We start from the raw sequence: 56,313 nt of genomic DNA, 5'->3' as shown, positions 1-56,313 counted from the left end.
CGCCACTTGGGCCTCGGCGTCGTCCTACACGCTGGTTTTGGCAGGGGCAAGCGGCGCGCGCCCCTTCCGGTCCAGATTTTTCACGCGCCGCGCGTCCGGCTCTGGCACAGTGCACCGCGATTTGATACGCGGATCCGGCAGCTCAAGGCCAACAGCACAAGGGATATATGCGACATGGCCGATCCGGCACAGGATATCGCGATATCAGATCGGCTGGCCCAGCTTGCTTCGGATGCCGGTGATACAACCGTCACCCTCGACTGGATCCTCGCCCAATTGCACGAACGCGCCTTTGGCCTGTTCCTGCTGATCCTCGCCCTGCCCTGCTGCATCCCGCTGCTCTATGGCATCCCGCAGGTGGTGGCGCTGCCGCTGTCTTTCGTCTCCGCCCAGATCCTCTTTGGCCGTCGCGTGCCGTGGCTGCCGGGCAAGCTGGGCGCGCGGACGATCTCCGCCCAAGCGCTGACCAACCTGTCGCGCCGGGCGGGCCCGTGGCTCAAACGGATCGAGGCCTTCAGCCGCCCGCGCCTGGCCCGCCTCACTTACGCACCCGCCGACCGCATCGTCGGCCTTGCCCTCGTTCTGTTCAGCGCGTCAATCCTCGTGCCCCTGCCCGGCACCAACACCGTGCCCGGCCTTGCGGTCGTCATCGTGGCCATGGGCCTCTTGCAACGCGACGGCGTGCTGGTACTCATCGGCAGCGCCCTGGGCACCACCTGGATCGCGACACTCCTCATCGCAGGCGCAACATTGGCAAGCCTGATCAAAACATGGATGGGCCTATGATGTTCACACGTCGCAACCTTGTCGTCATGGCCGCCGCCGGGTCGGCCGCCCTGCTGGCCGGAGCCTTCGCATTTCAGGCACTGGGATATGCCCCCTGCAAGATGTGCATCTGGCAACGCTACCCCCATGCCATCGCCATCGCCCTCGGCGCGCTCGCGTTCTTCGTACCGCTGCCCGCCCTCATTGCCCTCGGTGCGCTCGCCGCCCTCGCGACGGCGGCTGTTGGCGGCTACCATGTAGGGGTCGAGCAAGGATGGTGGGAAGGCCCCAGCTCCTGCACCTCCAGCGCCATTGGCGGGGTCGACCCCAACGCGCTCTTTGATCAGATCATGAACGCGCCCCTCGTGCGCTGCGACGACATCGCGTGGCAGTTCGCAGGCCTCAGCATGGCGGGCTGGAACATGGTGATCTCGCTGGTGCTCGCAGCCCTCTGGATCGCGGCCCTGCGCGCTAACCAGACTTCCGCGTAGACAAGAGCAGCGACGTCTCGCTCGCCACCACCCCGTCCAGACGGCGGATACGGAACAATACATCGTCGAACCGCTCCAGCGTGTCGGTGCCGATCTCGACAATCACATCCCAGCGCCCATTGGTCGAATGCACGGCCCGCAGCTCGGTCATGCCCTGCAACTGCCGGATGATCCGCTCCGTCCCGCGCCCTTCGATCCCGATCATCATCAGCCCGCGCACCGGGTCCTTCAGCGTGTCCTCGCGCAGCACGACGGTAAAGCCAAGGATATCACCCCGCGCCTGCAATTTCTCAAGCCGGGTGCGCACGGTCGTGCGCGACATGCCCAGCTGGATCGACAGGTCCGACAGCGACGCCCGCGCGTCATGGCGCAGTGCGGAAATCAGGCGACTGTCCATATCATCCATAATGGCCTCCACTTCGGCAATTTGCTAGGCATTATGATCATTTTGCACGGTTGTCCACGTCGCAAATCGGGCGCACCTCTCTGCCAACACGCAAGGGGAATGCCATGCAGAGCAAATCAATTCACCTGATCGGGGTCCCGATGGACTGCGGCAAACGGCGCACCGGTTGCCTGATGGGGCCGGACGCCTATCGCACCGCGGGCCTTGGCCGCGCGCTGGCCGATCTGGGCCATACGGTGTCCGATCAGGACAACGTGGCACCCGGCGCCTTCACCGAAACCGGCCACGACCGTCTGCACGCGCCCCAGGAAACCATCGCCTGGACGCGGGCGCTCTCCACCACAGCCACCGAAGCCTGCGCGCAGGGCGTGCCGGTCTTCATGGGCGGTGATCACGCCCTGTCGCTGGGCACGGTGCACGGGCTCGCCGCCCACGCCGCCGCACTTGGCCGCCCGCTCTTTGTGCTCTGGCTCGATGCGCACACCGACTACCATACGCCCGCCACCACCGCCTCCGGCAACCTGCACGGCACGCCCGTGGGCTACATCACCGGGCGCGACGGCTTTGACGGCTTTCCGCCCGTGCCGCACCCGGTGCCCCACGACCGCATCGCGATGCTGGGCCTGCGCTCGGTTGACCGGGCCGAACGCGCCGCACTCCAGGACACGGACGTCACCTATGTGGACATGCGCCATATCGACGAACACGGCATCGCCAAACCGCTGGCCGCCTTCCTCGACCGGGTCGCGGCGGCAAACGGGCTGCTGCACGTGTCGCTCGACGTGGATTTCCTCGATCCCTCCATCGCACCCGCCGTCGGCACAACCGTGCCCGGCGGCGCCACCATGCGCGAGGCGCATCTGGTGATGGAGATGATCTGCGACAGCGGCCTGCTCACAGCACTCGATCTGGTCGAACTGAACCCGTTTCTCGACGAACGCGGACGGACCGCACAGGTGATGGTGGACCTCACCGCCTCCGCTTTCGGCCGCCGCGTCTTTGACCGCCCCACCCGCGCCTACTGAAAGGACATCCCATGCTGTCACCCTCCGACAAGGCGCTGGTGCCCTTTGTCTCCGTCGATCACATGATGCGCCTGATCCACCACATTGGGCTTGGCGACATGCTGCGCGGTCTGGCCGACTATATCGCTGACGACTTTGCCCGCTGGGAACAGTTCGACAAGACACCGCGCGTGGCCAGCCACTCTGCCGAAGGGGTGATCGAGCTGATGCCCACCTCCGACGGCGAAACCTACGGGTTCAAATACGTCAACGGCCACCCCAAGAACACCAGCGACGGGCTGCAAACCGTCACGGCCTTTGGCCTTCTGGCGGATGTGGACACCGGATATCCCGTGCTGCTGACCGAGATGACGATGCTGACCGCGCTGCGCACCGCCGCGACCTCCGCGCTGGTGGCGCGCACGCTTGCGCCGCGCGGTGCCACGACCATGGCGATGATCGGCAACGGCGCCCAGTCCGAATTCCAGAGCATCGCAATGCAGGCCATCGCAGGCATCACCCATGTGCGGCTCCATGATATCGACCCCGCTGCCACGGCCAAATGCGCGGCCAACCTGGCCGCCTCCGGCCTGCACGTGACCCAGTGCGCATCGGCCGAGGACGCGATCATGGGCGCCCAGATCCTGACCACCTGCACGGCGGACAAGGCCCATGCCACGATCCTGACGGACAACATGGTCGGTGCGGGCGTCCACATCAACGCCATCGGCGGCGACTGCCCCGGCAAGACCGAGATCGCGCCTGCCATCCTCGAGCGGGGCGACATCTTTGTGGAATACCCGCCCCAGACCCGGATCGAAGGCGACATCCAGCAACTTGCCCCCGACCACCCCGTGACCGAGATCTGGCAGGTCCTCGCCGGGCAGGCACCGGGCCGCATATCGGACAAGCAGATCACGATCTTCGACAGCGTCGGCTTCGCGATCGAGGATTTCTCCGCCCTGCGCTACGTGCGCGACCGCATCCGCGGCACCGACCTCTTCCACCCGCTCGACCTGCTGGCCGACCCGGACGACCCCCGCGATCTGTTCGGCATGCTGGCGCGCGCCGGGGGATAGGTCGGGCGGTTCACGCAGACGGGCGTTGGACGGGCAGCGCCGGTTTCGAATGGAATGTGAATGGCTGGTTTGCGGACGAAGCGCTCTTTCGCTGCGGCTGCGCCAATGGCAGCTTTTGGATTCCACTGAAAAACGATACGCACTTCCCACATTGAAGGGTCACTTTAAAAGAAACTTGGCTTAAAGGTTAGCGCCACAACGCCCATCTGCAATCGCGTAAGCTTCCAAAACATATCGGCCAACCGCTCCTCCTGAAACTATGCGTACTGCAATAAAGTCTGGTTGTTCGATAACTGTCTGCTGCTGCACAAATGGAATGACGGACGGCGCATAGTGATTGCAAAGCGCCAGCAAAAGATCATCCAAGTTGTCACCGCCAAACAAACCTTCTGGGAATGGATCAGGTTGTATGCGCATCTCAATACCCTTGCCATGAGACGGGTGGTTCAAGACACCGGTATCAACCAACTTCCACTGAACATCCTGTGCTGAGGAATCCGAGGCAGCTAAAACCAATATGCTTGCTAAAGCTCTCACGATTTTCACTGGAAATCCTTCTGGTGCAAGTTGGTAAGACTTCCCCGTTCAATCGTATAATGGCCATTTGCGCAATGCGCAGCATCCATCGTTTTGGGCTCAAAGCCGACCTTCGCTGTACTCACATCCGTCCTACCGGTCGGCGGTCTCTGCGCTGCGACCATGCGTGAGCGGGAAAACCGAGGGCGGTGTTCAACCCGCCATCCGCCCGCAAAACACAGAACCTTACCGGAGAGTTAATGCGTTCCATCAAACCTTAACGCGCGGCACGGGGTTAATGAAACGTGAAAGCGCGCCAGTGGCGAAAACGTACAGTATTCGCAGGAATCTGTACGTTTTCCCGAAACGGCCCGAAAACGGCCCGTTTCCGGCGGCGCAAAAACGTACAGTTTGCGCGGTAAAAGGTGCGTTTTGGGGCGCTGCCGCCCCAAATACCCCAGCGTACGCTGTGTTAACGATCAGTCGTCGCGGTGGACTTTCTCGCGGCGCTCGTGACGCTCTTGCGCCTCAAGGCTCATCGTGGCGATGGGCCGCGCGTCCAGCCGTTTGAGCGAGATCGGCTCGCCCGTCACGGAGCAGTAGCCGTACTCGCCCTCGTCGATCCGGCGCAGCGCGCTATCGATCTTGGCCACCAGTTTGCGCTGGCGGTCGCGCGTGCGCAGCTCCAGCGCCCGGTCGGTTTCTTCGCTTGCACGGTCGGCGACATCCGGGATGTTGCGCGTTCCGTCCTGAAGCCCTTCGATGGTGTCGCGGCTGCCCGCCAGCAACTCCGACTTCCAGTTCAGCAGTTTGCGGCGAAAATACTCGACTTGCCGGTCATTCATGAACGGCTCGTCTTCTGCGGGACGATAATCATCCGGCAGGAACACTTCCTGTTTCATTTGCTTCCCCTCAATGCGACTGATGTTGGCCATAGATGGTTCCCTAAGGTTTCCGTATTGCCCGGATCAGCTCCCTGCCGCAGCGTCTATCCGAGGGCCACCGGATTGTCACTACCCATTCCCCTCACAGATTGGCTAAAAGCATCGTGATCAACGATTTGCCGCAACAGGATGAAGACACATGAAATTCCAGGGCACAGACGCCTATGTCGCGACCGACGACCTGACCATCGCGGTCAATGCCGCCGTCACACTGGAGCGGCCCCTGCTGGTCAAGGGCGAGCCCGGCACAGGCAAGACAGAACTGGCCAAGCAGGTCGCCCGGTCACTGGATCTGCGCCTGATCGAATGGAATATCAAATCGACCACGCGGGCCCAGCAGGGGCTTTACGAATACGACGCCGTCAGCCGGTTGCGCGATAGCCAGCTGGGCGAGGACCGTGTGCACGATGTTGCAAACTACATCAAAAAGGGAAAGCTCTGGGAGGCGTTCGAGGCCGATGAAAAGGTCGTGTTGCTGATCGACGAGATCGACAAGGCCGACATCGAATTTCCCAACGATCTCTTGCAAGAACTTGATAAGATGGAGTTCTTTGTCTACGAGACCGGCGCCACGATCCAGGCGCGCCAGCGCCCCGTGGTCATCATCACGTCGAACAACGAAAAGGAACTGCCCGACGCGTTCCTGCGCCGCTGTTTCTTTCACTACATCCGCTTTCCGGACATGGACACGATGAAGCAGATCGTGGCCGTGCACCATCCTGGCATCAAGGACGCGCTGCTGACCACGGCGCTGACCCAGTTCTTTGAAATCCGCGATCAACAGGGGCTCAAGAAAAAGCCCTCGACCTCCGAAGTGCTCGACTGGCTCAAGCTCCTGCTGGCCGAGGACATGAGCGCCGAGGATCTCAAAGCGGGCGGTGCCACCGCCCTGCCCAAGCTGCACGGCGCGCTGCTCAAGAACGAACAGGACGTGCACCTGTTCGAACGGCTGGCCTTCATGGCGCGCAGCCAGCGCTGATCACGCGTCCAGACGGTCGATCACGGTGACCCCGGGGGGCTGCGCGCCGCTGTCCATTGCGCGCAACGCGGCCTCGGCCTGCGACAGCTGGATGCGCGTGGTCACCAGAACGGATGGATCAAAGCGGCCGCCTGCGATCATGTTCATCAGTGGCTGAAAGTCCGCCGCCCCCAGCCCGCGCATGCCCATCAATGTCAACTGCCGCACATAGACCAGATCCAGCAGCGGCAGATCCACGGTGGCATGGGCCCCGACCGGCATGCCGACCTGCACATGCCGCCCCAGTTTGCGCAAGCCAGCAAGGCTGGCGGCAAAGGTTGCGGCAATGCCCAGTGCGTCCAGCGACACATGCGCGCCGCCACCCGTGGCTGCCCGCACCTGCTCTGCCACCGCGTCCGGCCCGCCTTGGGCCGTCAGCGTCACCTCGGCACCAAAGGCGCGCGCCTGTCGCAAGGCGCCATCGCTCACGTCCACGCCCACGACCCGCGCGCCGAGGGCACGCGCGATCAGGATGGCCGCCAGCCCGACGCCGCCACATCCGTGCACGGCGAGCCACTCGCCTGGCCGCAGGTCTGCCCGGTCTACCAGCGCGCGCCACGCGGTCGTCACCCGGCACCCCATGCCAGCGGCGGAAACAGCATCCAGACTGTCCGGCAAGGGCACGAGGTTGAAGTCCGCCGACGGGATCGCCACGGCCTCGGCAAAGCTGCCCCAGAAAGAGAAACCGATCACGGCCTGGCTGTTGCAGATGGTGGGCTGACCGCCCCGGCAATCGGCGCAGTGGCCGCAACCAAGGATGAAAGGCGCGGTCACCCGGTCGCCCTTTGCAAAGCGACTGCATGTGGGACCCACCTCGATCACGGTGCCTGCAAATTCGTGGCCCATCACATGCGGCAGGATCACATCCGGATCCGACCCGACCCAGGCGTGGTGATCGGACCGGCACACGCCGCAAGCCTCGACCGCAACGATGGCCCCGTCCGGCGGGCAGGCCGGGTCAGGTACGTCGCGCACGTGCAGCGGACCCGAATAGGTTTCCAATACGGCAGCCTTCATTGCTATCTCCCTGTTTTTTTGGGCCGATCTGACCATTCGGCAGCACACAGGCTTGTCGAAACGCGACATGACCCATGTCGGTCGAGTCTTTTGTGCCACAATTGCGGCCAAGACGCCTTGCGTAGGCCAAGCTGTGGATAAAATGTCTTTCTTTTGCCTGAAATGCTCCATACCTTGACCGTGATGAGAGGTGAAAACACCCGCATCCAATATGCTAAAAGGCAGGCAGGCAGTATTTATGACCGGTTCAGACGCACTTATTGTGCGCCCTTTGACTTTGTCGGATCGTCCGCAGTGGGACGATCTGTGGGCGGCGTATCTCGCATTTTATCAGACATCCCGTCCGAAAGAGGTCTTTGATACCTACTTCGAGCGCCTGCTTGGTACGGACCCCCACGACTATAACGGCCTGGTCGCCGAGACCGGTGGCAAGCTGGTTGGCCTGACCCACTTTCTGTTTCATCGCCATGGCTGGCGGGTGGAGAATGTCTGCTATTTGCAGGACCTCTATGCCGATCCGTCGGTGCGCGGTCGCGGCATTGGGCGCAAACTGATCGAGGCGGTCTATGCCGCGGCAGACGCCGTCGGTGCGCCGTCGGTCTATTGGCTGACCCAGGACTTCAACAGCGAAGCGCGCAAGCTTTATGACCGCATCGGGACCGTGACCCCCTTCATCAAGTATGAACGGGGATGAGTACCATGCGTCGTTTTGTTTTGCCGTTTGTTCTGTTGCTCAATGCCTGTGTGCCCGTCACACCCGGCGACACCCCGACCCGCGCCCTGCCGCAGTCCAGCGATCTGCCGCCGATGAAGACCTTTGGCGCGCCGCGCCCTGCGGTGCCGATCCGGTCCAACAATGACCTCGCACTCGATTTCATCGAGCTGAGCTTTCAACTAGAATCGGGCCGTGAACTGCCGGTGTTTACCCGGTTCGAGGGGCCCATTTCCGTGCGTGTCACCGGTGCGCCGCCCGCATCGCTGGGCACCGACCTGCGCCGCCTCATGCACCGGTTGCGCACCGAGGCGGGCATCGACATCTACGAGGCCGCGCCCAGCAGCAATGCCAACATCACGATCGAGGCGGTGAGCCGCGCGCAGATCCGCCGCGCCCTGCCCCATGCCGCCTGTTTCGTGGTGCCCAACATCACGACGATTTCGGAATACAAGGCCCACCGCCGCAGCGCCCGCACCAGCTGGACCAACCTGCGCACGCGCAAGCAGCTCGCCATCTTCCTGCCCAATGACGCAAGCCCGCAAGAAGTGCGCGACTGCCTGCACGAGGAACTGGCGCAGGCGCTGGGGCCGCTCAATGACCTCTACCGACTGCCCGACTCGGTGTTCAACGACGACAACGTGCACACGGTGCTGACTGGGTTCGATATGATGATGCTGCGGGCCTATTATTCGCCACAGCTCAAATCCGGCATGACCCGTGGCCAGGTGGCACAGCGCCTGCCGTCCATCTTTGCCGCGATCAACCCGCGTGGCGAGAACCTGCCCGCGCAATACGCCACCCGCACACCCCGCGCCTGGAGCCAGGCCGTGCAGACCGCGCTTGGCCCCGGTGCCACCAATGCCGCCCGCCGTGCCGCGGCGGAACGGGCGCTGGACATCGCACAGGCCATGGGCTGGCAGGATCACCGGCGTGCGTTCGCACATTACGCCAATGGCCGCCTGCTGCTGTCGTCGGACCCCAAGGCCGCGCAGACCCATTTCCGTGCCGCCGACCAATACTATGCCGCGACACGCGGGGCGACACTGCACCGGGCCTATGTGGCCACGCAATTGGCCGCCTATGCGATCACCCGCGGGGATGGCGACAAGGCGCTGTTGATCCTTGGGCCGCATATCGATCAGGCCGCGCAGAACGAGAACGCTGCCCTTTTGTCGACGCTGCTTTTGCTGCGCGCCGAGGCGCTGGATTTGCAGGGCCGCACCGCAGAGGCACGCACCGTCAGGGTGGACAGCCTTGGGTGGGCGCGCTACGGATTCGGACCTGACTGGGCGGTGCGGGCCAAGGTGCGGGAAATCTCTTCCCTCAATCCTTTGAACGGATGAACTTGCCGCCTTAGGGGATTGAAAGGCAAGGTAATATGATCGTTCTTGTGGCGGCTCTGACCGGAGCGCTGATCGGCGGATACACGGCACGCAAACGCGGTGGAAACCGTCTGGACATGGCGCAATATGCTGCGGGCTACGCACTGGCCTTTGTGGTGGTGGGGCTGATTGCCACAGTGCTGCTCGACCGGAGCTTGCGGGGCTGAGATGTTCCTGCCCTTCTTTGAAGCCCTGCGCAAAAATGGCGTGCCGGTGTCCCTGCGGGAGTTCCTCGCCTTTCTGGAGGGAATGAAAGCGGGGCTGGCCACCTATGATGTCGAGGCGTTCTACTATCTAGCGCGGGTCAGCATGGTGAAGGACGAGCGCAACATCGACAAATTCGACCGCGCCTTTGCCGCCGCTTTCGAAGGGTTGGAGCAGATCAGCATCGAGCAGGTGATGGAGGCCGTGGACATTCCGCAGGAGTGGCTGGAAAAGCTGGCCGAAAAGCATTTGAGCGAGGAAGAGCGCAAGGAAATCGAAGCGTTAGGTGGCTTTGACAAGCTGATGGACACGCTCAAGAAACGGCTTGAGGAACAGAAAGGCCGCCATCAGGGTGGCAACAAGTGGGTTGGCACCGCTGGCACCTCGCCCTTTGGCGCCTATGGTTACAATCCCGAAGGGGTGCGGATCGGCCAGAAGGAAAGCCGTCATCAGCGCGCGGTCAAGGTCTGGGACAAGCGCGAGTTCAGGAACCTGGACGACACGGTCGAGTTGGGCACGCGCAACATCAAGGTGGCGTTGAAACGCCTGCGCCGCTGGGCGCGCGACGGTGCCGCGGAAGAGCTGGACCTGAACGGCACCATACGCGCCACAGCTGAACACGGGTATCTGGACGTCAAGACCCGGCCGGAACGGCGCAATGCGGTCAAGGTGCTGTTGTTCCTCGATATCGGCGGGTCCATGGATCCGCATGTGAAGATCGTGGAAGAGCTGTTTTCGGCCGCCAAGTCCGAGTTCAAGCATCTGGAACACTTCTATTTCCACAACTGCCTCTACGAGGGCGTGTGGCGCGACAATCGCCGCCGCTGGGACGCGCAGACCCCAACGCACGAGGTGCTGCGCACCTATGGGCCGGACTACAAATGCATCTTTGTGGGCGACGCCAGCATGTCGCCCTACGAGATCGCCTATCCTGGCGGCGCCAATGAGCATTGGAACCAGGAGGCGGGCCAGGTCTGGCTGGCGCGCGCGCGGGATCAGTGGATGTCCAACCTGTGGATCAACCCGGTGCCCGAGAAATACTGGGGCTACACCCACTCCATCGGCATGATCCAGGAGATTTTCGGCGCAGAGGCCATGGTGCCCATGACGCTGGAGGGGTTGAGCCGGGGGATGAAGACGCTGACGCGCTAGACGGGGATTGCGGTCTTTTGCTGCCCCGTCGCTGATCCGGTCCGGCGCCCCTTGTATTTGGTCCACACCCCGAACACAGCAGTTCCAAGGCGAAAACGCCTTCGCACGCGAGTATGGCGCCAGAACCGGACAGTCCGTGGCCAGATGGTGGTGGAAAAACTGCGCCATTCACCCCATATGCAGGGCATGATAAAAGTCCTGCCGATCCTTCTTGCGCTGGCCTATGGCCTTGCGATGTACCGTTTTTCGGCTTGGCGCACCGCACGAGAGCTGGACGAGAAATCAACAGAACTCGCCGATCCGATGCTGCGCGAGATGTGCAACCAGCTCGCGCGTGCGCTGGATCTGGACCGGATCAAGGTGTTCATCTACGAGATCGACCCAGTGAACGGGCTGGCCGCGCCGGACGGGCGCATTTTCATCACCCGCGGGTTTTACAACAAGTTCCGTCAGGGGAGCGTTTCAGCGGCCGAGATGGCCAGCGTGATTGCCCACGAGTTAGGCCATGTGGCCCTGGGCCACAGCCGCAGGCGGATGATCGATTTTTCGGGCCAGAACGCGCTGCGCACGGCCCTTGCCATGGTGCTGTCGCGGTTCCTGCCGGGTGTGGGTGTGTGGATTGCCAACGGGTTGACCACGCTCTTGGCCGCGCGGCTGTCACGCGGCGATGAATACGAGGCGGATGCCTATGCGGCGGCCCTGCTGACCAAGGCAGGGATCGGCATCGGGCCGCAGATTTCGCTGTTTGAAAAATTGGAGAGCCTGACGCAGTCCAATGCGGGTGCCGCACCTGCGTGGTTGCTGAGTCATCCCAAGACGGGCGAACGGATCAAGGCATTGGAAAGCTTGCGCGCCAAGTGGCAGGTCGAGGGCTAGCCCAGCCGTTCGACCGCCTTGCCGAAGCGCGGCAGGCGCGCCTTTTTCATCAGGCGGCGCAGCGTCCAATCGTCTCCCGAGAGCGTGCGGGCGGTGTTGAGGACCGCGTGGGCGACAGGGGCCACCAGGTCCGGGTGCGCCTCGGCGCAGCCTTGCAGGTATCCATCGGGATCGACCCTGTGCAGGCCCTCTTCGGTCAGGATGTTGCGCGGGAAATCCTTGGCATTCACGGTCATGACAGCGTCGGCAGAGCCATGGATAGCGGCGGCCAGAACGTGGATGTCGCCGGGATCGGGCAGCCAGAGCCTGTGTTCCAGCTCGGGTGGATGCCGCACGCACGCGCCGGGCCATGCGATGTCGAGCATGGCAATCTCGCCGCGGGCCTGTCTCTCGCCCTCCGGGCCCAGCTTGGCCGCGGCGCGGGCCCATTCCTCGAGGATGCGCGGCGACCAGAGCGGCTGGAACAGCCCGGTTTTTGCCACCCCCAGCACGACCTCGCGCATGACGGTGGGATAGAGCACATTTGCGTCGATCAGGATCTTCATACCCGGAAGAACAGCGCCTTGAGATACCCACTTTCGGCCAGTTGCGGCAGCAACGGATGATCAGGCCCGGCAAAACCGGTATGCAGCAAGGCAGGCGCGCGTCCGGCCCGTCCGATGCCACGCAGGCAGGCGGTGCGGAACCGGGTCAGGTCGGCGGCATGCGAGCAGCTGCACAGCACAAGGATGCCCCCCGGTGCGACCAGTGGCGTGGCCAGCCGGGCGATCCGTTCATAGGCGCGCAGACCAGCCTCCAACGCGGGTTTGGCGGGCGCAAAGGCAGGCGGGTCGCAGATCACGAGGTCGAACTCCGCGCCATCGGTGCCAAGCTCTGTGAGCAAGTCGAACGCATCACCCTGGCGGATGTTGAGTGCGTCCGCCTGCCCCATCTCTGCTGCGCCCAAGGTCGCAAGCTCCAGCGCGGGCGCGGAACCATCAACGCAGAGCGCCGAGGCGGCCCCGTTTGCCAGCGCCGCCAGGCCAAAGCCGCCCACATGGGAGAACACGTCAAGCACCCGCGCGCCCGGCGCAAATCGCGCGGCAAAGGCGTGGTTGGGGCGTTGGTCAAAGAAGAGGCCGGTTTTCTGCCCACCCATCACATCGGCCATATAGGTGGCACCGTTCATCGGCACCGGCAGCGGCGCATCGGGCGCCTGCCCGGTCAGAACCACGCTGACATCGTCCAACCCTTCGAGCACGCGTGTACGCCCGCTGGCGTTCTTGATGACATTGGTCACGCCGGTCACATCAACCAGAGCCTGCAACAGCAGGTCGAGCCGCGCCTCGACCCAGGCCGCGTTGGGCTGGATCACGCAGGTGTCCCCGAACCGGTCGATCACAAGGCCCGGCAGGCCGTCGGCCTCGGCGTGGATCAGGCGATAATATGGTGCATCAAAGAGCCGGTTGCGCAGATCCAGCGCGCGGGTCAGCCGTGTCGCGAACCACGCGGTGTCCACATCGGCCTCGACATTGCTGTCGATCACGCGGGCGATGATCTTGGACACCGGGTTGACGGCGACAAGGGCGATGGGCGCGCGGTTTTCATCCTGCAAGACGGCCAGCGTGCCCGGCTGCATCGCCTTGGTGCGGCGGTCGGTGACGACCTCGTTGGCATAGGCCCAGGGAAACCCGTGGCGGATGCGGCGCGCGTCCGTCTTGGGACGCATGCGGATTGCGGGGCGGTCGGATGCAAAAGAGGGCGCTGTCATAGCGCCCTCCTCTAGTCCGTTCCGGTGACCTGTGAAAGGTCAGATTTGGTTCATCGCCTGGATCAGGCCGAGGCGCGGGTTCTCGAACCCTTTCTCTGTGGTCAGCTCCTGCCGGATCACTTCGGCGAGGTGGTTGCTGATGCGGACTTTCTGGGTGAGGCCGCGGGCTTCGGCTTGCAGCGCCTGTTTGCCACCAAAGGCGTCCAGATCGGCGCGGATGTGCTTTGCGTCGCTCAGGATAGCGCCGGTTTCGGGATCGCGCAGGATGAGCGAAAAGGTGATGTTGTGCACACCGCCGGTGGTGTAGCGCGCCTTTTCCGTCAGGGCGTGAAAGCGGCTGACCTCAATGTCCAGTGCAACGGGCGTGGTGCCGTCCAGTGCTTCGGTGCCGCGCGACAGGGCGTCGTGGAAGATCTGTGCGACCTGTGCGTGGCGGTCGCCGATCGGGTCCTCGCGCCAGACGATGTCACCGGCGGGCAGATAACGGTTTGCTTCGGAAACCGTCAGGCTGCGGGGCACGCGGACGGTGATGTTCTCGACCCGGACGCCGCTCAGGGCAGGCACGAAGCCGACGCTGGGTGCGGCGGACAGCGGTGCACCTTCGAAAGGCACGTTGCGGGAGGCAACGTTGGTGTTTGCACAGGCCGAAACGAGGCCACCCATTACAAGCAACAGAACCAGTTTGATGCGTTTCATCTCAAGTCTCCGATCCGTGCGCTTTGGCACGCTTTTTCTTCTCCGACCCAGAGATGACCTCGATTTGAGGCGCAATTGAGACAAGAAAGGTTCAATTGCGGGATTGTTTCATGGCGCGGTGTGGACGGGTCAGTGCGGTCGCGACCGGCTGCGCCAGCCGCCGCGGCGGCGCGGTTGGGCTATGCTATCGAGCCCTTCGGTCAGCACCTGTGTCATGGGGTGTTCGGGGTTGGCCCCTTCGTAGACCGTCAGCAATTCCGCAATCGCGGCTTGCGGCGTGATGCCGTCGCCGAGGCTGAGCGCCCAGTCCAGAAAGATGCTGCGGCATTCGGGTTTGGTGATGCCATCGATCTGGTAGGCCTCAAAGATCAGGCCCTTGGGATCCAGTGGTCCGCCTTTGCTCGGCATCTGCATCTCCTTCGTTCGTGGCCGCGATGGCCTGTTCCATCAGCGCCGTGCTTTGTGCATAGGCCGCTGCCAGCGTGGTCTCGGCCGCCTCCAAGGTGTCCACCTCTACCGCGCGCAACAGCACCGCCGCCCCGCCCGCGCCCAGATCATCCGCGCGCACCGGGGCCGTGCTGAGCAAGCGCGAGGCCATCTGGACACGCCACAACATGTCATAGATCGCGCCCAGCGATTGCGCATCCGCGTCATTCAGCAGGCCCGCTGCGACGCAGGCCGCCAGACCGTCGGCCACGGATGCACCATCATGGGCGGTCAGGACGGTGCCGACCTGGGCCAGCAATTCGATGTCCTGCAACCGGCCCGGCCCGATCTTGACGTCCCAGATGCCGTAGGGCGGCTTGGCACTCGAAATACGGGTGCGCATGGTTTGCAATTCGGCCAGCGTCCCGGCCCGGTCCCGCGGGGTGGCGAGGATCGCCGCGCGCAGGTCCGCGACATCGCGCATCAGGTCATTCGGCCCCGCCACCGAAGAAGCGCGCACCAGCGCCATATGCTCCCAAAGCCAGGCTTCACTGCGTTGGTAGGCTTGGTATGCAGACCAGCTGGTGGCCACGGGCCCCTGATTGCCGGAGGGGCGCAGGCGCATGTCGGCCTCGTACAGCCGGCCTTGTGCCGTCTGCGCGGTGACGGCGGTGATCATCGCCTGCGTGAGTTTGGCATAATAGGTACGCGCGGGCAGCGGTTTGGGACCGTCAGAGGCATCCTGATCCAGCGGGTCGTAGATCACGATCAGGTCGAGGTCGGATTGCGCGGTCAGTTGCTGCGCGCCCAGGCTGCCCATGCCGATGATGGCCGCACCACGCCCGGGTGCGGGGCCGTGGCGTTTGGCAAACTGCGCCTGTACCTCCGGCCAGAGTGCGCGCAGGGCCGCGCGGGCGAGGTCGGAGTATTGCGTGCCCGCCTCGCGCGCGGTGATGAGTTCACGCAGATGGTGCACGCCGATGCGGAAATGCCATTCCTTGGCCCAGGCGCGGATCATGTCCAGCTTGGTTTCATAGTCGTCTTCGGCGGCCAGCCTTGCGGCGGCATCGGCGGCCAGCGCGTCCTGTCCGGGCCAGGGTTCAAAGAAACTGCCCCCGATCACCGCATCCAGCACCGCGGCATTGCGCGACAGGTGGCGGGCCAGCGCGGGCGACGTGCCGGTGATGTCGACCAGTAGATCGACCAGCTGCGGGTTGGCGTCAAAGAGCGAGAAAAGCTGAACCCCAGCAGGCAGACCGGCGAGGAACCCGTCAAAGGCGGCAAGTGCCTCTTCGGGCTTGGCGGTTTCGGCCAGCCGCGCCAGCAGCATGGGTTCGATCCGGTCAAAAAGCGCCGCCCCCCGCGCGCTGCGCAAGGCGGGGTAGCTGCGCCAGCGAGCCTGCATCGCCGGGTCGAGGGCCAGCTTCGGCGTCTCCTCCGCCTTGGCGGGCGCAAAGAAACCTTCGGTCTCGGCGTGTACCGCCGACAGCCGCTGTTTCAGCGTGCCCTCGAGATCCGCGCGGTCCATATCCATCATCGCAGCCAGCCGGTCAAAGCCCTCTTGCGAGGTAGGCAGCGTATGCGTCTGCGCATCGCGCACCATCTGGACCCGGTGTTCGACCGTGCGCGCAAAGCGGTAGTGGTCGGCCAGATCATCAGCGACTGCGACGTCCACCCATCCGCGTGCGGCCAGCCGTTCCAGCCCCTCGACCGTGCCACGCACCCGCAGCGACGCATCCCGCCCACCCGCGATCAGCTGGCGGGTCTGGGTAAAGAATTCGATCTCTCGAATGCCACCGCGACCCAGTTTCATATTGTGGCCCATCAAGGTGATCGGCCCGCCCGTGCCCTTGTGCGCGCGAATGGCGAGCCGCATGTCATGGGCGTCCTGCACGGCGGCGAAATCCAGGTGGCGGCGCCAGACAAAGGGGCCGAGTTCGCTCAGATAGCCCCGGCCCGCGGCCATGTTGCCCGCACAGACCCGCGCCTTGATGAACGCGGCGCGTTCCCATGTGCGGCCAAGGCTTTCGTAATAACGCTCTGCCGCCCCGGTCGACAGCACCACGGGCGTCACCGCCGGATCCGGGCGCAGCCTCAGGTCGGTGCGGAACACATAGCCCTCGGCTGTCAGATCGCTGAGGGCTGCGCACATGTCCTGCACCGCCTTTACGCAGGCCTTGCGGATTGTCGGATAGTCCGAGGGCGCATGTTGCGTCTCATCAAAAAGACAGATGAGGTCGATGTCGGAGGAATAGTTCAGCTCGAACGCGCCCATCTTGCCCATCGCCAGCACAAAGAGCCCCGCGTCGCCTTCGGGCAAGCGCCCCCGCGCGATCTGCGCCTGCAATCCGGCGGTCAGTGCCGTCTGGCACGCCATGTCGGCCAGTTGCGTCAGCGCAGTGGTCACCTGCTCCAGCGACCACGCGCCGCCCAGATCAGCGAGCCCCGCAAGCAAGGCGACACGCCGCTTGGCCTGCCGCAGCGCGGGCTTGATTGCGGCCAGATCCCCCTGCGGCGGGGTCAGCGCGCCTGCGATCGCCGCGTCCACGTCGGTCACCGCGTCCGACAGCCACGCAGCCTCTCGGGTGATCAGACTGGCAAGATAAGGGCTGCACGCTGCCGCGCCTTTGATCAGGTCGCGCAGCCTTGCATCATCCATGTCATAGTGGTGCAGGGTCTCCCGACCACGCGCCGCATCATAGAGGCGGGGAACTCTGGTAATGGCATCGGCAAGGCGCATATGCGCACCATCCAAAGCCCGCGCGCAAAGGTCAATGGCCTCCAAATCACACGGCCCGCCCGCGAGAAAGCGCCCTTACCCACTGAAATCGCTTCGAAATTTCACTTTATGTGAAATAGTTTTACATTTTTCCTTGCAACTTTCACGCAAACCCCCATCTTTTGTAATGTGAAGAGCATTCACATACACAGTTACAGCCACCGGGCCACCGCCCACCTCGAGAAAGGTTTGAAAATGACGTCCATGTCCACCACAGCCCCCGCCCCGCATACCGGTGGCGGTTGGTTTTCCAAGACCGAGCGTTGGCTTGATGAAAAGGGCAAAGGCGCCTGGATCGCGGCCATGGTCCTCGGCTTCATCTTCTTCTGGCCCGTTGGTCTGGCCCTTCTGTTCTACATGATCTGGAGCAAGCGCATGTTTTCGAAATCCTCCTCCCGCATGGTCAATCCGATGACAACCATGCGCACGACCGGCAACTCCGCCTTTGACGCCTACAAGGCCGATACGCTGCGCCGTCTGGAAGACGAGCAGCACAATTTCGAAGCCTTTCTCGAGCGTCTGCGCGAGGCCAAGGACAAATCGGAATTCGATCAGTTCATGGACGAGCGTGCCAAGGCCGCCAAATCCGAAGACTGATCGATCCCTCACCTGGCCCCGTTCCTGCGGGGCCAGGTCCCTGCCAAGACATTCCCGGAGTTTTCCCCCCGTGCACCTTGCCGATCCTTTGACACAGCCTCAGTTTTACCGCGACGTCGCCGCCAAGCGGTTTTTCGCATGGGTCATCGACATCATCATCGTCGCGCTGATGTGCGTTGTGGTGCTGCCCTTTACCGCTTTTCTGGCACTGTTTTTCTTTTTCGGGCTGATGGCCGTGGTTGGGTTTATCTACCGCACCGTGACCATTGCAACCCGTTCTGCGACCTGGGGCATGCGCCTGATGGCGATCGAATTGCGCGATGCAACGGGGGCACGTTTTGACCTCGGACAGGCCTTCCTGCACACGCTGGGCTACACCGTTAGCTGGGCGGTGGCGCCGTTGCAACTGATCTCGATCGTTCTGATGATGACCTCGAACCGCGGCCAGGGTCTGACGGACATGTTCATGGGCAGTGCGGCCCTGAACCGGCGCGCCGTCGCATAGGCGCGCTTCCGGACTTGCCACGACCGGCAGCCTTGCTATCATCTGCGCCAACCCGCACAGGATCGATATGCGCCACACGCTTCCCCTCGCTCCGCAGTTTTATGTGACTGCGCCACAACCCTGCCCGTATCTGGATGGCAGGATGGAGCGCAAGCTGTTCACGGCGCTGCAAGGCGAGAACTCGGAAAAGCTGAACAACAGCCTCAGCCAGCAAGGGTTTCGGCGGTCGCAAAACGTGCTCTACCGCCCCTCCTGCGCCGATTGCTCCGCCTGCCTGTCCGCACGGATCGACGTGGCGGCGTTCAAACCCACCAAGAGCCAGCGCCGCACGGTCAAACGCAACACGGACCTCGCGCGCCGGGCAACATCCCCCTGGGCGACCGAGGATCAATACGACCTCTTCCGCACCTATCTCGACAGCCGTCACGCCGATGGTGGCATGGCGGATATGGACGTGTTCGAATTTGCCGCAATGATCGAGGAAACCCCGATCCGCAGCCGCGTCATCGAATATACCAAGACGGACGGGTCAAAAGACCTGATCGGCGTCAGCCTGACGGATGTGCTCCAGGACGGGCTGAGCATGGTCTACAGCTTTTACGCCCCCGACATGCCCCGCCGGTCGCTGGGCACGCACATGATCCTTGACCATATCGAAATCGCGCGCGAGGCCGACCTGCCTTACGTCTATCTCGGCTACTGGGTGCCGGGCAGCCAGAAGATGGGGTACAAGGCCAAGTTCTCGGGCCTCGAGGTCTATCTCGGCGGGCGCTGGCAAAAAATGACGGACCCGCGGAATTTCCATCCCGACACGCACCCCCTGTCGACCGATCCCATCGCGGAACAGGTTGCAAACATCTCCCTGCCTGACACACGTCCCACCGCCTGACGGAGCCCTGCCGCTTCATTGTTCCGAAAATATGCTGGGGGAGTCCGCAGGACGGGGGCAAGGCCCCCTGACCATGTAACAAAGGCGGCCCCGGCGGGGCCGCCTTTTCATTTGGATCAACGGCGATCCGATCAGTTCGGGATCAGATCCGGCACCAGCGTGACAATGCCCGGGAACGTCCACAACAGTGCAAGCCCCGCCACCTGGATCAACACAAACGGGATGATCCCGCGATAGATGTGGCCGGTCGTGACCTCCTTGGGCGCCACCCCACGCAGGTAGAACAGCGCGAACCCGAAGGGCGGCGTCAGGAACGACGTCTGCAGGTTCACCGCGATCATGATCGTCACCCATTTGGGATCGAACGTGCCGCCATAGATGACCGGCCCCACGATCGGGATGACGATGTAGATGATCTCGAGGAAGTCCAGCACGAAGCCCAGGATGAACAGCACCAGCATCACGATCAGGAACACGGTGAATTCGTTGTCGAACGATTTCAGGAACTGCTGGATATAGTGCTCGCCACCAAAAGAGATGACCACGAGGTTCAAAAGCTGCGAACCGATCAGGATGGTAAAGACCATCGACGTCACCTTGGCCGTCTCGCGCACAACCGGAGCCAGCACGCCGCTGGTCCACAGGATATAGCAGCTGAACAGCAGGCCAAACAGCGCATAGAGATACGCGGCATAGGCTACGAAGAAGGCAAACCAGCTCTGTGCCGTGACGTTGTCCTGATTGATCCGCAGATCAAAATTCACGCCGATCAGGATACAGACCACGATGGCCAGGGTGGACCAGATGATCACTTTGGGGCTGCGGTCCATGTCGGTCAGCTTGCGATAGGCGGCGAGCATGATGGCGCCCCCTGCCCCAAGCGCCGCGGCGGGCGTCGGGTTGGTGATGCCACCCAGGATCGAACCCAGCACCGCGACGATCAAAACCAGCGGCGGGAACACCACGCGGATCAGCTCGTTCTGGGCGCAGCGTTTAATGCCTTCGACAACGCCGTACATGATCAAGGCAAAGGGGATGGCCATGATCGCCACATAGTAGCCAGCCGTGTTGAGCGGCCCGATCAGGATGATATCCGCCAAGAGCGCCAATACCACGCCGATCCCTCCGATCAGGAGCGGGCGCGCGTCCCGGCTGGGTGCTATGCCGCGTGCGGTGGTCAGGATCAGCCCCAGCAGGATCAACAGAACCGCCGTGCCCGTGCCGATGGGCGCCGCCTCGGCCACCTTGGCATCCACGGCTGCGGCAAACTCGTCTTCCGTCAGCCGCTCGGATTGCTGCACGCCACCGGCGGCTGCAATCTCTTCCTGTTGTGCCACAGCCGTGTCCCAGGCCTCTTGGCCGTGCAGCTCGATCATCGCGACCTTGCAGTCGTCGCTGACATTGGTCCGCAGGCTGGCCGCCGCACCGATGTCGGAGAAGGCCGACACGGTCGTGGACTGGTTGCCGACGATGTTCAGGTTGCCCAGCAGAATGGTTCCCACGATCATCAGAACGGGCGCGCCCAGAAACCATGTGAACCCTTCGGAGCGTGTGATGGGTTCGGCATTGGTCGTGCCCATTTCCACCGCCGGTGCCTTTTCGGGGTTCAGCATCGCGTAGCCAAAGGCATAAAGCGCATAGAGCAGCGCCAACAGGATGCCCGGCAACAGCGCCGCCTGGAACAGCGTGCCCACGGACACAACCGCAGGCTCGCCCAGATAGGTCAGTGCGTCGGTACAGCCAACCGACTGCGCCCGGGCCTCTTGTGCCGCGGAATAGAGATCCCCGGCAAGCGTACCCAGCAGAACGATCACGATGGAGGGCGGAATGATCTGCCCCAGCGTGCCAGAGGCCGCAATGACGCCCGTTGCAATCTCGGGCGAATAGTTGTTGCGCAGCATGGTCGGCAAAGCGAGCAGCCCCATGGTCACCACGGTCGCGCCCACGATGCCCGTGGACGCCGCCAGGAACGCGCCCACCACAACAATCGACACGGCCAAACCGCCCGGCAGCGGGCCAAAGACACGCGCCATGGTGGTCAGCAGGTCATTCGCAATCTTGGAGCGTTCCAGCGTGATGCCCATCAAGACGAACATCAGCACCGCGAGCAGCGTTTCAATCGACTGACCGGCCAGCACCCGTTCGTTCATGCGGTTCACGACAAAGGAGACGTTGCGGTCCAGTGCCACTTCCCAGCCCTTGGGAAAGACCGGTTCGCCGATGCGCGGCAGGTCGGGGTATCGGAAAACGCTGATACTGTCCGGCTTGATCCCGGAATTCACGAGGTCCCGGTAGGCCTGCGCGCTTTCGTCAATGGCCTGGTGGATCAGCAGGCCCGCACTGTCTAGGGCCGCGATGATGCCAAAGGAGATGACCCCGGCCCCGGCGATGGCAAAGGCCACCGGGAACCCGGAAAGGATGCCGCCAAAAAGGCAGACAAAGACGATGATCAGGCCAATTTCTACGCCATCAAGTCCAAACAACATTGTTCTGCCCTTACTTTTCTTTGGCTGCGTTCGCGATCTGCGCGTGGCAGATCATCATGTCGGAAAAACGCGTCATCAGTGTGTGCCCTCGTAGGCTTCTTCGCCCTCGCCCAGCGTGTCGCGGTCAAGATACTTGCCTTCGCTTTCGGGCCCTTCCTTCCACTCCAGGTAGGAGCGGTAGAAGAACGCGATGGCGTGCAGGAACACGAGGCCCGCGAATGCAACGAGGAGGATCTTGAACAGGAAGTAGCCGTTGAAGCCATTCGGGCTGAACCCGATGGTCTCGACGTTCCAGCGCACCGCGCGGGCCGAGCGTTCGGCACGCTCAAGGTCCCAGCTGGCGGCGGGTTTCGGTGTGACCAAGTGGCGCCAGAGGAAATACCAGCCGTACATCCAGATCAGCGTCGCAGATGGCAGCATGAACATGATGGAGCCGAACATGTCGATCATCCGCTTGGTGCGGAACTTCACGGCGGCATAGATGAGGTCAACGCGCACGTGACCGCCCTGCACGAATGTGTAGGTCACGCACATGCACACGACGAGCGCGTTATAAAGCTTCAGCTCCTCGGCGAACCAGGAAATGTCGAATTGCAGCGGGATGCCGAAACCGAAGGAGATATCGGGCCGGGTAAAGATACGCTGCATGAAGACAATGATGATCTGTTGCAGCACCATCAGGAGGCCAGCCCATGCAAAGAACCGTCCGGAGGTGTTGGCAATCGCCTCGAGGACGCGCACGCAGCCCCACATGAACTCGCGCCGCCAGATTCCGATGCCGGTGACGACCAGCAGAATGGCCAGCACTGCAAAGAAGAATTCCGTTGATCCGCCATAGTAGACGAATTTCATCAGGGACAGTTTGTCTTCGGGCGTGTTGTTCCAGCTGATCCAGTCCAGCCAGGCGGACGGATGCGTGATCGCGTACGCAATGTTGTAGAACGCCAGCCCAAGGCTTTGCACAAACCAGATGATACCCTCGAACAGAGCACCAAAGAAGCCGGTGCCAGCACCGCTTTCATTTTCCATCGAATTGCCCCCTGGTGAATTGCGGCCCCTTGGCGCGCAAAATCACGTCAGTTCATCGTATTGATCCGGGGGCCTCGCGGACGAGACCCCCGGTCGTAGTCGCAATGTCAGCGATCAGCCGCCCAGAACGCGGACGCGCTGTGCAACATAGTAGCCGTCGGACTTGTTGATCCAGCTGGCCGAGTTGGCGAGGCTTTCTTCGAACGATGCGCGTGTTTTCGCGAACAGCTCGTCGCCCATGTTCTCGTCCATGACCTCGGCAGAGGCGGCACCGAACGCATCCCAGACATCGTCCGAGAATTGCAGCGTTTTCACGCCCTGCTGTTGCAGACGCGCCAGAGCGGCACCGTTGTTGGCCAGCGTTTCGGACAGCTGCACGAACGTGGTCGCACGGCTGGCGTTCTGCAGGATCGCCTGGTGCTGTGGTGTCAGGTCGTTCCAGACGTCAAGGTTGACGTTGGCGGCCAGAGCCGAACCCGGCTCGTGGAAACCGGCGGTGTAGTACACCTTGGCAACTTCCTGGAAGCCGGCGCGTTCGTCAGCCATCGGGCCAACCCACTCCAGACCGTCCAGAGCACCCGAAGACAGGGCTTGGTACAGTTCGCCGCCAGGGATGTTCTGAACGGATGCGCCCAGTTTGCCCAGCACCTTGCCGCCCAGACCGGGCATACGGAACTTCAGACCGTTGAAATCGTCGGCCGAGTTGATCTCGTTGCGGAACCAGCCACCGGACTGCGAACCGGAGTTACCCGCCAGCAGGCCTTTGAGGTTGAAGATTTCGCCCAGCTCGTCGTGCAGCTCTTGGCCGCCGCCGTGCTCGTACCAGTTGGTGACTTCCTGCGCTGTGCCGCCGAAGGGCACGGCAGTGTAGTAGGCGTAGGCCGGGTGCTGACCGATGAAGTAGTAGTCAGCCGAGTGGTACATGTCGGCCTGGCCCGAGGACACGGCGTCGAACACTTCGAACGCGCCAACCAGTTCGCCCGGTGCTTTCTTGTCGATGGTCAGCTGACCATCGGACATCGCGGACACGAATTGCTCGAGGTAGCTTGCGGCGTCATCCAGAACCGCAAAGCCGCGGGGCCAGGATGTGACCATTGTCAGGGTACGCTTGCCTTGCGCATATGCGGGCGCGGCGAGTGTCGATGCGGCGGCTGCTGTGCCACCCAGTGCAGACGTCTTCAGAAAAGAACGACGATCCATAGAGATACTCCTCCCAGATGTGATGCCTGCCCCCTCCCGAGGTCAGGCGGATCGTTTCGAGTGTGGCCACACTAGCGATGGCCCCGGTTTAGGGAATACCTAGTACTGCGTAGAAAGCGGCCAAAAATCCGGCTCTGGTCAGAAAAACACACCAATTCAGGATTTTTTCACGAATATGTTTGACCTGTTAGCGCGACCAATTTCGGCCGCGGCCCTTTGATTCGCACCGCATTCGTCGTATCGAATCACCTGTGCTTTCGTTTCTGTCCCTCCCCCGGCTCAGCTATGGCCAGAAGCTGTCGCTTGTTGCGGCGGTGCCGATGGTGTTGGCCGTGGCCGCCATTGCGATCCTCGTGGCGTTCCAGTCGCGCGCGCTGGCCGAGCGCGAGATCCAGACGCTCGAGGCGCAGCTGATCGAGGCCAAGAAGCGCGAGTTGCGGAACTATGTCACGCAGGCGCGCAACGGGTTCTACTTTATCTACGGCTCTGCCGCGCCAGACGATCAGGAGGCGAAGGATCAGGTGGCACAGATCCTGTCGGCGATGATCTACGGGGACGAGGGGTTCTTCTTTGTCTACGATTACGACGGCACCAATCTGGTGAACCCGCGCCAGACCGAGATGATCAACCGCAACCATCTGGAGCTGACCGACAGCAGCGGCACGCCCGTGGTGGCCGAGTTGCTGAACATCGCGCGTCAGGGCGACGGGTACCTGACCCATCTGTGGCCCAAGCCGTCCAACGGACAAGAGGCCGAGATGATCACCTATGTTACGTCTTTTCCGTCGTGGCGGTGGGCGGTTGGAACGGGCGTGTTCATCGACGACGTGCTGACATCCGTGGCCGCGGCGCGCGCCGATGTGGAGGCGCGGGTGCAGCGCACGTTCTACTATATCTCCGCGATTACCCTCGCAGCGCTGCTTTTGGTGTTCGGTTCGGGCATGGCACTGAATTTCCGCGAACGGCGGCTGGCGGATGCCAAGCTCAAGAAGCTGACGCAGCGTGTGTTCGACGCGCAGGAAGAAGAGCGCGGGCGCGTGGCGCGCGAACTGCATGACGGGATCAGCCAGATCCTTGTTGGCGTCCGATATGCGCTCGACACCACGCGGCGGCGGCTGGACAAGGGCAGCGGCGATGCGGCCACCCCGCTGCATCAGGGCATCGACAACCTTGGCACCGCCATCGCCGAGGTCCGCCGCATCAGCCGCGATCTGCGCCCCGGCGCGTTGGACGATCTGGGTCTGGGGCCTGCACTCAAGGCTCTGGTGGAGGATTTTGCCGCGCGCACCGGCACGCAAACGGAATTCCAGACAGTCGTGTTCCGCAACCGTCTGGACCAGAACGCCAAGATTGCGCTTTACCGTATTGCCCAGGAGGCACTGACCAATATCGAACGCCATTCCGGCGCCAGCCACGTGTCGGTGGACCTGCGCGGGCACAAACGCGGCGCGACGCTGCGCATTGCCGATAACGGCAGCGGCGTGGACGCGACCCGACGCCGACGTTCGGCTGGAATCGGGCTGCGAAATATGCAAGAGCGCGTCGAACAACTGGACGGCACCCTGCGGATCCTTGCCGGGGTCGGCGGTTCGGCCGGTACGGTGATCGAGGCCACCGTGCCCCTGACCCACCTGTTGCCGCCCGAAGACAGCGTCGCCAAGAAGGAACAAGCCCGCGCATGACCCAATCCCGCCCCAACACGCCGATCCGCGTCCTGATCGTGGATGACCACCCTATGGTCGCCCAGGGCATTCAGGCCGTGTTGGAAGACCACCAGAACATCGAAGTCGTGGGCATGTTGCACAATGGGCGTGCGGCCATCGACATGCTGCCCCGCCTCGCCCCTGACGTGATCCTGATGGATCTGAACATGCCCGAAATGGGCGGGCTGACGGCTACGGAAATCGTTCTGGAACAAAGCCCTGGGACCCATGTTCTGATTCTGTCGATGCATGACAGCCCGGAATATATCTCCTCGGCGCTCAGCCACGGGGCGATGGGCTATGTGCTCAAGGACGTGCCCACGGACGAGATTGCCGAGGCGATCGAGACGGTGATGCGTGGCGAACGGTACCTGTGCACCGGCGCCGAGGGGGCGATTGCGCCGAAATCGGGCGACGTCCCCGGCGCGCTGACGGGGCGCGAACAGACGATCCTGCTGCAACTGGCGCAAGGTCTGTCCAACAAGGAAGTCGCCACAGCCCTCGATATCTCGGTCCGGACGGTCGAAACCCACCGCAAGAACATCAAGCGCAAGCTGGGCATTTCCTCGACCGCGGGCCTGACCCGTTACGCGCTGGAGCACGGGGTGCTGCAAGGCACTGGAAACGCGCTTTGACCGGTGTGGAATAACCCATTGTTCACACAGTTGTGAGAAGTGTCGGGCATGACGATGACCGTGCCTGTGCTGTCCCTGCCCGAGACGACCGAATCCGAGCTGTTTGCCCATCGGCGCAGCGCCATCGATCTGGTGGCGACGACGCGCGCACGAGCCATTCGATCCGCTCTTTTTGGTGCTTACCTGTTCCGCGCCAATCCTCTGGTTACCGACACGCAGGCGCAGCGTGCAGAATGGCGCAAGATCCTGCGTCTGCAATATGTCGCGCTGGACCGGGCCCGCGCACTCGTCAACGGTCATGACCCTGACGGGGTTGTGCCGCCTGACGTGTGCGCATGGATCGGGTCCCATGGTCGTGCAAATCCGACCCACGCGGCCGCGTTTCAGCAGATGGCGGATCTGACCGACACTGTGGTTCAGGCGGCCGAAGCGGATGACTTGCAGGCATTGCAGGCGGCCTTGACCGATCATTTTACCTTTGGCCGCAGCGGGTTCTTCGAGACGGTGACGGAATTCTGCGATGGTTTGTGGGCCGATCTGGACGCGCAGCGCCACGCTGATGTGGCGCAGGCACTGGCCACGGGAGAGGCGATTTCCAAAACGCTGACCCGGCTGGAACATATCGGCAAACACGTGCGGCTGGTGTCCATCAATGCCTCGGTGGAGGCATCGCGCGTGGGCGATGCGGGCCGCGGTCTGGGCGTCATCGCGATCGAGTTCAAGACACTGGCCGAAGAGATCCAGAGACTGGCTACAACGGCACGCAATGACATCTCGGCGATGACCAAACCTCACGGCCAATGACCCTCCAGAGGGCAGAACCGGTCCAAATTTTCAATATCTGTCCAAATTTCACGCACTCACGAAAGAATATGTCGCGTTTTTTGCCCCTCACGACACTTTTTTCGTGGCTTTGCCTGTTGACGCCCCTTTTGCGCCGCCATAGTGTCGCGCAACGCAAGAGAAAGACCTGGAAGCAATGACAGAGCTAGTCGTCATCGTAGGACACACGCGCATGGGCCGGTAACGGATATCCAAACCAAGACCCATGCGCCCCCGAATTCCGGGGGTTTTTTTATGCGCATTGAACAGACACCGCCAAACTGGAGCACGCGGACATGACACGTCAAATGACCGGAGCGAAAATGGTCGTCCAAGCCCTCATCGATCAGGGTGTAGACACAGTATTCGGGTATCCCGGTGGCGCCGTGCTACCGATTTATGACGAGGTTTTTCAGCAAAACTCGATCAAGCACATCCTTGTTCGCCACGAACAGGGGGCGGTTCACGCCGCCGAAGGGTACGCCCGCGCGACCGGCAAGCCCGGCGTGTGCCTCGTGACCTCCGGCCCCGGTGCAACCAATGCGGTGACCGGCCTGACCGACGCGTTGATGGACAGCATTCCGATCATCGTTCTGACCGGCCAAGTGCCTACGTTCATGATCGGCTCGGACGCGTTTCAGGAGGCTGACACCGTTGGCATCACGCGGCCCTGCACCAAACACAACTGGCTGGTCAAGGAGACCGACAAGCTGTCCGAAGTGATGCACGAGGCGTTCCATGTGGCAACCTCGGGCCGCCCCGGCCCCGTGCTGATCGACATCCCCAAGGATGTGCAGTTTGCTACCGGATCCTACCATGCGCCCAAACCGTCGACCTCGCATTATCAACCGCAGGTCAAGGGCGAAATGGAGGCCATCACCGAGCTTGTGGCGGCCCTGGAAACTGCCAAGCGCCCGATCTTCTACACCGGTGGCGGCGTGATCAACTCCGGCCCCGGCGCCAGCCAGTTGCTGCGCGAGCTGGTGGAGGCGACAGGCTTTCCCATCACCTCCACGTTGATGGGGTTGGGATGTTATCCGGCCTCGGGCGACAAGTGGCTGGGCATGCTGGGCATGCACGGACTCTATGAGGCGAACATGGCGATGCACGATTGCGATCTGATGATCAATATCGGCGCACGGTTCGACGACCGGATCACCGGCCGCATTGACGCGTTCAGCCCCAAGTCGAAAAAGGCGCATATCGACATCGACCCGTCCTCGATCAACAAGGTGATCAAGGCGGACATCCCGATTGTCGGCGATGTGGGCCACGTCCTCGAAGACATTCTGAAGGTCTGGAAGTCGCGCGGCCGCAAGACCAACAGCGAGGCGGTTGCCAAGTGGTGGCGTCAGATCGAAGAGTGGAAGCAGGTCGATTGCCTCAAGTTCAAGCAGGAAGGCAAGGTGATCAAACCGCAATACGCCCTCGCACGGCTTGAGGCGCTGACCAAGGATCACGACCGTTACATCTGCACCGAAGTGGGCCAGCACCAGATGTGGGCGGCACAGTATCTCGGGTTCGAGGATCCCAATCGCTGGATGACGTCCGGCGGTCTGGGCACGATGGGTTACGGTTTCCCGGCCTCGATTGGCGTGCAGATGGGCCACCCCGATGCGCTGGTTATAAACGTCGCCGGAGAGGCGTCGTGGCTGATGAACATGCAGGAATTGGGAACGGCGATGCAGTTCAACCTGCCCGTCAAGCAGTTTATCCTGAACAACGAACGCCTCGGCATGGTGCGCCAGTGGCAGGAACTCTTGCACGGCGAGCGGTATTCGCATTCGTGGTCCGAAAGCCTGCCCGATTTCGTGAAACTGGCCGAAGCGTTTGGCGCCAAGGGTATCATCTGCTCCGACCCCGCCGATCTGGACGACGCGATCATGGAGATGATCAACCACGACGGTCCGGTGTTGTTCGACTGTCTGGTGGAAAAGCACGAAAATTGCTTCCCCATGATCCCGTCGGGCAAGGCGCACAACGAAATGCTTCTGGGCGAAGCGGAAACCCAAGGCGTGATCGACGCCAAGGGCTCGGTTCTGGTTTAAGGATAGGTCTGATGTCAGCACTAAAACTCAAAAAAGGCTCCACCAGCCACTCCGCTTATAACCTACGCCCCACGTTTTCGGACGTCGTGGAAAAACACACCCTCGCCGTTCTGGTGGAAAACGAACCAGGGGTTCTGGCGCGGGTGATCGGGCTGTTCTCAGGGCGTGGCTACAACATCGAAAGCCTGACCGTTGCTGAGGTGGACCATCAGGGGCACCTGTCCCGCATCACCATCGTCACGACCGGCACGCCGCAGGTCATCGAACAGATCAAAGCACAGTTGGGGCGGATCGTGTCCGTCCACGAGGTGCACGACCTGACCGTCGAAGGGCCTTCGGTTGAGCGGGAGCTGGCCATGTTCAAGGTTTCGGGCAAGGGCGACAAGCGGGTCGAAGCGTTGCGTCTGGCGGATATTTTCCGGGCCAACGTGGTCGACAGCACGCTGGAGACATTCGTGTTCGAGATCACGGGCGCGCCGGAAAAGATCGACGCCTTTGCCGACCTGATGCGCCCCCTCGGCCTGACCGAAGTGGCGCGCACGGGCGTCGCCGCCCTGCCGCGGGGCGATTAACGAAACGGCGCGTCGGGCTGCAACAGGCGCTGGTGAAAGGGCAACAGCCCCTCGATCCCGCAATAGCCGCCCGACTTCGACGCCGCCTTGGCCCGGCCAATATCCTGGCCAAGGTGCTCGTAGACCATGCGCACCACCCTCTCCGCGTCCGGCAGGTCGCGGACGGTGCGGGCGACATATCCCACCCAGTAATTGTTCTCGAAGGATGTGATCCGGCTGAGGAAATTGAACGACGCGGTCATCGCGCCCTTGCGCGAGATCATCGCCGATACGCCGTCTTCGTGGCGGATGATGAGGCCGCGGAACTCGCGGGCACTGCTGCCCTGCCCCAGCCCCTGCGCCTCCATCGCGGCGCGCGCCTCGTAGCCCCGGACATAGGTGGCGTCACCCTCGCGGAAAACCCAGACCAGGCCCACGACAAACCGGTTGCTGTCCAGAAAACTGCGGCGCGAAAACCGGTAAAAGCCCGACGGAAACGTACTTTCGGTCACGGTCTTGACACCCGCACCGATGAAATCCTTGAGAATGGGGCCGTTGATTGCGTCGGTGCCGGACATGATCGACGCAACAGGTTCAAGCAGAACACGCGCGTCCACGTCAAAAAAGGCGCAAATCCGCGCCAACACGTCGGGTCGGGGGAAACTTTCGCCCGACAAATAGCGGTTGAACTGGGTTCGGTTGATCCCAAGCTGCCGCGACAGTTCAGACACGGACGGGTACGCCTGGGCGAGAATCCGCAAATTCTCGCCAAACATACTGCGTAACTCCGCCGGTGATCTGCGTGTTTCCGCCATTTCTTTCTCTTTTCAGAACGTAATCAATCGGAGTGGAATTCGTAAAGTGATCATGATTACAGGTCTTTTTCGGCATCTTGACGCTATATCGCGTCACACATGACGCCAAAATGCACCCGGACGATACTCTTATGGACACAAAATGCAAGCGTACGTTGCCGACTTTACCATGTATTACATGTCTATAATTGAGTTTGATGATACCCGACCAACTTTGGGTAGAAAAATGATTGGTGTTATTCTCTGGAGCGATGCGGCCGACCAAAAGGCCGTTATTTGGTGTGAAGACCAAGGCGATCTTGCGTTTCTGGCCAACCCGGAACCGCAAGCGCAATGCGACGCGTTTTTCGCCGTCGGTGACGTGGTTGAGTTCGACGTCCAAACCGACCGGAATATGCGGTTGGCCAACAACGCGATACGCGTCAGGCAAAACCAAGGGCCGACACTCACGGATGGTCTTTTGACACTTGCGGGTGAAAGTCCGGCGGAAATGACGGAAACGGCAGAGATTATCCCGTTCCGTATCGATCACGCCACCCGCCCGCTGCCCGGCGCACTCCCTCAACAACAGCGGCGCGGCTGACAGACAGAGCCGGCACCTTGGGGTGTCGGCCACAGGCAAATCCAGTCGAAAACGCGCATGCGGGCCGTTCGGCAATCTGTATCCTTTGGCAGAGCTTGCTGGAGAACATGATGGACCGGACAGACCTGAGCGCGGTGCGCCAACCGATTTCGACCGCCAATGGATTGCCCAACGCGCATTACATCGATGCCGGTGTCTATGCCGAGGAACGCGAGGCGCTGCTGATGTCGGGCTGGTCCGGCCTTGGTGTGGCCGCGGATGTGCCGGAAATCGGCGATGCGGTGCCTGTCACCTTTTTGGACATTCCCCTGCTGATGATCCGGGACAAATCCGGCACGGTGCGCGTGTTCCAGAACATCTGCCGCCACCGCGGCATGATCCTTGTCGATGCACCCCGCAAGATCGAAGGGGCAATCCGCTGCCCCTATCACAGCTGGTGCTATTCCACAGAGGGGCGGCTTGTCTCCACCCCGCATGTGGGCGGACCGGGTCAGAACACAGCCGACGGTATCGACCGCGGTCTGCTGGGTCTGATCGAGGTGCGCAGCCATATCTGGCTGGACGTTGTGTGGATCAACCTGTCGGGCGACGCGCCGGATTTCGAGACGGCGAATGCCACCCTGTTGGCACGTTGGGCCGAGTTCGACAAACCCGTTTATCACGGCGGCGCAGACAGCCGGTTCGAGCTGACCGTCAATTGCAACTGGAAGCTGGCGGTCGAGAACTATTGCGAAAGCTACCACCTGCCTTGGGTGCATCCCGGACTGAACAGCTATTCCCGGCTGGAGGATCACTACCATATCGAGGAACCGGGCCTGTTTTCCGGACAGGGCACGTGGGTGTACCGCCAGTTGCAAGGGAAGGATGGCGCGCGGTTTCCGGATTTCGACGGGCTGGGCGAAATGTGGGACACGGCGGCGGAGTACATCTCCGCCTTCCCTAATGTTCTGCTAGGCGTCCACCGGGATCACACCTTTGCCATCGTTCTGGTACCGAACGGCCCAGAGCAGACGACGGAGCACGTGCATCTTTACTATGCGCAGCCTGAGACAGACGCCGATCTGCGCGCCCGCAACACCGCGCAGTGGAAGACCGTATTCGAAGAGGACATCTTTGTCGTCGAGGGCATGCAGCGCGGGCGCCACGCGCCGATGTTCGACGGAGGCCGGTTTTCGCCCGCAATGGACAGCCCCACGCATCTGTTCCACGACTGGGTGGCCGAACGTATGTGCGCATCCCGCGCGCGCGCGCAGGCGGCGGAATGACGGATCTGGATGCGCGGTTGCTGGCCGCGCATACCGAACATGACCACGCGGCGCTTGTGGCCCTCTATAACGAGGCGGCGCAGGCGGCAGAGACCGACGATGCCCGCGGCTTCTTTCTGACGCACGCCTATGTCTTTGCGCTCGAGACTGGCGACGCGCGCGCCACAGCGCTCCATGCGGAACTGGTGGCGATGGGGCGTGACAGCGCGGTCTAGCGCGCGCCCGACGCCATCTGGGCGTAGACGTGCCACGATGCGTGGCCCAGCCATGGCAGCACCACGACCAGCCCGATCAAGCCCGGCAGCATCGCCAGAAACACCAGCGCGACGATGACCGCGGCCCAGCCCAGCATCGGCCCCGGATGCGCCTGCACATGGGCCGCACTGCCCAGAATGGCGGTCATGTAATCCACCTCGCGCGCAAGCAGCATCGGCAGGCCCAGCACGCAGATCGCAAAAAAGACCAAGGCAAACACCGCCCCCACCGCAGACCCCAAGGCCAGCATCATCAGCCCATCCGCGGTCAGGAACACTTCAAGCGACGTGGTCACGTTCACCATCGGCTTCAGACCCAGAAACAGGGCAAAGATCATATGCCCCAGAAAGAACCAGAACAGGAGCGCCACCACCATCAGCATCGACAGCCACGGCAGCTGACCGCCCCGCGTCCGCCACAACCGGCCGAGAACGGTGCCCGCATCCGCCGGCAGCCCTGCCCCGATCCGGCGCGACACCTCATATGTGCCTAAGGCGCACAAGGGCGCGATCAGCGGAAACCCGAACACGGCAAGGATCAACCAGAACGTATGCCCGGCCCACACGGTCAGCGCAAAAAGCATCCAACCAGCGGCCACGGCACCACCCCCCGTCAACAGACCAAAGCCCGGGGCCGCGCGGAAATCCCGCCACCCTGCGCGAAGGGCATGGGCGATGAACCCCGTGGGCGGCGGCGTCAGCGAAGGCATCCCGGTGGGCATCTGGGACGGATGAGCAACGCGCGCGGTCATGGGCTGGTCCTCCTCAGGTCAGCGTAGGGCGCCTTTGGTCCGGCCACCCGGTCGCATCATGCCATGCCGCGGCCAATTGCAGCAACTTTGCATCGCTGCCGCGCCGTCCGATCAGTTGCAGGCCCATCGGCAGGTCATGCCCCCCGCCAAAGCCCACGGGCACGTTGACCACCGGCAGGCCCAACAGACTGGCCGCGATCACGACCTCCATCCAGCGGTGATAGGTGTCCATGCCCTGCCCCGCCACTTCGCGCGGCCAATCGATGTCCGCATCAAACGGCCACATCTGTGCCGAGGGCAGTGCCAGCACGTCATAGGTGTCAAAAAGCGTCGCCGCCGCCCGGAACCACTGCGACCGCAGGGTGCTGGCCTCGTTGACCTGCATGGCCGACAGGGCCAACCCGCGTTCAATTTCCCAGATGGCCGTGTCCTTGAGCCCATCGCGCAGCGCCGTATCCGCATGGATCGGGCCCAGGCCACAGGCCACGGACCAACTGCGCAGGGTGATCCAGGACGACCAGATCGCATCGCGGTCAAAAGGCGCATTCAACACATCCACCGCAACGCCCAGCCCTTCCATCTGGCGCAGAGCGTGGTCGCAGATGTCGAGAATACCCGCCTCCATCGGCAACGCCCCACCCCAGTCGCCCAGCCAGCCCAGCCGCAGCCCCTCGGACCGGGCCTGCAACCGCGGCAGAACGGGCGGCAAGGCAAACCCGTGCGGCTGACGTGGATCGCCGCCCGCCATGGTGTCCAGCAAGGCCGCCAGATCCCGCGGGTTGCGCGCCATCGGGCCATTGGTCGCCAGTTGATGCAAGAAACTGTCGCCCTGCGGCTCTGACGGCACCAGCCCCCAACTGGGCCGCATGCCATAGACGTTGTTCCACGCCGCCGGGTTGCGCAACGACCCCATCATGTCAGAGCCGTCCGCCACGCTCAGCATGCCGGTGGCCAGCGCAGCCCCCGCCCCGCCCGACGATCCACCCGCGCTGCGGCTGGTGTCGTAGGGGTTGCGCGTCACGCCAAAGACCGGGTTGAAACTGTGCGAACCGAGCCCGAATTCGGGGGTGTTCGTCTTGCCAATGACAATCGCACCCGCCGCGCGCATCCGCGCGACCGCGATATCGTCCTGTGCCGCGATCTGCCCCTTGAACAGCGGCGATCCCATGGACGTGGGCAGACCGGCCGCATTTGCCAGATCCTTGACCGCAATCGGAATGCCATGAAGCCACCCGGCGGGCGGGCGGGTATCGGCGGCGCGCGCCTCCGCCATCAATTCATCCGGATCGCGCAGGGACACGATGGCATTGACCTGACCATTGACCGCCGCGATCCGTGCCAGCGTTTCGGCCATCACCTCTTCGGCACCCAAGGTGCCCGCATCCATCTGCGATCTCAGCTCCAGCGCACCTGCATCGATCATACCCGCCCCCTCGCGTTGCTCTGCGGCGGGGTGCGCGCACCGATCAGTCGGCCTGCGCCTCCGCACGCGATTTCCCGGACACATCCAGCGCCAGCGTGGCCGCCATGAACCCGTCCAGATCTCCGTCCAATACCCCCTTGGTATCAGAGGTTTCGTGATTGGTTCGCAAATCCTTCACCATCTGGTAGGGTTGCAGCACATAAGACCGGATCTGGTTGCCCCAGCCTGCGTCGCCCTTGGCGTCATGGGCCTCGTTGATGGCCGCGTTCCGCCTGTCCAGTTCCAGCTGGTACAGCCGGGATTTCAGCGCCTTCATCGCGATGTCGCGGTTCTGGTGCTGTGATTTCTCGGAACTCGTGACGACGATGCCTGTGGGCGCATGGGTGATCCGCACAGCGGAATCGGTGGTGTTCACGTGCTGTCCGCCCGCGCCGGATGACCGGTAGGTATCGATGCGAATGTCCGCCGGGTTCACTTCGATCTCGATATTGTCGTCCACCACCGGATAGACCCAGACCGAACTGAACGACGTGTGCCGCTTGGCCGCCGAATCGTAGGGCGAGATCCGCACCAGCCGGTGCACACCGCTCTCGGATTTCAGCCAACCATAGGCATTGGTGCCGGAAATCTTGTAGGTGGCCGATTTGATGCCCGCCTCGTCTCCCGCGCTCTCCGATTGCAGCTCGACCTTATAGCCCTGCTTTTCCGCCCACCGCACATACATGCGGGCCAGCATCGACGCCCAGTCACAGCTTTCCGTGCCACCAGCGCCTGCGTTGATCTCAAGGAAGGTGTCATTGCCATCGGCCTCACCATCCAAGAGCGCCTCCAGCTCCTTCTGCGCCGCCGTCTCCGCCAGCGACTTGAGCGCATCCTCTGCATCCGTGACGACCTCGGCGTCGTCCTCCATCTCGCCCAGCTCGATCAGCTCGATATTGTCCGCAAGCTCCTGCTTGATGCGGTCATGGGTCTCCATGGCGTCGACCAGCATCTGCCGCTCGCGCATCAGCTTCTGTGCCGCGTCCGGATCATCCCACAGATTGGGGTCCTCGACACGGGCATTGAACTCTTCCAACCGATGGGGCGCTGTCTCCACATCCAGCCGTTGCGCCAACAGCGCAACCGACTTCTCGATCTCACCAACGATGTTCTGAATTTCGGCGCGCATCGCGGATCCCTCTTGCAGTGCAGAGCCTTGAAATAGACCAAGGATCGCGCCGCCACAAGGTCAGGACCCGCCCGAATGCGGGATGGCGGGCGGGGCGTCTTTGCGGGCCGCATGGCCCGTCAAAGCGCGTCGCGCGTCATCTAGTAAAGCCCACCGGAACTGAGAGTGCCGAAATTCGCCTTGGGCCCCACAACCGCCTTCTTGCCGGTGGACGTGGTGACCTGACGACCACCGCCGCCCGCTTCCTCAAAGAGCGGCAGATCGGCCCCCATGGCAAACCCACCGTCAAAGGTGATGCCAAAGATCGGCTCTTCGCCGTCGCGGAAATACTCGGCCACAACATTGTCGCCCGTGGCGGAATCGCTCAACCGCGCGCCTGTGAACCGGTCGATCTTGATGAATTGGCCGCCTTCCGGAACCTCAAACGCACCGCCGCCATATTTGCTGATCGCCTCGCGCATGAACGACGCAAAGACCGGCCCGCACATGCCGCCGCCCGATGCCCCCTTGCCCAGGGACCGCGGCTGGTCATAGCCGATGTAACAGCCCGCCACGATGTTGGACGAGAACCCCACGAACCACACATCCTTGGCGTCGTTGGTCGTGCCCGTCTTGCCCGCAATCGGCACCGACAGGTTGACCGTCTTCGACGCCGTGCCGCGGTCCACCACACCCTTCATCATCGATGTCAGCTGATAGGCGGTGATCGGGTCCATCACCCGCTCACGGTTGGAAATCACCCGCGGCGCAAAGCCCGGATCAAGGCTCGCCAGCTGCGTGCAATCCCGGCAGGTCCGCTCGTCATGGCGGTAAACCGTCCGCCCGAACCGATCCTGCACACGGTCGATCAGCGTCGGCTGTACCCGTTCGCCGCCATTGGCAAACATCGCGTAGGCCGACACCATCTGGTACAGCGTTGTCTCTTCGGATCCCAGCGAGTTGGCGAGGAACCGGCCCATATTTTCATAAACACCGAACCGCTCTGCATAGTCGGCCACAACGTCCATTCCGACCTCTTCGGCCAGACGGATCGTCATCAGGTTCCGCGAGCGTTCGATACCCGTCCGCAGGGGCGTCGGCCCGTAGAACTGGTTCGACGAATTGCGCGGACGCCACAGGCCCTGCGGCGTGTTGATCTCGATGGGTGCGTCCACCACGATCGTTGCGGGCGAATAGCCGCTGTCGAGCGCTGCGGCATAGACAAAAGGCTTGAAGGACGAGCCGGGCTGGCGCTTGGCCTGTGTGGCACGGTTGAACACCGAATGCTGGTAGCTGAACCCGCCCTGCATCGCGATCACGCGGCCCGTGTTGACGTCCATCGCCACGAAACCGCCCTGCACACGTGGCACCTGCCGCAGTGTCCAGCGGATGAACGACCCATCGCCGTCCTCGGTCATGGCGCGCACATGCACCACGTCACCGGGTTCGAAATTGTCGAAAAAGCTGCCCTTGACCCAGCGAATGTCCTCGCGCGGGACGACCGGCGCAGGCTCATCCTCGGTCCAGCCCTCGATGCCCAGACGCATCTCCTGATCGCCCACCTCCAGCACCACCGCAGGCCGCCAGACGCCATTCAGATCGATGTCGCGCGCCACGGTTAAATTCGCCAACGCCTCGGCCCAGTTTTCCAGCTGTTCCGCCTCGAGCTTTTCGCCCGTCCCGCGCCAGATGCCCAAACCACGGTCGTAGTTTTCCAGCTGCCGCCGCAATGCCTTGGCCGCCACGGGCTGCATTTCCGCATCAATCGTCGCGCGCACGGTATAACCACCGGTAAAGAACTCGCCCTCGCCGAAATCCTCGCTCAGCTGGCGGCGGATCTCATCGGTGAAGTAGTCACGCGGCGGCAGTTCCGCCTTGAAGCTTTCAAAGTCACCGTTCTGCACAGACCGCAGCGGCATGGCGCGCTCGCTTTCGTATGTGGCCTCGTCCAGATACCCGTTCTCCATCATTTCCTTGAGAACAAAGTTCCGGCGTGCCATCAGCCGATCCTTGCGCCGCACCGGATGGAAATCCGACGGGGCCTTGGGCAAGGAGGCAAGAAAAGCCGCCTCATGGGGTTCAAGATCGCTCAGCGTCTTGTTGAAATAGGTCTGGCTGGCCGCCGCTACACCGTACGAGTTCTGGCCAAGGAAAATCTCGTTCATATACAGCTCGAGGATCTTTTCCTTGCTCAGCGCCTCTTCGACGCGGGCGGCGAGGATGATCTCCTTGATCTTGCGTTCGGCCTGACGGTCGCCAGACAGAAGAAAGTTCTTCATCACCTGCTGCGTGATGGTCGAGGCCCCGCGCACATCCCTGCCCCGGCTGCGGATGGCGTCATAGGCGGCCGACCCGATACCGCGCAGGTCATAACCGTCATGGGTATAGAAATTCTTGTCCTCGGCGCTGATGAACGCCTGTTTGACCAGCGGCGGGATCGTGTCCGCCGGCGCGAACAGACGCCGCTCCTGCGCGAATTCGTCGATGATCTGACCTTCGCCCGAATAGATCCGGCTGATCGTGGCGGGCTGGTACTGCGCCAGCGACTCGTGGCTGGGCAAATCGCGGCCATACATCCAGAACACCGCCCCCACAGACAGCGCGACCATCGCCGCCCCCATGGTGACCGTGGTAAAAATCCCGCCAAAGAAGGATAGAATGAACCGAAACATGACCGCCCGCACCTGATTGGAAAAGGTTGCTTTGGCGTCTAGGTATACGCCACCTGCCAAGGGGCGTCAAAAGCCAACTGTGGCGCGATCCCGCCGATGTGATCGCCGCTATTGCCGGATCAGCGGCTGCATCGCCAGATCATCGTCGCGCCATTGCAGGATACCCGCCGCCAGCGCCTCGACCATGACGGACCGCCACACCGGATCACGCAGATTGGCGAGGTCACGCGGGTCCGAAAGGAAGCCCACCTCGACCAGTACCGAGGGGATATCGGCGCTCTTGAGGACCGAGAACGCTGCCTCGCGGCGGGGCCGCTTGTTCATTGGCCCGCCCGCGGCGGCCAGGTTCTCGATCAGAGCCGCGGCCAGCGTCGCGGTGCGCGGCATGGTTTCGGTGCGCGCCAGATCCATCAGGACCGCCGCCACCTGATCGTCCGTCCCGCTCAGATCGACGCCCGCCAGAATATCAGCGCGGTCATGCTGCGCGGCCAGCTGGGCCGAGGCCGCATCGCTGGCCTGTTCCGACAGCGTATAGATGGTGGCCCCCCGCGCCTGCCCCTGGCTCAGCGCGTCTGCATGGAGCGACACGAACGCATCTGCCCCGACCTGATGGGCCAGCGCCACCCGTCCGGGCAGCGACACGAACATGTCCCGGTCGCGGGTCAGCACGACCTCGATACCGCCTGCCCTGCGCAGGGCATCGCGCAGGGCCAGCCCCATGCCCAGCATCAATTCCTTTTCGCTGGTGGTGTCACGGACCGCACCAGGATCGACCCCGCCATGGCCCGGATCAATCACCACGACAAAGGCATCCGCGTCGCCCTTCGGCAGCGGGGCCGCCGCAGGCGCGCCCCAGTCGGCATCCACCGGACCACCGGCACCGGCGGCAAATTCCGCGGGCTCCGCAGGTTCCAGCGTGATCTCAAGCGTGGCAGTGCCGTCGGACACATCCACCGGCATCCCGATCTCGACCGGCAACATCGGCGCGGCCAGATCTGCAATCAATCGGGACCAGCCGGGTTTGAACGTCCCGAACCGGACGCCCGAAATGCTGTCGCTGCCCGACAGAAACGCATCGGCCGTCAGCCCATCGAAATCAACCTCGCGAAAATCCGCCACAAGCCGCGCCGGATCATCCAGCACAAACACCCGGAACGGCACGCCCTGGCTCAAATGTAGCGTCAGCGCACTCCGCCCGAACCAGCCGTCCTTGACACCGCTTTGGGCTGCATCGACGCGGGCCAGACCGGACAGGTCCTGCGCTTGCGCCATCAGCGCACCCCAGATCATCATCCACGCAAGAAATACCGCCCGCATCACACTGCCCTTTTTCGGGTCACCATAGGCGATCATGGGCACCGCGTGAATCCCCCTTCACCGCGCGGCCATGAACTTTGCCAACCGGTCCAGTCCTTCGACGATATCCTCGGTGCGTCGCGCATAGGAAAAGCGCAGCGTTTGGTGCCCGCGCACAGGGTCGAAATCCAGCCCCGGCGTCACCGCCACCCCGGCCTTGTCGAGAATTTCGGCGGCCAGCGCGCGGCTGTCATCTGTGATCCCGGACACATCGGCATAGACATAAAACGCCCCATCAGGCGGCGCGATGCGGGCAAACCCGGCCTTGGGCAACCCCTCCAGCATCAACGCGCGGTTGGCGGCATAGACGGCAAGGTTCGCTTCCAGTTCGTCCGCGGCATCCATCGCGGCAAGGGCGGCCACCTGGCTGGCGTGCGGCGCACAGATGAACATGTTCTGCGCCAGCCGCTCGACCACACGCACGTGGTCCTCGGGCACCACCATCCAGCCCACGCGCCACCCCGTCATCGAGAAATACTTGGAAAACGAGTTGATGACATAGACATCGTCGCTCAGGTTCAGCGCGCTGACAGCCTTGGTCTCGTATTCGATCCCGTGATAGATCTCGTCGCTGATGAAACTTGCACCCGCACCCTGTGCGGCGTCGATCAGCGCGCCCATGGCCAGGGCATCCAGCATCGTACCCGACGGGTTCGCGGGCGAGGCCACCAAAAGACCCGCCAGATCACGATCGGCAAAATCCGCCGGCACCGGCTGGAGCCTGTTGTCAGGCGAGGTGGGCAGGTCCACCGGCACAAGGCCCAGCCCCTTGAGGATCTGACGATAGCTGGGATAGCCCGGCGCACCGATACCCACCCTGTCGCCACTGTCAAACAGCGCGTTGAAGGCAAGGATGAACCCGCCCGAGGCCCCCGAGGTAATCACCACCCGGTCGGGATTGAGGTCGATATCGTACCAGTCGCGATATAGTTGTGCCACGCGCGCCCGCAGCGCAGGCAGACCCATCGCCACGGTATAGCCCAGCGGCCCCTCCGCCATGGCGTCGGTCAATGCGCGGATCGCCGCCTGTGGTGCCCCGGTGCCCGGTTGGCCCACTTCCATGTGGATAATATGGCGCCCGGCCTCCTCGGCGACGCGCGCCGCCTCCATCACGTCCATCACAATAAAAGGATCAACGTCACTGCGGGTTGAGGTTCGCATGGGCACTCCTATGATCTGATCCATGACCTTTCATATGCTGCGGCGCGCGCCGTCAATCCTGATCTTCAGCCTGTGCCTGACGCTGATCGCGGCCCTGCCCGGGCGTGCGGTGACGCTGTTGCGCGATGCGGATATCGAATACGCGCTTTCGCAGGTGGCCGCACCGGTGCTCAAGGCCGCCGGGCTGAGTGCCGCGCGCACCAAGATCCTCGTGGTCAATGATGGCAGCCTGAATGCCTTTGTCGTGGGCAACGACGCGATCTTTATCCACTCGGGGCTTTTGAGCCGAATGGAACGGGCCGATATGCTGCAAGCGGTCATCGCCCATGAGGCGGCGCATATCGCCAACGGCCATATCACCCGACGTCTTGGCAATCTGGGCAATGCGCGCACCGCCGCCAGCCTTGGCGCGGCGCTTGCGGTTGTGGCGGCGGCCGCCGGATCGGGCGAAGGGGCCGCGGCCATCGCACTCGGAACGCAAAGTGCGGCACAACGCGCCTTTCTGCGGCACACCCGCGCCGAGGAAAGTGCCGCCGACCAATCGGGCGCCCGCTATCTGCGCAGCGCAGGCATATCGCTTGCCGGGATGGCGGATGTGTTTCGTCTGTTCCGGGGTCAGGAGGTCCTGTCCGAGGCCCGTCAGGACCCCTATGTGCGCTCGCACCCGCTCAGCCGCGACCGCCTGCGCGCGATCGAAGCCTATGCCGCAGCCTACGGTGAACATTCCTCCGACACGTCCTCGTCGGATTACTGGTTTGCCCGCGCCAAGGGCAAGCTGACGGCGTTCACGCGGCGCTCAAGCTGGACGTTGAACCGCGTGGGCGACAGCGGATACCGTGATGTGGCGCTGATGCGCGAGGCGGCGGCGCACCACCGCAATTCGAACACGCGCAAGGCGCTGGCGGCCATCGACAAGGCCATCGCGCTACGGCCCAAGGACCCGTTCTATTATGACCTCAAGGCGCAGATCCTGATGGAGACGCGCAATTTCGCGGCCGCCGCCAATCAATCGGCCCGCGCGGTGCAACTGCGCCCGCGCGACGGGCTCTTGCAGGCAAGCTATGGCCGCGCGCTGCTGGCCAGTGGCAATGTGTCTGCCGCACTCAAGGCGCTGGAACGGGCGCGCACGATTGACTACCGCGATGGATCCATGCTGCGCGATCTGTCGGTGGCCTATGCCAAGACCGGCCAGCGTGGCATGGCGTCCCTGATCACTGCAGAACGCTATGCCCTGCGCGGACGTCTCGACGACGCGGGCATCCACGCCAAACGCGCCACCGGGCTACTGTCCGAGGGATCGGGACCTTGGCAAAGGGCGCATGATGTGCTCCTTGCATCTGAACGCGCTGCAAAACGAAAACGGAGATAACACCCATGTTTCGCACCCTTGCCACATCCGCCCTTGCGCTGACGCTGGCCCTGCCCGCCGCGGCGCTTGACCTGACCAACATGACGGCGGAGGAACGCGCCAATTTCCGCGAGGAGATCCGCGCCTATCTGCTGGACAATCCCGAGATCATCATGGAGGCCGTGGGTGTGCTGGAAGCGCGCGAACAGGCCGCGCAGGCACAGGCGGATCTGAGCCTTGTATCTGACAATGCCGCGGAACTCTTTGACGACGGATACTCTTTTGTGGGCGGCAATCCGGACGGCGACATCACATTGGTGGAGTTTCTGGACTACCGCTGCGGGTTCTGCAAACGCGCCCATGGCGAAGTGGCCAAGATGCTGGAAAGCGACGGCAATATCCGCCTGGTCGTGAAGGAGTTCCCGATCCTCGGGGAACAGTCGCTTTTGGCGTCGCGCTTTGCAGTGGCCACCAAGCAGGTCGCGGGCGGCGACGCCTACAAGGGCCTGACGGATGCGTTGATGACGATGTCCGGCGATGTCACGATGCGGAGCCTGCGGCGGATGGCGTCGACCTTTGGTCTGGATGCAGACGCGATCGAGGCGCGCATGGACAGCGATGAGGTGACGATGGAGATCCAGCGCACGCGGGCACTGGCGCAGCGGTTGCAGATCACCGGCACGCCGACCTTCGTGTTGCAGGACGAGTTGCTGCGGGGGTTCCTGCCCTATGACGAGATGATGGCGCTGGTGGCCGAGAAACGCGGCTAGGCCCTGGTTTCGCCGCGCTGGCGCTGCGGCGACCGCCCGGGGGCTCTGCCCCCGGACCCCCGGAGTTTATTTGGCAAAGTGAATGAGCAGGCCCGCTATTGTGCGGCTTGGGCATCTGCGGCTGCGGCGGCGTCCAGTTCGGCGGCCTTCTTTTCGACTTGTTCCACGATGTGATCCACCATCGTCGCGTTGTCCTGTTTGTGGCTTTGCTGGCCTGCAAGGTAGACCATGCCGTGGCCGGCACCGCCGCCGGTAAAGCCCACATCCGTCATCAGCGCCTCTCCGGGACCGTTCACGACGCAGCCGATGATGCTGAGCGACATGGGCGTCTTGATATGGGCCAGACGGTCTTCGAGGATTTCGACGGTCTTGATCACGTCAAAGCCCTGGCGCGCGCAGCTTGGGCAGGAGATGATGTTCACGCCGCGGTGGCGCAGGCCGAGTGATTTCAGGATCTCGTAGCCCACCTTCACCTCTTCCACCGGGTCGGCGCTGAGGCTGACGCGGATCGTGTCGCCGATGCCCATCCACAGCAGGTTGCCCAGACCGATGGCGGATTTGATCGTGCCCGACGTCAGGCCGCCCGCTTCGGTGATGCCGAGGTGGATGGGGGCGTCGGTGGCCTCGGCCAGTTGCTGATACGCCGCGGCGGCCATGAACACGTCCGAAGCCTTGCAGCTGATCTTGAATTCGTGAAAGTCGTTGTCTTGCAGGATCTTGATGTGGTCGAGACCGGATTCCACCATCGCATCCGGGGTCGGCTCGCCGTATTTGTCGAGCAGATGCTTTTCCAGACTGCCCGCGTTCACCCCGATCCGGATCGAACAGTTGTTGTCGCGCGCGGCCTTGATGACTTCCTTGACGCGCTTTTCATCACCGATATTGCCCGGATTGATCCGCAGGCAGGCGGCACCGGCTTCGGCGGCTTCGATGCCGCGTTTGTAGTGGAAATGGATATCGGCCACCAAGGGCACCGGGCTTTCGCGGACGATCTCGTGCATGGCCCGGGAACTGTCCTGATCGGGTACGGAGACGCGGACAATATCGGCCCCCGCTTCTGCCGCCGCCTGGATCTGGCCAATGGTGGCCTTGGCGTCCGTGGTCAGCGTGTTGGTCATCGTCTGCACCGTGATCGGTGCGTCGCCCCCCACGGGCACATTGCCCACCATGATCTGGCGGCTTTGGCGGCGATAGATGTTACGCCAGGGACGAATGTGGTTCAGAGACATGCCAACAGCCTTGTTCGAAAACGGTCCGGTTGTCAGGCAAGATAGACACACCCGCGCAGCGCGGCAATGGGCTGCGACGCTTTAGTCGGCCTCTTGGGTCACCGCCGCTGCCTTGGCTTCGGCATAGCGGATCAGCCCGTCATCCGTGGCCACATCCACCGGCAGATAGGTTTCCTTGAGGCCCGCTATTTCGAGCGGCAGGTTCGATGTGACGGATCCCGCGGGGCCCACAGGGCCGTAGAACTTGTCGTTCATCGCAAAGTAGATTGCGCCGCTTTCGCCGGTGCGCAGCGTGGGTGCCTCTTCGGTCAGGGGCGCTTCCCATGTGTCGCCGGGCTGCATCGTGGCCTCGTATATCACGGTGCCGTCGGCGGCGCGGACGCGGACCCAGGACGGGCGGACTGCGACCATGGTCAGGGCGGGCGCCACATCTTCGACCACCTGCGGGACCGACGGGCCCACGGGTGCTATGTCGTCGGGCAGCACAGACGCAAGCGTGCCCGCGGTGGGCAACGTGTCACGACCGGCGGTGGCAAAGGTGCCCAGTTCGCGCGGATCAAGAGTTGCAATGGGCGCGTCGCGCGCAACAAGAACCGGCACGTCCAGCGCCTGCGGGCGGTAGAGACGGTCGAGCGCATCGGCACGGGGTGTCTGGATATCGGGTCCAGTGGCCACGTCTTGCGTCTGCGCGACACCGCTCAGCGGGTCGAGGTCGGACAGCACGACGGGCGTCTGTTCCACTGGGGCCACCTGCACACGCTGCACCTCTTGCAGAACCGAATAGCCGCCAAAGCCGATGCCGCCGATCAATGCCAGCAGTACCAGCGACGACCCGACGGCGCGCGGCTCGATCCGCGACCAGATCGCCTCGCCTGCAGGAACAAACGGTGTTGCGGGCGCGGCAAAAATGTCGGCACCGGGACCACGGCCCAAGCGCTCTTCGCGCGACGGCTTTTTGACCACCGATGCCTCGGCCGACATGCCGTGGGCCACGGAGAACCCGCTCTCGGCGCAGAACGCGGCAAAGGCGCGGTCGGGGTCCATATTCAGGTAACGGGCATAGGACCGCACATATCCAGCGATGAAACCGGGGGTATCAAAAGCATCGGGATCACAGCTTTCGATGGCTGCGATATAGCTCGCCTTGATGCGCAATTCGCGCTGTACGTCGAGAAGGGATTTGCCGAGCGTTGCACGCTCACCGCGCATGATGTCACCCAGGCGCAGCTCGAAATCGTCAAAGCCCTTTGGCTCCGCGATTTCCTCTTCTTTGCTGATGCCGGATTTGCGCCCGATCATTCCGCTGCCCCACTACTTCACGCGTTAACGAACCCTCACCACTCGATTCGCCTCGCTGCTGTTGTTTAACAGACCGTAACACATGGCAACGGAATTTGCGAATTTTAGTGAATTATCCGGCGCTCTCGGCACGATTTAGCGCACAGTGGGACCACAATTTATCCATTGCGTGCACCAATGCGTCGACCTCGCGTGGTCCATGCACCGGGGACGGCGTGAATCGCAACCGCTCGGTGCCGCGCGGCACGGTCGGGAAATTGATCGGTTGCACATAGATCCCGTGGTCTTCGAGCAGCATGTCGCTGAGCATCTTGGTATGTACTGGATTGCCCACCATCACGGGTACGATATGGCTGCCGTGATCGATGATCGGCAGGCCCATGCCCTTGAGACGCAGCTTGAGCACCTTGGCCTGTTCCTGATGATCCGCGCGCAGGTTTTCCGCCGTCTTGAGGAATGCCACGGATGCCGCAGCCCCCGCCGCCACCGCCGGAGGCAATGACGTGGTAAAGATGAAACCCGGCGCATAGGACCGGATCGCGTCGCACATCTTGGCCGAGGCGGCGATATAACCGCCCATGACACCGTAAGCCTTGGCCAGCGTGCCGTTGATGATGTCGATGCGGTCCATCAAGCCATCACGTTCGGCGACGCCGCCACCGCGCGGGCCGTACATGCCCACCGCGTGGACCTCATCGATATAGGTCAGCGCACCGAATTCATCGGCCAGATCGCAGATCTCTTTGATGGGGCCGAAATCACCGTCCATCGAATAGATCGATTCAAAGGCGATCAGCTTGGGCACTTCTGGATCGTCCGCCTCGAGCAATGCACGCAGATGCTCGACGTCATTGTGACGGAACACACGTTTTGCACCGCCGTTGCGGCGTACACCCTCGATCATGGAGGCGTGGTTCAGCGCGTCGGAATAGATGATCAGGCCCGGAAACAGCTTGGGCAGCGTGCTAAGCGTCGCGTCGTTGGCGATATAGGCGCTGGTGAACAGCAGGGCTGCTTCCTTGGCATGCAGGTCGGCCAGCTCGGCCTCGAGGCGTTTGTGATATACCGTGGTGCCCGAGATGTTGCGTGTCCCGCCCGATCCTGCGCCCGTGGCATCAATCGCCTCGTGCATCGCCTGCAACACGACAGGGTTCTGGCCCATGCCCAGATAGTCGTTGCCGCACCACACCGTGATCGGCGCGCGCGTGCCGTCGGGGCGCGTCCACGTCGCGTGGGGGAACTGTCCCTTTTGCCGTTCGATATCAATGAACGTCCGGTATCTGCCCTCGTCATGCAGACGTTGCAGGGCGTCATCCAATTTGGCGGTGTAATCCACGCGAGGCTCCATCTTGGTCGTGTCCGCACGGGGCGGACCCGTACGTGTTCTTAGAACGAATATAGACTGCACAAACGCCCTTCAATGCCAATCAAATGCGCGTCATGTCGCAGGTCTCGTCCAAGGGCCACTCTGACAGGCGCAAACGGGGCCCGCGTTGACCCAAATCAAATGTGCCTCTGGACACCCCGTCCTGCACCGCTAATCTCGCGGAACGCCTAACCCTCCCGGAGCCCCCATGACCCTTGACGCTGTGCTTTCCCGTATCGATGCCGACCTGCCCCAAGCCACCGACCGGCTGCTGGATCTGTTGCGCATCCCGTCGATTTCGACCGACCCCGCGTTCAAGGATCACTGCCAGACCGCCGCCGATTGGCTGGTGGCCGATCTGCAAAGCCTGGGCGTCGATGCCCAGAAACGCGACACACCCGGCCATCCGATGGTCGTGGGCCATGTGCCGGGGGACGGGCCACACCTGCTGTTTTACGGCCACTACGATGTCCAGCCGGTTGATCCGCTGGAGTTGTGGAACAACGACCCCTTCGATCCACAGATCGAGGATACGCCCGCAGGTCAGGTGATCCGCGGGCGCGGGTCCTCCGATGACAAGGGGCAGCTGATGACCTTTGTCGAGGCCTGCCGCGCGTGGAAGGCGACCCATGGCACCCTGCCCTGCCGCATCACCTTCTTCTTCGAGGGCGAAGAGGAAAGCGGCTCGCCCTCGCTGGTGCCGTTCATGCAGGAAAACGCCGAAGAGCTGAAATCCGACCTCGCGCTGATCTGCGACACGGGCCTTTTCGAATCCCGCGTGCCTTCCATCGTGACCATGCTGCGCGGCCTGCTCGGAGAAGAGCTGACGATCACCGCCCCGGACAAGGATCTCCATTCGGGCATGTATGGTGGCGTGGCGATGAACCCGATCCGCGTGCTGACCCGTGTGCTGGCGTCGCTGCATGATGATCAGGGCCGCGTGACGGTCCCGGGTTTTTACGACGGTGTGCCCGAATTGCCCGATGCGATCCGCAGCCAGTGGCAGGGGCTGGCCTTTGATCACGCCCGTTTCCTCGGTGACGTGGGCCTCAGCGCACCCGCCGGCGAACAGGACCGCACCCCGATCGAGATGATCTGGTCGCGGCCCACCTGCGACGTTAACGGCATCTGGGGCGGCTACACCGGCCAGGGGTTCAAGACGGTGCTGCCCTCGCAGGCCTCGGCCAAAGTCAGCTTCCGCCTTGTGGGCGACCAGGACCCCCACGCGATCCGCGCCAGTTTTCGCCAGATGGTGCAGGACGCCCTGCCCGCCGACTGCACGGTCGAATTTGCCGGCCACGGCGCGGGCCAGGCCTCGGTCACCGAAACCACCGACCCGGCATTCGAGGCGGCACGCGCCGCCCTTAGCGACGAATGGAATATCCCCGCGGCCTATGTCGGCTGTGGCGGATCGATCCCGATTGCGGGCCATTTCCAAGAGATCCTGGGCACAACCCCAATGCTCGTCGGATTTGGCAAGGACGACGACCAGATCCACTCGCCCAACGAAAAATACGACATGGAAAGCTTTCACAAGGGCATCCGCAGCTGGGCCCGCATCCTTGATGCGCTGACCTGATCGGGGATTGCACCATGCCCCGTTTTGACACGCCCACGGCGCAGACCATCGCCTATAATGTGCAGGGCAGCGGCCCGCCCGTGCTGCTCTTGCACGGATTCCCGCAAACCCGCGCGATGTGGCACGCCATCGGGCCCCGTCTGGCGGCGGACTTCACCGTGGTGACGGCCGATTTGCGCGGCTATGGCGACAGCAGCAAACCGGCGGACATGGCGGAGATGAGCTTTCGCCCCATGGCCGATGACCAGCGCGCCCTGATGGCGCATCTGGGGCATGACCGGTTCCACCTTGTGGGCCATGACCGCGGCGGGCGTACGGCGCACCGGCTGGCGCTCGACACACCCGACGCGGTGCTGTCGCTGACCCTGATGGACATCGTGCCCACGCATCTGCTGCTCGATCAGCTGTCGCAAGAGGTGGCGCGCGCCTATTACCACTGGTTCTTCCTGGCCCAGCCCGCACCCTTTCCCGAAACGCTGATCGGGCACGACCCGGACGCCTATTTCGAAAGTTGCCTGGCGGGATGGGGCGGCGGCATGGACGGGTTTGACGCCCGCGCGCTTGACGCCTACCGCACCGCGTGGCGCAGCCCCGACTGCATCAGAACGATGTGCAATGACTACCGCGCGGCGATCGACGTGGATTTCGCGCTGGATGCCGCCGATCTGGGCCGCACCCTGCCGATGCCGGCCTGTGTCCTCTATGGCGGTGACGGGGTGATGGGCCGCGCCTATGATGTGCCCGCCACATGGGCCGACCGGCTGTCCGACATGACCGCAAGGGCCGTTCCGGGCGGTCACTTCTTTCCCGATACGGACCCGGATGCGACCTATGCCGCGCTGCACCGGTTCCTGATGCGGGTCAGATAAGCCCCGAGAACCGCTCCGGCAGCAGGTATTGCGTGCCGTAATCGGGCCGGTCGAAATGATAATACCCGGTGTCGCCGCGCGGCTTGAAGCTGCGCTGCATCTTGCGCCGCAGGGGCCGCATGTCGAATTCCTCCATCATCTCCAGATCCGCAAAAGCGTCAAAGACCGCCCGGTCCTCGCCCCGCGCCTCGGCGAACCAGTGGCGTCCGATGGCGGCCTCCTTGACCCCGGCCTGCACCTCCTCCGTGACCATGTTGCGGTGATCCATCACCCCGACATAGGCGGCAAAGTCGCAGAATTTCAGGTGCATCAGATAAAGATCATCTGGCGTAAACAGCTTGTCAGCCTGGGTGAAATGCCCGCCCCGCGCAATCTTGACCGGGGCCGAGATGATGCAGGGTTTGGAATAATGCGGCGCCGGGCGCACGTGACGGCGCGGGCCAAGGATGCGATCCTCGATCACCTCCTCCTCGATATCAATGCGATGAATGACCTCAAGGCCCAGCGGCGTCAGCACCCGCCCCTCGGGCGCATCTTCGAGAAAATCGCGCAAGCTGCCGCCCGCCTCCGGGTCGCGCACCACCAATTCGTCCACATCGCCCACGATCACATGGCGGTAATAGCGGCGCAAACCGCCCACGAGGTTGTTGAGCAGCCCCCAGCGCTTGACGTCGAAATTCTTGTGCGGATCGCCGGGGATGCCGATGATGTTGCACCCCTCGGCCAGGGCCGCCGCCTCCGCCCCGCGGCCATGGTTGATCACATAACAGTTCTCGCGCCCGAACATCTCACCGTAGTGGCGCAGCCACGCCTTGAGGAAAAACGCGTCATCACGCACCATGGTAACGGCGGCCACTGTTTGCATCTGCTACTGTCCTGCTCAAAGGTCATTTTTCACGCACTCTAGTGCATCGACCCAAACAAGAGAATCGTTAATTTGGCGCAAAGCTCCCCGACACCCCTGCCCGCACAATTCGCAGACACCGGCCTGCATGTCCAAAGGGCGGGCACAACCGACATCCGGCGATACCAGGTGCTGGGCGAACGCTCCTCCGGCACGAATTTCGTCAAACGCCTGCTGGGCCGGAACACGGCCCTTGCCCCGACCGAGGCATTGGGGTGGAAACATGCGACGCCGCACATGCTGGCCGTACCGCATGATTTGGCGGTAATCTGTGTGGTGCGCCGCGCCGACAGCTGGGCCCGGTCGATGTTTGCCAAACCGTGGCACACCACACCGCAGATGCAGGCGCTGGGGTTCTCCGACTTCCTGCGCGCGCCCTGGGACACGGTGATCGACCGCCCGCGCTATTTCGAAGGGCTGGTGCCGGACGGATCTGTGGGCGCGCCCCTGCAAGCCGACCGCGACCCCGTGACCGGCGCGCGGCACGCCAACATCTTTGCCCTGCGCCACGCCAAACTGCTGGCCCTGCTGGGCATGTTGCGGCGGGACTGCACCTGCATCCTGTTACGGATGGAGGACGCCCAGGCCGCACCCGAGGCGACGCTGGACGCGCTTGTATCGGCGCTTGGCCTGCCCGCGCGCACGGCCCCGTTTCGACCCGTGGTCAAAAGGCTGGGATCGAAATTCAAACCGTCCGTGCCGGGGCGCCCCGACAAGGCACCCGACTGGAGCGACGACGACATGGCCTTTCTGCGCGCCCAGATCGACACCGATCTGGAAGCGCAGCTGGGCTATGCCTACTGATCAGCCCGCCGCCGCAACCTCGTCATCGGCCACCCGGAAGAAAATCGCATAAAGCGCAGGCACCACGATCAGCGTCAGCACCGTGGCAAAGCTGAGCCCGCAGATGATCACCACCGCCAGCGACGCAAAGAACGGATCCCACAAGAGCGGCACAACCCCCAGCACGGTGGTCAGCACACCCAGAACCACGGGCCGTACCCGGCTGACAGCCGCGTCAACGATGGCATCCATGCGCGCCTTGCCATCCGCGATCTGGCTGTCGGTCTCGTCGATCAGCACGATGGCCGCCTTGATCAGCAAACCGGTCAACGACAGCACCCCGAGGATGGCCATGAACTCCAGCGGTGTCTGGAATGCAGCCAGCCCCCATATCACCCCGATCAGACACAAGGGCACCGTCAGCCAGATGATCAGTGGCTGGCGGATCGCGTTGAACAGGAACAGCACCACAAGGATCATCGCGCCAAAGCCCAACGGCATGGTCGAGGCCAGCCCCGCATTGGCGTCCTGCGAATTGCCGAACTCACCGCGCCATTCCAGCGTATATCCGGGCGGCAGGGCGATCTCTTCGATAGGGCCGCGCACAGCCTCGAACAGGTCACCGGACAACTGGCCCGGCGCATTGTCCGCCTGCGCCAGAATGGCCAGCTGGCGGTCGATACGGCGCAGATTGCCCGCCTCGAACACGATGTCGAACCGGTCCACCACCTGGTTGATCGGGATATACCCGCCCACCACCTGGCTATAGACCTGCACGTCGCGCAGCGCCTCCACATCCGTCCGCTCGTTCTCGAACGGGCGCATCACGACGTTCAGCAACTCGTCCCGCTCGCGGTAAACACCCAGCGACGAGCCCGACAGATGGGTATAGAGCGCGTTGGAAATCTCGCCCTGCGTCAGGCCCAGCCGGCGCGCGTTGTCGGTGTTGATCACGGGCCGGATCACCTTGACCTGCTCGCGCCAGTCATCCTTGACCGCCACGGCGCCCGCATCCGACATGATCGACTTCGCCTCTGCCGCCAGGGACCGCAGCACCACGGGATCCGGCCCGACAAACCGCGCCTCAACCTTGGATCCGCCACCCGGCCCGAGCACAAATTTCCACACCTTGGCATTGGCCTGCGGATAGGACGCGTCGATCCAGGTCTGCAACTCATCGCGCAGCCCGTCGATCTGGCGGAATTCCTCAACATCGACAAGGATCTGGCCATAGGCCGCGTTCTGGTTCTCGGATTCGTAGATCAGCATGAACCGCAGATGCCCCGACCCCACGGCCGTGTTGGTGCCCGTCACCCCCTCAAGCGTGCGCACATGTTCGGCGATCTCCAGCACATCCGCCTCGGTCTGTGCGATGTCAGACCCCTGCGGCAGGAAATAGTCGATCACGAACTGCTCGCGCGTCGAGGTGGGAAAGAACCCCGCCGGCACCATGCTGAACATCGCAATGGCCGAGGCGAACATGACCACAACCACAGCAATGGTCACATAGCGCACCCGGATCGCGCGTTTCAGCAGCGCGCGATAGGCCCGCATCACCCCGTTCTCCTTGGTCTCGGCCCCTTTGCCGGGCTTGAGGATCAGGGTGCAGAAATACGGCGTCAGCCAGATCGCGATCAGCCATGAGAACAGCAACGAAATGCTGATCGTCCAGAACAGGCTGCCTGCATATTCGCCCGTGTTGTCCGGCGAAAACCCGACCGGGGAAAACGCCAGCAGACCCACGATCGTCCCGCCCAAAAGCGGCCACTTGGTCTGGTTGACGATGGCAATCGACGCCTCGCCCGCATCCTCGCCGCGCTGCACCCGCACCAGCGTGCCCTCGACCACCACGATGGCATTGTCGACCAGCATCCCCAGCGCAATGATCAGCGCGCCCAGCGAAATCCGCTGCATGTCCAGCCCATAAAGGTACATGCCAAACAGCGTGCCCGCGACCGTCACCAGCAGGATACCCCCCATCAGGATACCCGACCGCAACCCCATGAAGATCAACAGCGTGCCCACCACGATGGCCAGCGCCAGCGCGACGTTCATCACGAAATCGTCGACCGAGGATTTCACCGTCACCGACTGGTCCGAGATCGGCACCACGTCGATGCCGATGGGCCGCTGATCGATCAGTGCCTCCATCCGTTCCTTGACCGCCACGCCCGTGTTCACGACATTGCCGCCCAGAGTGTTGGACACGCCGATCCCCACCGCCTGCTGCCCATCACGGTACAGCAGCATGGTCGCCGGATCCTTCAGTCCCCGCGTGATCGTCGCAATATCCGACAGGCGGAACGACGCGCCCGTCTGCGGGTTCGAGATGATCAGCCCGCCAATCGCCTCCGTCGAAGACACCGCCGACACGGGCCGCACGGTCAGCCGGGTCTGCCCCGCCTTGATGGAGCCTGCGGGCGTGACAAGGTTCTGCCCTTCGAGGATCTGCGCCACCTGTTGCGGCGACAGCCCCAGCTCTGCCAGCCGGGCCGAGGAATATTCGACATAGATCACCTCGTCCTGCACGCCGTTCAGCACCACCTTGGACACCCCGTCCACAGTCACCAGCTCGCGTTGCAGATCCTTGGCGTATTCGTGCAGCTCGGTGATCGAAAGCCCATCGCCCACCACCGCGAAATACATCGCATAAACGTCGCCAAAATCGTCAAAGACCTGCGTCTCCAGCGCATTCGGCGGCAGAGCGCCCTGCGCGTCGTCGATCTTGGCCCGCATCTGGGCAAACCGTTGATAAAGCTGCGGATAATCCGGGGTCGACGCAATCGTGAACTCGACCGTCACGGTGCTGACACCCGGCGAGGAGACCGACCGCACCTCGTCCACGCCCTGCAACTGCTGCAAGGCGTTCTCGATGACTTCCGTGACTTCTTCGGCCACCTCCTCGGCGCTGGCACCGGGATAGGGCGTGACGATCTGCGCTTGCCGGATGATGAACTCGGGGTCCTCGAACCGGGGCAGCGCCGTGTAGGCGAAATACCCCGCAACAAGGATCAACAGCGTCGAAATCGCGGAAATCAGGCGCTTTTCAATGGCGAACCGGGCCAGATCCATGTCCTAGCCCCCGATCCGCGTGATGGGGCGGATGGTCATCCCGTCAAGGATCTGGCTGACCCCGGCGGCAATCACCGTGTCGCCCTCGGACACGCCGCCGGTCACGGCCACGCTGTCGCCACTGGCCGCCCCAAGCGTCACGGGCTGCTTGCTCACCGTGTTCTCGGCGCTCACCACCCACAGGAACGGATCGCCGTTGGGCTCCGCCGCGATGGCCGTCAGCGGCACGCGCAGCGATGCGTCCCCGCCCGGAGCCGTGGCAATAGCCCGTCCCACCATGCCCGGCAGGATCACAGCCGTGCCCGGCTGCGCCACGCTCACGCGACCGCGATAGGTCTGTGTCGCCGCATCCGCTTGCACGGAAAACTCGACCACTTCGGCATCGAACACCGCGCCCGGAATGGCATCAAAGGTCACCTGCATGCTGATCTGGTCCTGCCCATTGGCGGTCAGCGCGGTCACATCCGGCCCCGGCACGTCAAAGGCCAGATGCACCGTCGCAAGGTTCTGGAGCAGCGCCACGCTCTGACCGGCCTGAATATTTGTGAAATTATCGATGTTGCGCCGCGCGATGACCCCCGCAAAAGGCGCGGTCAGCGTTGTGTCCGCCAGATTGTCCCGCGCCACCTGCAACTGCGCCTCAAGCCCGCGCAACGCGGCTTCTGCGGCCTGCACGTCCTCTTCGCGCCCGCCCGACTGGCCAATGGCCAGCTGTTCGGTCTGCGCCTTCAGGTTGGCCTCGGCGACCAGAAGGGCCGCATCATCCTGCTCCACCCGGGCAGAGGCAACCACACCCCGTTCCGCCAGCTCGCGGGTCCGCTCCGCCTGTTCGCGCGCCTGATCCACCTGCGCCTGCGCCGATGCGACCGCCGCCTCAAGGGCTGCAACTTCTTCGGCACGCGCACCGCTGCGCAAGGCCGCAAGCTGCGCAAGTGACTGATCGCGCTGGCTCTCCAACTGTGCGACCTGCTGCTGGAAGTCACGCGGATCGACCTGCGCGATCACATCACCCTCGGCCACATCCATCGCCCCGCGGATCGGCAATTCGATCACCCGGCCACTGACCCGAAAGGACAGATCCACCTCGGCCGACGGCAGGACAATCGCGGGATAGGTGCGCCGCACCACCGCCTCGGTGCTTTCAACCATGGCAACCTTGGCGGGCCGCACCCCCGACTGCGCCAGCGCATCGCCGGACAGAACCGCCGCGACACAGACAAATGAGGCCGCAAATGCAAATGCTTTCATGATGCGCAATATCCCTTCTATAATCTGCCCACACGGTCCACCGACCGGCACCCCATGTCAATTCCAAGGCGCGCCAATGTCGACAACTCTGCAAATTATTTTCGGCAGCACGCTTTTGACGCTCTGCGCGCTGGTGCATGTGGGGATCGTGGCGGCGTCGGTGCCTGTCTACGCGCGGCTCGGGCGCAGGCTGGCGCACATGCGCCCCCTGCCCCGCAATACCGCCCTGCTCAGCGTCGGCGTCCTGCTGATCGTGGCCGCGCACACGGTACAGGTCTGGTCATGGGCGCTCGCCTTCCACGCCGTCGCCGCTTTCGAAGACTTCCCCACCAGCTTCTACTTTGCCACCGTCACCTATACCACGCTGGGCTACGGCGATCTGGTGCTGGGCGATGGGATGCGCATTTTCGGGACGTTCTCGGCCATCACCGGCCTGCTGACCTTTGGGGTCAGCACCGCATTCCTGATCAACGTGATCGGACGGCTTTTGCCTGCCTTGCAGGCACCGCATTCGGATTGATCCGTGAAATGTGGGAAAAGTGGCGCGGTTGACGGGGCTCGAACCCGCGACCCCCGGCGTGACAGGCCGGTACTCTAACCAACTGAGCTACAACCGCGCATCGTGGTCCTTTTGTCCCCGGACCTTTGGGGTAAGCAGTGGCGCGGTTGACGGGGCTCGAACCCGCGACCCCCGGCGTGACAGGCCGGTACTCTAACCAACTGAGCTACAACC

General features: G+C 63.1%; 52 protein-coding genes and 2 tRNA genes (1 of these 54 only partly in view). 27 read left to right on the top strand and 27 right to left on the bottom strand.

Translation table 11 applies throughout. The annotated features are described in order from the left end of the window. Nucleotides 1–12, bottom strand: a tRNA-Leu gene (locus Q0949_RS15995); it reaches 74 nt to the left of the window's first position. A gap of 162 nt (nt 13–174) precedes the next feature. Between Q0949_RS15995 and Q0949_RS15990 the strand changes: the two genes are divergently transcribed. Further along, nucleotides 175–786 (top strand): exopolysaccharide biosynthesis protein, encoded by a 612-nt coding sequence (locus Q0949_RS15990; RefSeq protein WP_299374461.1) that lies wholly within the window; start codon nt 175–177, stop codon nt 784–786. Further along, a complete protein-coding gene (locus Q0949_RS15985; RefSeq protein ID WP_299374851.1) occupies nt 786–1,256 on the top strand; it encodes a disulfide bond formation protein B in 471 nt (156 codons plus the stop codon). The genes Q0949_RS15990 and Q0949_RS15985 overlap by 1 nt, the downstream gene beginning before the upstream one ends. Here Q0949_RS15985 and Q0949_RS15980 read toward each other — a convergent pair. Further along, nucleotides 1,237–1,662 (bottom strand): Lrp/AsnC family transcriptional regulator, encoded by a 426-nt coding sequence (locus Q0949_RS15980; RefSeq protein WP_299374458.1) that lies wholly within the window; start codon nt 1,660–1,662, stop codon nt 1,237–1,239. The two genes, Q0949_RS15985 and Q0949_RS15980, sit on opposite strands and share 20 nt — an antisense overlap. Nucleotides 1,663–1,766: 104 nt before the next feature. Here Q0949_RS15980 and rocF point away from each other — a divergent pair, with 104 nt between their 5' ends. Next, a complete protein-coding gene (gene rocF, locus Q0949_RS15975) occupies nt 1,767–2,687 on the top strand; it encodes an arginase (protein ID WP_299374455.1) in 921 nt (306 codons plus the stop codon). A gap of 11 nt (nt 2,688–2,698) precedes the next feature. Then, nucleotides 2,699–3,745 (top strand): ornithine cyclodeaminase, encoded by a 1,047-nt coding sequence (locus Q0949_RS15970; protein WP_299374452.1) that lies wholly within the window; start codon nt 2,699–2,701, stop codon nt 3,743–3,745. A 180-nt stretch (nt 3,746–3,925) separates the two neighbouring features. Here the strand turns inward: Q0949_RS15970 and Q0949_RS15965 are convergent, their stop codons facing one another. Next, nucleotides 3,926–4,291, bottom strand: coding sequence for a hypothetical protein (locus tag Q0949_RS15965; protein ID WP_299374450.1), 366 nt, complete (start codon nt 4,289–4,291; stop codon nt 3,926–3,928). Between the two features lie 449 nt (nt 4,292–4,740). Next, complete coding sequence (gene dksA / locus Q0949_RS15960; protein ID WP_299145683.1) at nt 4,741–5,163, bottom strand: RNA polymerase-binding protein DksA; 423 nt, start codon at nt 5,161–5,163, stop codon at nt 4,741–4,743. A gap of 181 nt (nt 5,164–5,344) precedes the next feature. Here dksA and Q0949_RS15955 point away from each other — a divergent pair, with 181 nt between their 5' ends. Beyond that, entirely contained in the window at nt 5,345–6,184 is an 840-nt protein-coding gene (locus Q0949_RS15955; protein ID WP_299374447.1) for a MoxR family ATPase, read from the top strand. Here the strand turns inward: Q0949_RS15955 and Q0949_RS15950 are convergent, their stop codons facing one another. Next, nucleotides 6,185–7,240 (bottom strand): alcohol dehydrogenase catalytic domain-containing protein, encoded by a 1,056-nt coding sequence (locus Q0949_RS15950; protein WP_299374444.1) that lies wholly within the window; start codon nt 7,238–7,240, stop codon nt 6,185–6,187. It lies immediately after the preceding gene. Between the two features lie 238 nt (nt 7,241–7,478). Here Q0949_RS15950 and Q0949_RS15945 point away from each other — a divergent pair, with 238 nt between their 5' ends. From Q0949_RS15945 to Q0949_RS15925, 5 genes are all read left to right on the top strand, one after another. Further along, the gene (locus Q0949_RS15945) at nt 7,479–7,934 is read left to right on the top strand and encodes a GNAT family N-acetyltransferase (protein WP_299374441.1); all 456 of its coding nucleotides are present in this window, start codon (nt 7,479–7,481) and stop codon (nt 7,932–7,934) included. A gap of 5 nt (nt 7,935–7,939) precedes the next feature. Then, nucleotides 7,940–9,298: a DUF2927 domain-containing protein gene (locus tag Q0949_RS15940; protein WP_299374438.1), complete on the top strand. Its 1,359-nt coding sequence runs from the start codon at nt 7,940–7,942 to the stop codon at nt 9,296–9,298. A 35-nt stretch (nt 9,299–9,333) separates the two neighbouring features. After that, a complete protein-coding gene (locus Q0949_RS15935; RefSeq protein ID WP_299374435.1) occupies nt 9,334–9,504 on the top strand; it encodes an apolipoprotein acyltransferase in 171 nt (56 codons plus the stop codon). 1 nt (nt 9,505) lies between these two features. Further along, entirely contained in the window at nt 9,506–10,693 is a 1,188-nt protein-coding gene (locus Q0949_RS15930) for a VWA domain-containing protein (protein ID WP_299374432.1), read from the top strand. A gap of 186 nt (nt 10,694–10,879) precedes the next feature. Next, the gene (locus Q0949_RS15925; RefSeq protein ID WP_299374430.1) at nt 10,880–11,569 is read left to right on the top strand and encodes a M48 family metalloprotease; all 690 of its coding nucleotides are present in this window, start codon (nt 10,880–10,882) and stop codon (nt 11,567–11,569) included. On the opposite strand, the gene Q0949_RS15920 is transcribed toward Q0949_RS15925, so the two are convergent. The 5 genes from Q0949_RS15920 to Q0949_RS15900 all read right to left on the bottom strand — a co-directional run bounded on the left by Q0949_RS15920 (nt 11,566) and on the right by Q0949_RS15900 (nt 17,181). Then, the gene (locus Q0949_RS15920; RefSeq protein ID WP_299374427.1) at nt 11,566–12,114 is read right to left on the bottom strand and encodes an RSP_2648 family PIN domain-containing protein; all 549 of its coding nucleotides are present in this window, start codon (nt 12,112–12,114) and stop codon (nt 11,566–11,568) included. The genes Q0949_RS15925 and Q0949_RS15920 overlap by 4 nt on opposite strands. Further along, nucleotides 12,111–13,319 carry an RSP_2647 family RNA methyltransferase gene (locus Q0949_RS15915; protein ID WP_299374424.1) on the bottom strand — a complete coding sequence of 403 codons (1,209 nt, stop codon included), beginning with the start codon at nt 13,317–13,319 and terminating at the stop codon, nt 12,111–12,113. Before Q0949_RS15915 ends, Q0949_RS15920 begins: the two co-directional genes overlap by 4 nt. A 39-nt stretch (nt 13,320–13,358) precedes the next feature. Beyond that, complete coding sequence (locus Q0949_RS15910; protein ID WP_299374421.1) at nt 13,359–14,015, bottom strand: DUF6778 family protein; 657 nt, start codon at nt 14,013–14,015, stop codon at nt 13,359–13,361. Nucleotides 14,016–14,144: 129 nt separating this feature from the next. Beyond that, nucleotides 14,145–14,423 carry a hypothetical protein gene (locus Q0949_RS15905; protein ID WP_299374419.1) on the bottom strand — a complete coding sequence of 93 codons (279 nt, stop codon included), beginning with the start codon at nt 14,421–14,423 and terminating at the stop codon, nt 14,145–14,147. Beyond that, nucleotides 14,377–17,181, bottom strand: coding sequence for a glutamine-synthetase adenylyltransferase (locus tag Q0949_RS15900; RefSeq protein WP_299374417.1), 2,805 nt, complete (start codon nt 17,179–17,181; stop codon nt 14,377–14,379). The genes Q0949_RS15905 and Q0949_RS15900 overlap by 47 nt, the downstream gene beginning before the upstream one ends. Before the next feature lie 234 nt (nt 17,182–17,415). Between Q0949_RS15900 and Q0949_RS15895 the strand changes: the two genes are divergently transcribed. The 3 genes from Q0949_RS15895 to Q0949_RS15885 all read left to right on the top strand — a co-directional run bounded on the left by Q0949_RS15895 (nt 17,416) and on the right by Q0949_RS15885 (nt 19,211). After that, the gene (locus Q0949_RS15895; RefSeq protein ID WP_299374415.1) at nt 17,416–17,817 is read left to right on the top strand and encodes a DUF2852 domain-containing protein; all 402 of its coding nucleotides are present in this window, start codon (nt 17,416–17,418) and stop codon (nt 17,815–17,817) included. A gap of 70 nt (nt 17,818–17,887) precedes the next feature. Beyond that, a complete protein-coding gene (locus Q0949_RS15890; protein WP_299374413.1) occupies nt 17,888–18,322 on the top strand; it encodes an RDD family protein in 435 nt (144 codons plus the stop codon). A gap of 67 nt (nt 18,323–18,389) precedes the next feature. Then, complete coding sequence (locus Q0949_RS15885; RefSeq protein WP_299374411.1) at nt 18,390–19,211, top strand: arginyltransferase; 822 nt, start codon at nt 18,390–18,392, stop codon at nt 19,209–19,211. 131 nt (nt 19,212–19,342) lie between these two features. Here Q0949_RS15885 and Q0949_RS15880 read toward each other — a convergent pair whose 3' ends face one another. The 3 genes from Q0949_RS15880 to Q0949_RS15870 form a co-directional block, all read right to left on the bottom strand. Then, the gene (locus Q0949_RS15880; RefSeq protein ID WP_299374409.1) at nt 19,343–21,697 is read right to left on the bottom strand and encodes a TRAP transporter large permease subunit; all 2,355 of its coding nucleotides are present in this window, start codon (nt 21,695–21,697) and stop codon (nt 19,343–19,345) included. Nucleotides 21,698–21,772: 75 nt separating this feature from the next. Beyond that, nucleotides 21,773–22,726, bottom strand: coding sequence for a C4-dicarboxylate ABC transporter permease (locus Q0949_RS15875; RefSeq protein ID WP_299374407.1), 954 nt, complete (start codon nt 22,724–22,726; stop codon nt 21,773–21,775). Between the two features lie 114 nt (nt 22,727–22,840). Further along, nucleotides 22,841–23,926 (bottom strand): TRAP transporter substrate-binding protein, encoded by a 1,086-nt coding sequence (locus tag Q0949_RS15870; protein WP_299374404.1) that lies wholly within the window; start codon nt 23,924–23,926, stop codon nt 22,841–22,843. 251 nt (nt 23,927–24,177) lie between these two features. Here Q0949_RS15870 and Q0949_RS15865 point away from each other — a divergent pair, with 251 nt between their 5' ends. The 5 genes from Q0949_RS15865 (at nt 24,178) to ilvN (ending at nt 29,706) form a co-directional block, all read left to right on the top strand. Beyond that, complete coding sequence (locus Q0949_RS15865; RefSeq protein ID WP_299374401.1) at nt 24,178–25,608, top strand: cache domain-containing protein; 1,431 nt, start codon at nt 24,178–24,180, stop codon at nt 25,606–25,608. Continuing rightward, nucleotides 25,605–26,264 (top strand): response regulator transcription factor, encoded by a 660-nt coding sequence (locus Q0949_RS15860; protein ID WP_299374398.1) that lies wholly within the window; start codon nt 25,605–25,607, stop codon nt 26,262–26,264. The genes Q0949_RS15865 and Q0949_RS15860 overlap by 4 nt, the downstream gene beginning before the upstream one ends. 48 nt (nt 26,265–26,312) lie before the next feature. Then, nucleotides 26,313–27,068 carry a methyl-accepting chemotaxis protein gene (locus tag Q0949_RS15855; protein ID WP_299374395.1) on the top strand — a complete coding sequence of 252 codons (756 nt, stop codon included), beginning with the start codon at nt 26,313–26,315 and terminating at the stop codon, nt 27,066–27,068. A 314-nt stretch (nt 27,069–27,382) separates the two neighbouring features. Next, nucleotides 27,383–29,134 (top strand): acetolactate synthase 3 large subunit, encoded by a 1,752-nt coding sequence (locus Q0949_RS15850; protein ID WP_299374392.1) that lies wholly within the window; start codon nt 27,383–27,385, stop codon nt 29,132–29,134. 11 nt (nt 29,135–29,145) lie between these two features. Further along, nucleotides 29,146–29,706: an acetolactate synthase small subunit gene (gene ilvN / locus Q0949_RS15845; protein ID WP_299374389.1), complete on the top strand. Its 561-nt coding sequence runs from the start codon at nt 29,146–29,148 to the stop codon at nt 29,704–29,706. Here ilvN and Q0949_RS15840 read toward each other — a convergent pair. Next, the gene (locus Q0949_RS15840; RefSeq protein ID WP_299374386.1) at nt 29,703–30,461 is read right to left on the bottom strand and encodes a helix-turn-helix transcriptional regulator; all 759 of its coding nucleotides are present in this window, start codon (nt 30,459–30,461) and stop codon (nt 29,703–29,705) included. The genes ilvN and Q0949_RS15840 overlap by 4 nt on opposite strands. 181 nt (nt 30,462–30,642) lie before the next feature. Here Q0949_RS15840 and Q0949_RS15835 point away from each other — a divergent pair, with 181 nt between their 5' ends. The 3 genes from Q0949_RS15835 to Q0949_RS15825 all read left to right on the top strand — a co-directional run bounded on the left by Q0949_RS15835 (nt 30,643) and on the right by Q0949_RS15825 (nt 32,563). After that, nucleotides 30,643–31,083 (top strand): hypothetical protein, encoded by a 441-nt coding sequence (locus Q0949_RS15835; RefSeq protein WP_299374384.1) that lies wholly within the window; start codon nt 30,643–30,645, stop codon nt 31,081–31,083. Between the two features lie 107 nt (nt 31,084–31,190). Next, entirely contained in the window at nt 31,191–32,348 is a 1,158-nt protein-coding gene (locus Q0949_RS15830) for an aromatic ring-hydroxylating dioxygenase subunit alpha (protein ID WP_299374381.1), read from the top strand. Beyond that, the gene (locus Q0949_RS15825) at nt 32,345–32,563 is read left to right on the top strand and encodes a hypothetical protein (protein ID WP_299374378.1); all 219 of its coding nucleotides are present in this window, start codon (nt 32,345–32,347) and stop codon (nt 32,561–32,563) included. The genes Q0949_RS15830 and Q0949_RS15825 overlap by 4 nt, the downstream gene beginning before the upstream one ends. Here Q0949_RS15825 and Q0949_RS15820 read toward each other — a convergent pair. From Q0949_RS15820 to Q0949_RS15795, 6 genes are all read right to left on the bottom strand, one after another. Beyond that, a complete protein-coding gene (locus tag Q0949_RS15820) occupies nt 32,560–33,354 on the bottom strand; it encodes a DUF2189 domain-containing protein (RefSeq protein ID WP_299374375.1) in 795 nt (264 codons plus the stop codon). The genes Q0949_RS15825 and Q0949_RS15820 overlap by 4 nt on opposite strands. A gap of 13 nt (nt 33,355–33,367) precedes the next feature. Then, complete coding sequence (locus Q0949_RS15815; protein ID WP_299374372.1) at nt 33,368–34,777, bottom strand: amidase; 1,410 nt, start codon at nt 34,775–34,777, stop codon at nt 33,368–33,370. 43 nt (nt 34,778–34,820) lie between these two features. Beyond that, nucleotides 34,821–35,945, bottom strand: coding sequence for a peptide chain release factor 2 (gene prfB, locus Q0949_RS15810; RefSeq protein WP_299374369.1), 1,125 nt, complete (start codon nt 35,943–35,945; stop codon nt 34,821–34,823). 140 nt (nt 35,946–36,085) lie between these two features. After that, nucleotides 36,086–38,596: a PBP1A family penicillin-binding protein gene (locus Q0949_RS15805; RefSeq protein WP_299374366.1), complete on the bottom strand. Its 2,511-nt coding sequence runs from the start codon at nt 38,594–38,596 to the stop codon at nt 36,086–36,088. A 108-nt stretch (nt 38,597–38,704) separates the two neighbouring features. Next, a complete protein-coding gene (locus tag Q0949_RS15800) occupies nt 38,705–39,913 on the bottom strand; it encodes an N-acetylmuramoyl-L-alanine amidase (protein ID WP_299374848.1) in 1,209 nt (402 codons plus the stop codon). A gap of 57 nt (nt 39,914–39,970) precedes the next feature. Further along, nucleotides 39,971–41,113 carry an aminotransferase class I/II-fold pyridoxal phosphate-dependent enzyme gene (locus tag Q0949_RS15795; protein WP_299374363.1) on the bottom strand — a complete coding sequence of 381 codons (1,143 nt, stop codon included), beginning with the start codon at nt 41,111–41,113 and terminating at the stop codon, nt 39,971–39,973. A 22-nt stretch (nt 41,114–41,135) separates the two neighbouring features. On the opposite strand from Q0949_RS15795, the gene Q0949_RS15790 reads away from it, so the two are divergent. Together Q0949_RS15790 and Q0949_RS15785 are read left to right on the top strand one after the other, a co-directional pair. Next, complete coding sequence (locus Q0949_RS15790) at nt 41,136–42,482, top strand: M48 family metalloprotease (protein WP_299374360.1); 1,347 nt, start codon at nt 41,136–41,138, stop codon at nt 42,480–42,482. A 5-nt stretch (nt 42,483–42,487) separates the two neighbouring features. Continuing rightward, nucleotides 42,488–43,231 carry a DsbA family protein gene (locus tag Q0949_RS15785; RefSeq protein WP_299374357.1) on the top strand — a complete coding sequence of 248 codons (744 nt, stop codon included), beginning with the start codon at nt 42,488–42,490 and terminating at the stop codon, nt 43,229–43,231. 95 nt (nt 43,232–43,326) lie between these two features. Here Q0949_RS15785 and ispG read toward each other — a convergent pair whose 3' ends face one another. The 3 genes from ispG to hemA form a co-directional block, all read right to left on the bottom strand. Then, nucleotides 43,327–44,460: a flavodoxin-dependent (E)-4-hydroxy-3-methylbut-2-enyl-diphosphate synthase gene (ispG, locus tag Q0949_RS15780; RefSeq protein ID WP_299374354.1), complete on the bottom strand. Its 1,134-nt coding sequence runs from the start codon at nt 44,458–44,460 to the stop codon at nt 43,327–43,329. A gap of 81 nt (nt 44,461–44,541) precedes the next feature. Continuing rightward, a complete protein-coding gene (locus tag Q0949_RS15775) occupies nt 44,542–45,759 on the bottom strand; it encodes a helix-turn-helix domain-containing protein (protein WP_299374351.1) in 1,218 nt (405 codons plus the stop codon). Between the two features lie 112 nt (nt 45,760–45,871). Beyond that, nucleotides 45,872–47,107 (bottom strand): 5-aminolevulinate synthase, encoded by a 1,236-nt coding sequence (hemA, locus tag Q0949_RS15770; protein WP_299374348.1) that lies wholly within the window; start codon nt 47,105–47,107, stop codon nt 45,872–45,874. 226 nt (nt 47,108–47,333) lie between these two features. Between hemA and Q0949_RS15765 the strand changes: the two genes are divergently transcribed. Both Q0949_RS15765 and Q0949_RS15760 read left to right on the top strand, forming a co-directional pair. Further along, entirely contained in the window at nt 47,334–48,704 is a 1,371-nt protein-coding gene (locus tag Q0949_RS15765) for a M20/M25/M40 family metallo-hydrolase (RefSeq protein WP_299374345.1), read from the top strand. Between the two features lie 14 nt (nt 48,705–48,718). Beyond that, on the top strand, nt 48,719–49,573 hold the full coding sequence (locus Q0949_RS15760; protein WP_299374343.1) for an alpha/beta hydrolase: 855 nt from the start codon (nt 48,719–48,721) through the stop codon (nt 49,571–49,573). On the opposite strand, the gene Q0949_RS15755 is transcribed toward Q0949_RS15760, so the two are convergent. After that, nucleotides 49,566–50,438: a glycosyltransferase family 2 protein gene (locus tag Q0949_RS15755; RefSeq protein ID WP_299374341.1), complete on the bottom strand. Its 873-nt coding sequence runs from the start codon at nt 50,436–50,438 to the stop codon at nt 49,566–49,568. The two genes, Q0949_RS15760 and Q0949_RS15755, sit on opposite strands and share 8 nt — an antisense overlap. 72 nt (nt 50,439–50,510) lie before the next feature. Here Q0949_RS15755 and Q0949_RS15750 point away from each other — a divergent pair, with 72 nt between their 5' ends. Beyond that, the gene (locus Q0949_RS15750) at nt 50,511–51,281 is read left to right on the top strand and encodes a hypothetical protein (protein WP_299374338.1); all 771 of its coding nucleotides are present in this window, start codon (nt 50,511–50,513) and stop codon (nt 51,279–51,281) included. On the opposite strand, the gene Q0949_RS15745 is transcribed toward Q0949_RS15750, so the two are convergent. After that, nucleotides 51,282–54,332, bottom strand: a complete 3,051-nt coding sequence (locus Q0949_RS15745) for an efflux RND transporter permease subunit (protein WP_299374335.1) — start codon at nt 54,330–54,332, stop codon at nt 51,282–51,284. A gap of 3 nt (nt 54,333–54,335) precedes the next feature. Continuing rightward, the gene (locus Q0949_RS15740; protein ID WP_299374332.1) at nt 54,336–55,580 is read right to left on the bottom strand and encodes an efflux RND transporter periplasmic adaptor subunit; all 1,245 of its coding nucleotides are present in this window, start codon (nt 55,578–55,580) and stop codon (nt 54,336–54,338) included. A gap of 76 nt (nt 55,581–55,656) precedes the next feature. Here Q0949_RS15740 and Q0949_RS15735 point away from each other — a divergent pair, with 76 nt between their 5' ends. Continuing rightward, the gene (locus tag Q0949_RS15735; protein ID WP_299374329.1) at nt 55,657–56,100 is read left to right on the top strand and encodes a potassium channel family protein; all 444 of its coding nucleotides are present in this window, start codon (nt 55,657–55,659) and stop codon (nt 56,098–56,100) included. A 20-nt stretch (nt 56,101–56,120) separates the two neighbouring features. On the opposite strand, the gene Q0949_RS15730 is transcribed toward Q0949_RS15735, so the two are convergent. After that, a tRNA-Asp gene (locus Q0949_RS15730) sits at nt 56,121–56,197 on the bottom strand. Nucleotides 56,198–56,313: the final 116 nt, after the last annotated feature.

The organism is uncultured Tateyamaria sp. (assembly GCF_947487805.1).
Lineage (GTDB): Bacteria > Pseudomonadota > Alphaproteobacteria > Rhodobacterales > Rhodobacteraceae > Tateyamaria.
Note: the sequence above shows the minus strand (reverse complement) of the source record. Positions and strands in the feature narration are given on the sequence as shown.

What these genes read in the sequence shown, in the direction of transcription:
- Q0949_RS15990 (WP_299374461.1), top strand. Translation starts at nt 175, where the DNA reads ATGGCCGATCCGGCACAGGATATCGCGATATCAGATCGGCTGGCCCAG.
- Q0949_RS15985 (WP_299374851.1), top strand. Translation starts at nt 786, where the DNA reads ATGTTCACACGTCGCAACCTTGTCGTCATGGCCGCCGCCGGGTCGGCC.
- Q0949_RS15980 (WP_299374458.1), bottom strand. Translation starts at nt 1,662, where the DNA reads ATGGATGATATGGACAGTCGCCTGATTTCCGCACTGCGCCATGACGCG.
- rocF (WP_299374455.1), top strand. Translation starts at nt 1,767, where the DNA reads ATGCAGAGCAAATCAATTCACCTGATCGGGGTCCCGATGGACTGCGGC.
- Q0949_RS15970 (WP_299374452.1), top strand. Translation starts at nt 2,699, where the DNA reads ATGCTGTCACCCTCCGACAAGGCGCTGGTGCCCTTTGTCTCCGTCGAT.
- dksA (WP_299145683.1), bottom strand. Translation starts at nt 5,163, where the DNA reads ATGAAACAGGAAGTGTTCCTGCCGGATGATTATCGTCCCGCAGAAGAC.
- Q0949_RS15955 (WP_299374447.1), top strand. Translation starts at nt 5,345, where the DNA reads ATGAAATTCCAGGGCACAGACGCCTATGTCGCGACCGACGACCTGACC.
- Q0949_RS15950 (WP_299374444.1), bottom strand. Translation starts at nt 7,240, where the DNA reads ATGAAGGCTGCCGTATTGGAAACCTATTCGGGTCCGCTGCACGTGCGC.
- Q0949_RS15945 (WP_299374441.1), top strand. Translation starts at nt 7,479, where the DNA reads ATGACCGGTTCAGACGCACTTATTGTGCGCCCTTTGACTTTGTCGGAT.
- Q0949_RS15940 (WP_299374438.1), top strand. Translation starts at nt 7,940, where the DNA reads ATGCGTCGTTTTGTTTTGCCGTTTGTTCTGTTGCTCAATGCCTGTGTG.
- Q0949_RS15935 (WP_299374435.1), top strand. Translation starts at nt 9,334, where the DNA reads ATGATCGTTCTTGTGGCGGCTCTGACCGGAGCGCTGATCGGCGGATAC.
- Q0949_RS15930 (WP_299374432.1), top strand. Translation starts at nt 9,506, where the DNA reads ATGTTCCTGCCCTTCTTTGAAGCCCTGCGCAAAAATGGCGTGCCGGTG.
- Q0949_RS15925 (WP_299374430.1), top strand. Translation starts at nt 10,880, where the DNA reads ATGATAAAAGTCCTGCCGATCCTTCTTGCGCTGGCCTATGGCCTTGCG.
- Q0949_RS15920 (WP_299374427.1), bottom strand. Translation starts at nt 12,114, where the DNA reads ATGAAGATCCTGATCGACGCAAATGTGCTCTATCCCACCGTCATGCGC.
- Q0949_RS15915 (WP_299374424.1), bottom strand. Translation starts at nt 13,319, where the DNA reads ATGACAGCGCCCTCTTTTGCATCCGACCGCCCCGCAATCCGCATGCGT.
- Q0949_RS15910 (WP_299374421.1), bottom strand. Translation starts at nt 14,015, where the DNA reads ATGAAACGCATCAAACTGGTTCTGTTGCTTGTAATGGGTGGCCTCGTT.
- Q0949_RS15905 (WP_299374419.1), bottom strand. Translation starts at nt 14,423, where the DNA reads ATGCCGAGCAAAGGCGGACCACTGGATCCCAAGGGCCTGATCTTTGAG.
- Q0949_RS15900 (WP_299374417.1), bottom strand. Translation starts at nt 17,181, where the DNA reads ATGCGCCTTGCCGATGCCATTACCAGAGTTCCCCGCCTCTATGATGCG.
- Q0949_RS15895 (WP_299374415.1), top strand. Translation starts at nt 17,416, where the DNA reads ATGACGTCCATGTCCACCACAGCCCCCGCCCCGCATACCGGTGGCGGT.
- Q0949_RS15885 (WP_299374411.1), top strand. Translation starts at nt 18,390, where the DNA reads ATGCGCCACACGCTTCCCCTCGCTCCGCAGTTTTATGTGACTGCGCCA.
- Q0949_RS15880 (WP_299374409.1), bottom strand. Translation starts at nt 21,697, where the DNA reads ATGTTGTTTGGACTTGATGGCGTAGAAATTGGCCTGATCATCGTCTTT.
- Q0949_RS15875 (WP_299374407.1), bottom strand. Translation starts at nt 22,726, where the DNA reads ATGGAAAATGAAAGCGGTGCTGGCACCGGCTTCTTTGGTGCTCTGTTC.
- Q0949_RS15870 (WP_299374404.1), bottom strand. Translation starts at nt 23,926, where the DNA reads ATGGATCGTCGTTCTTTTCTGAAGACGTCTGCACTGGGTGGCACAGCA.
- Q0949_RS15860 (WP_299374398.1), top strand. Translation starts at nt 25,605, where the DNA reads ATGACCCAATCCCGCCCCAACACGCCGATCCGCGTCCTGATCGTGGAT.
- Q0949_RS15855 (WP_299374395.1), top strand. Translation starts at nt 26,313, where the DNA reads ATGACGATGACCGTGCCTGTGCTGTCCCTGCCCGAGACGACCGAATCC.
- Q0949_RS15850 (WP_299374392.1), top strand. Translation starts at nt 27,383, where the DNA reads ATGACACGTCAAATGACCGGAGCGAAAATGGTCGTCCAAGCCCTCATC.
- ilvN (WP_299374389.1), top strand. Translation starts at nt 29,146, where the DNA reads ATGTCAGCACTAAAACTCAAAAAAGGCTCCACCAGCCACTCCGCTTAT.
- Q0949_RS15840 (WP_299374386.1), bottom strand. Translation starts at nt 30,461, where the DNA reads ATGTTTGGCGAGAATTTGCGGATTCTCGCCCAGGCGTACCCGTCCGTG.
- Q0949_RS15835 (WP_299374384.1), top strand. Translation starts at nt 30,643, where the DNA reads ATGCAAGCGTACGTTGCCGACTTTACCATGTATTACATGTCTATAATT.
- Q0949_RS15830 (WP_299374381.1), top strand. Translation starts at nt 31,191, where the DNA reads ATGATGGACCGGACAGACCTGAGCGCGGTGCGCCAACCGATTTCGACC.
- Q0949_RS15825 (WP_299374378.1), top strand. Translation starts at nt 32,345, where the DNA reads ATGACGGATCTGGATGCGCGGTTGCTGGCCGCGCATACCGAACATGAC.
- Q0949_RS15820 (WP_299374375.1), bottom strand. Translation starts at nt 33,354, where the DNA reads ATGACCGCGCGCGTTGCTCATCCGTCCCAGATGCCCACCGGGATGCCT.
- Q0949_RS15815 (WP_299374372.1), bottom strand. Translation starts at nt 34,777, where the DNA reads ATGATCGATGCAGGTGCGCTGGAGCTGAGATCGCAGATGGATGCGGGC.
- prfB (WP_299374369.1), bottom strand. Translation starts at nt 35,945, where the DNA reads ATGCGCGCCGAAATTCAGAACATCGTTGGTGAGATCGAGAAGTCGGTT.
- Q0949_RS15805 (WP_299374366.1), bottom strand. Translation starts at nt 38,596, where the DNA reads ATGTTTCGGTTCATTCTATCCTTCTTTGGCGGGATTTTTACCACGGTC.
- Q0949_RS15800 (WP_299374848.1), bottom strand. Translation starts at nt 39,913, where the DNA reads ATGCGGGCGGTATTTCTTGCGTGGATGATGATCTGGGGTGCGCTGATG.
- Q0949_RS15795 (WP_299374363.1), bottom strand. Translation starts at nt 41,113, where the DNA reads ATGCGAACCTCAACCCGCAGTGACGTTGATCCTTTTATTGTGATGGAC.
- Q0949_RS15790 (WP_299374360.1), top strand. Translation starts at nt 41,136, where the DNA reads ATGACCTTTCATATGCTGCGGCGCGCGCCGTCAATCCTGATCTTCAGC.
- Q0949_RS15785 (WP_299374357.1), top strand. Translation starts at nt 42,488, where the DNA reads ATGTTTCGCACCCTTGCCACATCCGCCCTTGCGCTGACGCTGGCCCTG.
- ispG (WP_299374354.1), bottom strand. Translation starts at nt 44,460, where the DNA reads ATGTCTCTGAACCACATTCGTCCCTGGCGTAACATCTATCGCCGCCAA.
- Q0949_RS15775 (WP_299374351.1), bottom strand. Translation starts at nt 45,759, where the DNA reads ATGATCGGGCGCAAATCCGGCATCAGCAAAGAAGAGGAAATCGCGGAG.
- hemA (WP_299374348.1), bottom strand. Translation starts at nt 47,107, where the DNA reads ATGGAGCCTCGCGTGGATTACACCGCCAAATTGGATGACGCCCTGCAA.
- Q0949_RS15765 (WP_299374345.1), top strand. Translation starts at nt 47,334, where the DNA reads ATGACCCTTGACGCTGTGCTTTCCCGTATCGATGCCGACCTGCCCCAA.
- Q0949_RS15760 (WP_299374343.1), top strand. Translation starts at nt 48,719, where the DNA reads ATGCCCCGTTTTGACACGCCCACGGCGCAGACCATCGCCTATAATGTG.
- Q0949_RS15755 (WP_299374341.1), bottom strand. Translation starts at nt 50,438, where the DNA reads ATGCAAACAGTGGCCGCCGTTACCATGGTGCGTGATGACGCGTTTTTC.
- Q0949_RS15745 (WP_299374335.1), bottom strand. Translation starts at nt 54,332, where the DNA reads ATGGATCTGGCCCGGTTCGCCATTGAAAAGCGCCTGATTTCCGCGATT.
- Q0949_RS15740 (WP_299374332.1), bottom strand. Translation starts at nt 55,580, where the DNA reads ATGAAAGCATTTGCATTTGCGGCCTCATTTGTCTGTGTCGCGGCGGTT.
- Q0949_RS15735 (WP_299374329.1), top strand. Translation starts at nt 55,657, where the DNA reads ATGTCGACAACTCTGCAAATTATTTTCGGCAGCACGCTTTTGACGCTC.